The organism is Acidimicrobiia bacterium (assembly GCA_041676705.1).
Classification (GTDB): domain Bacteria; phylum Actinomycetota; class Acidimicrobiia; order Acidimicrobiales; family SKKL01; genus Actinomarinicola.
In genome coordinates, this window is sequence record JBAYRL010000008.1 from 1 (window position 1) to 57,671 (window position 57,671).

At 55.7% G+C, this 57,671-nt stretch carries 51 protein-coding genes and 1 tRNA gene (1 of these 52 running past the window's edge); 16 read left to right on the plus strand and 36 right to left on the minus strand.

The window, feature by feature from the left end; translation table 11 throughout:
- Nucleotides 1-604: 604 nt before the first annotated feature.
- Nucleotides 605-772: a hypothetical protein gene (locus tag WC184_10875; protein ID MFA7478375.1), complete on the minus strand. Its 168-nt coding sequence runs from the start codon at nt 770-772 to the stop codon at nt 605-607.
- A 236-nt stretch (nt 773-1,008) separates the two neighbouring features.
- Here WC184_10875 and WC184_10880 point away from each other — a divergent pair, with 236 nt between their 5' ends.
- Nucleotides 1,009-3,843, plus strand: a complete 2,835-nt coding sequence (locus WC184_10880) for a hypothetical protein (GenBank protein MFA7478376.1) — start codon at nt 1,009-1,011, stop codon at nt 3,841-3,843.
- Nucleotides 3,844-3,910: 67 nt separating this feature from the next.
- Here the strand turns inward: WC184_10880 and WC184_10885 are convergent, their stop codons facing one another.
- Entirely contained in the window at nt 3,911-4,603 is a 693-nt protein-coding gene (locus WC184_10885) for a hypothetical protein (GenBank protein ID MFA7478377.1), read from the minus strand.
- Between the two features lie 374 nt (nt 4,604-4,977).
- Between WC184_10885 and WC184_10890 the strand changes: the two genes are divergently transcribed.
- Both WC184_10890 and WC184_10895 read left to right on the plus strand, forming a co-directional pair.
- Nucleotides 4,978-5,604, plus strand: a complete 627-nt coding sequence (locus WC184_10890) for a DUF6308 family protein (GenBank protein MFA7478378.1) — start codon at nt 4,978-4,980, stop codon at nt 5,602-5,604.
- Complete coding sequence (locus WC184_10895; protein MFA7478379.1) at nt 5,601-6,692, plus strand: DUF5925 domain-containing protein; 1,092 nt, start codon at nt 5,601-5,603, stop codon at nt 6,690-6,692. The genes WC184_10890 and WC184_10895 overlap by 4 nt, the downstream gene beginning before the upstream one ends.
- A gap of 56 nt (nt 6,693-6,748) precedes the next feature.
- Here WC184_10895 and WC184_10900 read toward each other — a convergent pair whose 3' ends face one another.
- The 12 genes from WC184_10900 to WC184_10955 form a co-directional block, all read right to left on the minus strand.
- Nucleotides 6,749-7,084 carry a hypothetical protein gene (locus WC184_10900; GenBank protein ID MFA7478380.1) on the minus strand — a complete coding sequence of 112 codons (336 nt, stop codon included), beginning with the start codon at nt 7,082-7,084 and terminating at the stop codon, nt 6,749-6,751.
- A gap of 105 nt (nt 7,085-7,189) precedes the next feature.
- Nucleotides 7,190-7,663: a hypothetical protein gene (locus WC184_10905; GenBank protein ID MFA7478381.1), complete on the minus strand. Its 474-nt coding sequence runs from the start codon at nt 7,661-7,663 to the stop codon at nt 7,190-7,192.
- A 171-nt stretch (nt 7,664-7,834) separates the two neighbouring features.
- Nucleotides 7,835-10,030: a hypothetical protein gene (locus tag WC184_10910; GenBank protein ID MFA7478382.1), complete on the minus strand. Its 2,196-nt coding sequence runs from the start codon at nt 10,028-10,030 to the stop codon at nt 7,835-7,837.
- Nucleotides 10,030-10,395, minus strand: a complete 366-nt coding sequence (locus WC184_10915) for a hypothetical protein (protein ID MFA7478383.1) — start codon at nt 10,393-10,395, stop codon at nt 10,030-10,032. Before WC184_10915 ends, WC184_10910 begins: the two co-directional genes overlap by 1 nt.
- 728 nt (nt 10,396-11,123) lie before the next feature.
- Nucleotides 11,124-11,200 (minus strand) — tRNA-Met (locus WC184_10920).
- Nucleotides 11,201-11,302: 102 nt separating this feature from the next.
- Nucleotides 11,303-12,238, minus strand: coding sequence for a hypothetical protein (locus WC184_10925; GenBank protein MFA7478384.1), 936 nt, complete (start codon nt 12,236-12,238; stop codon nt 11,303-11,305).
- A gap of 86 nt (nt 12,239-12,324) precedes the next feature.
- Nucleotides 12,325-13,245: a hypothetical protein gene (locus WC184_10930; GenBank protein MFA7478385.1), complete on the minus strand. Its 921-nt coding sequence runs from the start codon at nt 13,243-13,245 to the stop codon at nt 12,325-12,327.
- A gap of 128 nt (nt 13,246-13,373) precedes the next feature.
- Nucleotides 13,374-13,988, minus strand: a complete 615-nt coding sequence (locus WC184_10935) for an ATP-binding cassette domain-containing protein (protein MFA7478386.1) — start codon at nt 13,986-13,988, stop codon at nt 13,374-13,376.
- On the minus strand, nt 13,961-14,473 hold the full coding sequence (locus WC184_10940; GenBank protein MFA7478387.1) for a hypothetical protein: 513 nt from the start codon (nt 14,471-14,473) through the stop codon (nt 13,961-13,963). Before WC184_10940 ends, WC184_10935 begins: the two co-directional genes overlap by 28 nt.
- Nucleotides 14,474-14,626: 153 nt before the next feature.
- Nucleotides 14,627-17,743: a UPF0182 family protein gene (locus WC184_10945; protein MFA7478388.1), complete on the minus strand. Its 3,117-nt coding sequence runs from the start codon at nt 17,741-17,743 to the stop codon at nt 14,627-14,629.
- 11 nt (nt 17,744-17,754) lie between these two features.
- Entirely contained in the window at nt 17,755-20,034 is a 2,280-nt protein-coding gene (locus tag WC184_10950) for a DivIVA domain-containing protein (GenBank protein ID MFA7478389.1), read from the minus strand.
- A 46-nt stretch (nt 20,035-20,080) separates the two neighbouring features.
- Complete coding sequence (locus WC184_10955; GenBank protein MFA7478390.1) at nt 20,081-21,295, minus strand: S16 family serine protease; 1,215 nt, start codon at nt 21,293-21,295, stop codon at nt 20,081-20,083.
- Between the two features lie 59 nt (nt 21,296-21,354).
- Between WC184_10955 and WC184_10960 the strand changes: the two genes are divergently transcribed.
- Nucleotides 21,355-21,594, plus strand: a complete 240-nt coding sequence (locus WC184_10960) for a hypothetical protein (GenBank protein MFA7478391.1) — start codon at nt 21,355-21,357, stop codon at nt 21,592-21,594.
- Nucleotides 21,595-21,622: 28 nt separating this feature from the next.
- On the opposite strand, the gene WC184_10965 is transcribed toward WC184_10960, so the two are convergent.
- Nucleotides 21,623-22,042: a hypothetical protein gene (locus tag WC184_10965; protein MFA7478392.1), complete on the minus strand. Its 420-nt coding sequence runs from the start codon at nt 22,040-22,042 to the stop codon at nt 21,623-21,625.
- 20 nt (nt 22,043-22,062) lie between these two features.
- On the opposite strand from WC184_10965, the gene WC184_10970 reads away from it, so the two are divergent.
- Nucleotides 22,063-22,692: a HEAT repeat domain-containing protein gene (locus WC184_10970; protein ID MFA7478393.1), complete on the plus strand. Its 630-nt coding sequence runs from the start codon at nt 22,063-22,065 to the stop codon at nt 22,690-22,692.
- A 26-nt stretch (nt 22,693-22,718) separates the two neighbouring features.
- Here WC184_10970 and WC184_10975 read toward each other — a convergent pair whose 3' ends face one another.
- Complete coding sequence (locus tag WC184_10975; protein ID MFA7478394.1) at nt 22,719-23,492, minus strand: enoyl-CoA hydratase-related protein; 774 nt, start codon at nt 23,490-23,492, stop codon at nt 22,719-22,721.
- 103 nt (nt 23,493-23,595) lie between these two features.
- Between WC184_10975 and WC184_10980 the strand changes: the two genes are divergently transcribed.
- Nucleotides 23,596-24,177, plus strand: a complete 582-nt coding sequence (locus WC184_10980) for a biotin transporter BioY (protein ID MFA7478395.1) — start codon at nt 23,596-23,598, stop codon at nt 24,175-24,177.
- 16 nt (nt 24,178-24,193) lie between these two features.
- Here WC184_10980 and WC184_10985 read toward each other — a convergent pair whose 3' ends face one another.
- The 3 genes from WC184_10985 to WC184_10995 are packed head-to-tail and all read right to left on the minus strand — an operon-like array spanning nt 24,194 to nt 26,075.
- Nucleotides 24,194-25,219, minus strand: a complete 1,026-nt coding sequence (locus WC184_10985) for a rod shape-determining protein (GenBank protein MFA7478396.1) — start codon at nt 25,217-25,219, stop codon at nt 24,194-24,196.
- A complete protein-coding gene (locus WC184_10990; GenBank protein MFA7478397.1) occupies nt 25,213-25,569 on the minus strand; it encodes a hypothetical protein in 357 nt (118 codons plus the stop codon). The genes WC184_10985 and WC184_10990 overlap by 7 nt, the downstream gene beginning before the upstream one ends.
- Nucleotides 25,566-26,075, minus strand: a complete 510-nt coding sequence (locus WC184_10995; protein MFA7478398.1) for a molybdenum cofactor biosynthesis protein MoaE — start codon at nt 26,073-26,075, stop codon at nt 25,566-25,568. Before WC184_10995 ends, WC184_10990 begins: the two co-directional genes overlap by 4 nt.
- A gap of 154 nt (nt 26,076-26,229) precedes the next feature.
- Between WC184_10995 and WC184_11000 the strand changes: the two genes are divergently transcribed.
- Nucleotides 26,230-27,429, plus strand: coding sequence for a trypsin-like peptidase domain-containing protein (locus WC184_11000; protein MFA7478399.1), 1,200 nt, complete (start codon nt 26,230-26,232; stop codon nt 27,427-27,429).
- A gap of 91 nt (nt 27,430-27,520) precedes the next feature.
- Here WC184_11000 and WC184_11005 read toward each other — a convergent pair whose 3' ends face one another.
- Nucleotides 27,521-28,570, minus strand: coding sequence for an NAD-dependent epimerase/dehydratase family protein (locus tag WC184_11005; protein MFA7478400.1), 1,050 nt, complete (start codon nt 28,568-28,570; stop codon nt 27,521-27,523).
- Between the two features lie 18 nt (nt 28,571-28,588).
- On the opposite strand from WC184_11005, the gene WC184_11010 reads away from it, so the two are divergent.
- Nucleotides 28,589-29,848: a zinc-dependent metalloprotease gene (locus WC184_11010; protein ID MFA7478401.1), complete on the plus strand. Its 1,260-nt coding sequence runs from the start codon at nt 28,589-28,591 to the stop codon at nt 29,846-29,848.
- A gap of 23 nt (nt 29,849-29,871) precedes the next feature.
- Here WC184_11010 and WC184_11015 read toward each other — a convergent pair whose 3' ends face one another.
- The 3 genes from WC184_11015 to WC184_11025 form a co-directional block, all read right to left on the minus strand.
- On the minus strand, nt 29,872-31,296 hold the full coding sequence (locus WC184_11015) for an MFS transporter (GenBank protein ID MFA7478402.1): 1,425 nt from the start codon (nt 31,294-31,296) through the stop codon (nt 29,872-29,874).
- A gap of 41 nt (nt 31,297-31,337) precedes the next feature.
- The gene (locus WC184_11020; protein MFA7478403.1) at nt 31,338-32,501 is read right to left on the minus strand and encodes a M48 family metallopeptidase; all 1,164 of its coding nucleotides are present in this window, start codon (nt 32,499-32,501) and stop codon (nt 31,338-31,340) included.
- Nucleotides 32,502-32,574: 73 nt separating this feature from the next.
- Entirely contained in the window at nt 32,575-32,850 is a 276-nt protein-coding gene (locus WC184_11025) for a hypothetical protein (GenBank protein MFA7478404.1), read from the minus strand.
- A 140-nt stretch (nt 32,851-32,990) separates the two neighbouring features.
- Between WC184_11025 and WC184_11030 the strand changes: the two genes are divergently transcribed.
- Nucleotides 32,991-33,245 (plus strand): WhiB family transcriptional regulator, encoded by a 255-nt coding sequence (locus WC184_11030; protein MFA7478405.1) that lies wholly within the window; start codon nt 32,991-32,993, stop codon nt 33,243-33,245.
- A 25-nt stretch (nt 33,246-33,270) separates the two neighbouring features.
- Here WC184_11030 and tatA read toward each other — a convergent pair whose 3' ends face one another.
- Nucleotides 33,271-33,453 (minus strand): twin-arginine translocase TatA/TatE family subunit, encoded by a 183-nt coding sequence (gene tatA, locus WC184_11035; protein MFA7478406.1) that lies wholly within the window; start codon nt 33,451-33,453, stop codon nt 33,271-33,273.
- A 99-nt stretch (nt 33,454-33,552) separates the two neighbouring features.
- Here tatA and WC184_11040 point away from each other — a divergent pair, with 99 nt between their 5' ends.
- Nucleotides 33,553-34,335, plus strand: coding sequence for a glutamate formiminotransferase (locus WC184_11040; GenBank protein ID MFA7478407.1), 783 nt, complete (start codon nt 33,553-33,555; stop codon nt 34,333-34,335).
- Between the two features lie 21 nt (nt 34,336-34,356).
- Here WC184_11040 and WC184_11045 read toward each other — a convergent pair whose 3' ends face one another.
- The 4 genes from WC184_11045 to WC184_11060 form a co-directional block, all read right to left on the minus strand.
- Entirely contained in the window at nt 34,357-34,650 is a 294-nt protein-coding gene (locus tag WC184_11045) for a WhiB family transcriptional regulator (protein MFA7478408.1), read from the minus strand.
- Between the two features lie 287 nt (nt 34,651-34,937).
- Nucleotides 34,938-35,714: a hypothetical protein gene (locus tag WC184_11050; GenBank protein MFA7478409.1), complete on the minus strand. Its 777-nt coding sequence runs from the start codon at nt 35,712-35,714 to the stop codon at nt 34,938-34,940.
- A gap of 73 nt (nt 35,715-35,787) precedes the next feature.
- The gene (locus WC184_11055; GenBank protein ID MFA7478410.1) at nt 35,788-37,806 is read right to left on the minus strand and encodes a hypothetical protein; all 2,019 of its coding nucleotides are present in this window, start codon (nt 37,804-37,806) and stop codon (nt 35,788-35,790) included.
- A 60-nt stretch (nt 37,807-37,866) separates the two neighbouring features.
- Nucleotides 37,867-39,270 carry a sigma 54-interacting transcriptional regulator gene (locus tag WC184_11060; GenBank protein MFA7478411.1) on the minus strand — a complete coding sequence of 468 codons (1,404 nt, stop codon included), beginning with the start codon at nt 39,268-39,270 and terminating at the stop codon, nt 37,867-37,869.
- A 124-nt stretch (nt 39,271-39,394) separates the two neighbouring features.
- On the opposite strand from WC184_11060, the gene WC184_11065 reads away from it, so the two are divergent.
- From WC184_11065 to WC184_11080, 4 genes are all read left to right on the plus strand, one after another.
- On the plus strand, nt 39,395-41,641 hold the full coding sequence (locus tag WC184_11065; protein ID MFA7478412.1) for a sugar-binding domain-containing protein: 2,247 nt from the start codon (nt 39,395-39,397) through the stop codon (nt 41,639-41,641).
- Nucleotides 41,642-41,755: 114 nt separating this feature from the next.
- Nucleotides 41,756-42,589, plus strand: a complete 834-nt coding sequence (locus WC184_11070; protein ID MFA7478413.1) for a succinate dehydrogenase cytochrome b subunit — start codon at nt 41,756-41,758, stop codon at nt 42,587-42,589.
- Nucleotides 42,586-44,520 (plus strand): fumarate reductase/succinate dehydrogenase flavoprotein subunit, encoded by a 1,935-nt coding sequence (locus WC184_11075; GenBank protein ID MFA7478414.1) that lies wholly within the window; start codon nt 42,586-42,588, stop codon nt 44,518-44,520. Before WC184_11070 ends, WC184_11075 begins: the two co-directional genes overlap by 4 nt.
- Nucleotides 44,520-45,287 carry a succinate dehydrogenase/fumarate reductase iron-sulfur subunit gene (locus WC184_11080; protein ID MFA7478415.1) on the plus strand — a complete coding sequence of 256 codons (768 nt, stop codon included), beginning with the start codon at nt 44,520-44,522 and terminating at the stop codon, nt 45,285-45,287. Before WC184_11075 ends, WC184_11080 begins: the two co-directional genes overlap by 1 nt.
- A gap of 108 nt (nt 45,288-45,395) precedes the next feature.
- Here WC184_11080 and nhaA read toward each other — a convergent pair whose 3' ends face one another.
- A complete protein-coding gene (gene nhaA / locus WC184_11085; protein MFA7478416.1) occupies nt 45,396-46,817 on the minus strand; it encodes a Na+/H+ antiporter NhaA in 1,422 nt (473 codons plus the stop codon).
- A gap of 79 nt (nt 46,818-46,896) precedes the next feature.
- Nucleotides 46,897-47,808: an oxygenase MpaB family protein gene (locus WC184_11090; protein MFA7478417.1), complete on the minus strand. Its 912-nt coding sequence runs from the start codon at nt 47,806-47,808 to the stop codon at nt 46,897-46,899.
- A 185-nt stretch (nt 47,809-47,993) separates the two neighbouring features.
- Between WC184_11090 and WC184_11095 the strand changes: the two genes are divergently transcribed.
- Nucleotides 47,994-48,443, plus strand: coding sequence for an SCP2 sterol-binding domain-containing protein (locus WC184_11095; protein MFA7478418.1), 450 nt, complete (start codon nt 47,994-47,996; stop codon nt 48,441-48,443).
- 23 nt (nt 48,444-48,466) lie between these two features.
- Here the strand turns inward: WC184_11095 and WC184_11100 are convergent, their stop codons facing one another.
- The 4 genes from WC184_11100 to WC184_11115 all read right to left on the minus strand — a co-directional run bounded on the left by WC184_11100 (nt 48,467) and on the right by WC184_11115 (nt 54,906).
- A complete protein-coding gene (locus WC184_11100) occupies nt 48,467-49,453 on the minus strand; it encodes a malate dehydrogenase (GenBank protein ID MFA7478419.1) in 987 nt (328 codons plus the stop codon).
- Between the two features lie 135 nt (nt 49,454-49,588).
- Nucleotides 49,589-51,472: an ABC transporter ATP-binding protein gene (locus WC184_11105; protein MFA7478420.1), complete on the minus strand. Its 1,884-nt coding sequence runs from the start codon at nt 51,470-51,472 to the stop codon at nt 49,589-49,591.
- Nucleotides 51,469-53,394, minus strand: coding sequence for an ABC transporter ATP-binding protein (locus WC184_11110; GenBank protein MFA7478421.1), 1,926 nt, complete (start codon nt 53,392-53,394; stop codon nt 51,469-51,471). Before WC184_11110 ends, WC184_11105 begins: the two co-directional genes overlap by 4 nt.
- 93 nt (nt 53,395-53,487) lie before the next feature.
- On the minus strand, nt 53,488-54,906 hold the full coding sequence (locus WC184_11115; GenBank protein MFA7478422.1) for an aldehyde dehydrogenase family protein: 1,419 nt from the start codon (nt 54,904-54,906) through the stop codon (nt 53,488-53,490).
- A gap of 253 nt (nt 54,907-55,159) precedes the next feature.
- On the opposite strand from WC184_11115, the gene WC184_11120 reads away from it, so the two are divergent.
- Nucleotides 55,160-56,374 carry an NADP-dependent isocitrate dehydrogenase gene (locus WC184_11120; protein MFA7478423.1) on the plus strand — a complete coding sequence of 405 codons (1,215 nt, stop codon included), beginning with the start codon at nt 55,160-55,162 and terminating at the stop codon, nt 56,372-56,374.
- 148 nt (nt 56,375-56,522) lie between these two features.
- Here WC184_11120 and WC184_11125 read toward each other — a convergent pair whose 3' ends face one another.
- Both WC184_11125 and WC184_11130 read right to left on the minus strand, forming a co-directional pair.
- Complete coding sequence (locus tag WC184_11125) at nt 56,523-57,392, minus strand: methylenetetrahydrofolate reductase (GenBank protein MFA7478424.1); 870 nt, start codon at nt 57,390-57,392, stop codon at nt 56,523-56,525.
- Between the two features lie 51 nt (nt 57,393-57,443).
- Nucleotides 57,444-57,671: the end of a hypothetical protein gene (locus tag WC184_11130; GenBank protein ID MFA7478425.1), read on the minus strand. Its footprint extends 621 nt past the window's final position; only the last 228 of its 849 coding nucleotides appear in the window; its start codon lies off the right edge, out of view — the gene reads right to left on this strand; the stop codon is at nt 57,444-57,446.

A 57,671-nucleotide genomic window follows, 5' to 3' on the forward strand; every position in this document is an offset into this window, starting at 1 on the left:
CGAACCAACGGCTGGAAAACCATCCTGAACACCCTCACCGTTCACTACGGTGACCGCATCACCAAACACCTCTAAAACCATGACCGCCACCACCATTTACACAACAAATCGGACAGACCCGCGCATCTCACCATTCAGCACCGTAGGAGACCAGACGTGAGTCGGGAATCCTGGAACGGAGGGTGCGTTGGCGTCGATGGTCAGGACAAGACGACCTGACGCGCGTCAGGGACTTAGGATCTTGCTCTGTGGGCGTCACGACGATGGACAGGCGTTTGGCCTTCACGTGGTTCGAGACGATGATGGCGGCAGCGCTTATGGCGATGAAGGCGTCTACCCAGCCGAAGGGTTCAAGCGCCGGGCCACGATAGATGGCCGACCGGTAGGTTGCATCTCTACGCCCGTTCAGGTGGAGTTTCCTCGGGCTACTAATTGTTGCCCGCAGGAACTCCACGAATGTTGTGCTGCATTGCCAGGCGTTCAAGTTGGCCTGTGGGCCCCTAGATGGCCGCCAAAGGGGAGACCTGGGTGGCCACCTGAAGAACCGCTGTACGAGACATGTCGTCGGATTGGCTTCAGACCCAGTTGTTGCCTTGCCCATGGGTTACAGCTGAACGCAGGAGCGTTCCGTGTTCATATCGGCTCGGCTCGAGCGAGATTCGAGTAGTTCCCAGGCCGCTGCGATGTTGGTTTCGTATTGGCGGATCTTCTCTCGAAGAGCTGGGGCGCTGATTACTACTTGACAGCCTTGATGGGCGTGATCGCTGGTCATTCGACGTCCTAGTTCGGGGATTGACCATTCGAACCGTCCCAAACATTTTGGCCACCGCAATGAGGTCTTAGGGGTTTGTGTCAGCCGTGGCTTGATAGCTACGCAATGTTGCGTCTCGGTGAGAGGGAGCGCAACCCCTCTCAGGTCAGGTCTCTTGTTGGGACAGGCCTCCATGACAAGAACCGGGTTTTTCGGACCATTCATTTCCGTCCCCGTTTCTCTCTTGGAGGCAACCCATGAAAGACGCAGAACTTGACCAGATCCGCAGCCGTAAGGCACTTAACAGCCCGGCCCGGCGTCGAGCGGGAAAGCTTCCGGACAAGTCAAACACACCGGTAGCTGGGGCTTTCGAGCATTTGAGTAACCGCCTGTTTTTGATTCGGGAGTCAGCCGAATACGCGTACATGCTCCTAGAAAAGATGTTGGAGCAAACGCTGCTGCCTTACATAGGGGACTCATCGGTGCAGCGGGCTTCGCGTCTCGGGGTGCTTCCAGCGACGAGGACAGCCGAAGGGTTCGCCGCCCGTGAGGATCTGAGTGCCCGCCGAATCATGTCGATAGAAGGCACACGCAAAGAACTCGGTGTGCTCTATCGGATTGAGCAGGACTGGTTTTTTCTCTGTTTAACAACTGCAGGAAAAAAGACCGTTGACGGCGATAACGAGTTCACGTCCGTTCTCGTTGGACTGCTCGGGGAACTCCGACCCGCGGAGCTTATTGGGGGACCGTTTAGCCGTATCGCCCGAACCCATGAGAACGGGTCTCGTATCGCTGAGCAGCTAAAAACCAACCGGACCGTCGTGCGAACCTTAGATATCCCCAGCGGCATGGACTTGAACGCGCCCGGCGGCACGGAGCAATGGCAAGCGTTACTGAACGCAGCAAGTTGGGATTACCGGTTGACATTGACCCGGTTACTCACCGGAGTTGTTTTTGAGCTCCGAAACGACCGCTATCCCCGAGCGGCTAACGGTTTGCCCTACGGCTACCGCAAATCAAAATCTCAAGATGGGTCGTCTGAACATGCGGTTGAGATAAACCCATCCGATAGACAAATAGTTCGTTGGATAATTGAGCTCGCTGCTTCGGACAAGCCACTACAACAGATCGCTGACGAGCTCGCAAAGCTCGGGCTTGTCTCCCGAGGCAAACGCGGTAGGGCGCTTCCAGTCAACGAGGTCGCAGACCCACCAACCTTGGTACGGGGCCTTTTCAAAGCCCTGCCTACCTATCTGGATGGGAAATATCGATTCACCCATGAGATGACTCTCGAAAACCTGGACGAGTTTCACGGCCTTCCCGTTCACCGTGTCGCCCCAACCGATAACGGATACATCGAAGTTGACCTCAACTTCGGTCTACCCGAGGGAGGCTGGCACGACCGTGACCTGATTATTCAGGCTATTCATCGACGGCTTTCACTATCTGAAAGTCCTGGTCCCAAACCGACGCCTACGGACAAGGAAGAAATGAAACCCCTAGCGTCGCTGGGCCGATGGCGTGACGAACACCACGAATTCTTTCTCCAATCGCACGATCCCACGTACACGCTGCGGCGTCGACCACTACAAGACGCCTTCGACAGCGATGGACAACCTCAAGGGTTCGGGCATTATGAAGGTGAACTCCTGGGGACGTTTCGCGCCGATGAGCTTCACCAGACTATTGCCGAGGGGCTCGAACAGTTAGTTGTCGGTCTCCCGTCGAACCAGCCGTGTCCCCACCAAAAGCCCGTTTCCGACAAGCAGTTAGTTGACCTGCGTTCCCAAGCAGACACGGCAACCGCCGCGGCGTCGACCGCCCGTAACGAATTGGTTCACGCAACAAACGAAAAAGCAAGGCAAGACTTCCGTGACTTGGCGGAACAGGAACAGGACCTCGCTGATCAGTTACACGAAGAACTTGCCCGGCTGGAACAACCACCAACGAAGAGTCCCCTCCTCCTAGCCGGCGATGAAATTGCCGCAGCAATAGCAGTTCTGCGGGCAACAAAAGAGAAAGCGCCTTTGACTCTCAACCGAGCGCTTCATTCTCTTTTACGAAACCTGCGAATCGAAGCCGCGCCATGCGAACCCGTCGCCAACGTGTCATTTGACATCGAAGCCCGCACGACCCATGGAGCACTCACTCTTGGACCTGTCAAGTTAAAAGTAGGAAACCAAGCGGTCGGCGTCAACTCCACAGATCCACGCTGGAAAGGATCACACATCGACCGAAATCGCCGCATCTTGGAAATCATGCTGCTTGGCGACGGCGACGACGCTGACCGCGACGCAATCATACGGTCGGAGAAGTTCGACTCCCGAACGTTTCTTCGCCGCATGCACATCGCTCTAGAAGACGTGATCCCCAGCCCCGAGGCACGATCAGCCCTTATCGATTGCCCTATTCTTTCGTTACGCCAAGCAGTGATCGGCCAAATGCTCGGCCAAGAGTTCGACCACGGGTTACATGGGGAGCTCTCGACCGGCGCCTACCGCATCTACAACGACAAACAATTCTGGTGGTCCAAAGGCTGGTGCCCCGGAGGAATGACCAGGCGACGCCAACTCCTCCACTTCCTCGACCAAAACGCTATCGACCCCGACCAAGGACTGCCCTTTGCGGAAGTCGCCGAAGCCCTCGGGATTAACGAAACGACGCTCTATGGGTACGTGGCCGGAAACAACAACCGGGCGACCTACCACCGAAACACCACACCCAACTACCGGTCGGTGGAAGACGTTGACGGCTGGTACCAAGCCGGGTCACGTAAACGAAACCGGGAGCGCCGCATCCGGGTCCCCCGCTGCCCTCACTGCCAAGAACGCAAACTCATCCAACCCCTAAAAGTCCCTGAGGTTCCGGGCCACGCCATCTGTACCGCCTGCAACCGGGAACCAACCACCGGGTGGACCTACCCACCGGAATATCTCCTCGATTGGGACGGACCCCAATCAGCCACCCGGCGACAAGGCAAAGAACCCAACAGAACAGGGCGTTATGAACCATCCCGCAGCGGCCGAATCATCGTAGGCACCGATACATATCCAGTTTCCCTGCCCAGCCTCCACACACCTCGGAGAAAGTAGTGGTCTCCGCCGAGGGCCCTACACACTTCAGCAACCTAGAACTCAACCCCTTTAAGACCCGCTGGGGTTAATTCTTTGAGGCCCTTGCGAATAAGGTGTACTCAATATCTTCGGGTGTGGTGTTGTTGTCTTTGGCCCAGACCCGGCAGGCGTTAAGGTATGCGACATATCGCTTTGCCCAAAGACGGCTCCCGGATGCTTCTCGACTATCCCAGCCGAGTTCGGCAAGGGACTTCCAAACCAAACTGTCGAGGATTAACGGTTGCGGCTGCTGGTCCTGATTAGAGCCGACTAACCACAGCCACTTGGTGAAGAATGCCGGACCGACTCCCGGCAGCTTCTTGTGCAACATGTAGGCCGCAGATAGGTCACCATCGGCGACAAGCGCCGCGCTCTCACGCAACACTGGCAGGGGCTTCGACGCCAACGCCTTGTCACAGTTTCGAGGACCACGACCATTACGAGTCCCTGAGCCCCACATCATGGTCATCACGAACAAGCGCCTGAGCACCTCGTCGTCACCCAGGGATCCAGCGCTGGCACGTTCCTGCCGTAGATCATCACGGCTGATCAATTTCGGCAGATCGCCAAAATCACGCATGGTCTCATATTTCTGCCAAGTTGCAGGATTTGTTTTTACCGGCAGTTGATCAGCCCCACGTAGCACCGGGAACCTGAACTCCACGCCCATAGTCGGATCAGTGATTTCGCCCATAGAAACTCCATCGGTAATTAGGTCGGCTAATTGAAGTTTATTCATAGGTAAGCAGCTCCCGGCCCATTTAGCTCAAAAAACGGTTGGTTCACGATGGGAAAAACCTTTGGTTTCCCGCTAGTGGTTCTTGGGCGAACGCCAAACCCATCGTGAGTCGCTGGGCGTGGCCAAAGCTGCTGTTTCCAGGACGCAGCACCGCCGCGCAGATACTCTCTTATGTGCATGTTGTTCTCCTGTCGCAGCCTCCCATCCGGAAGCGCTCAACAAAAAACACCTTGACAAGCCCCTATGACACCGAAGATCTCCGCAGCAGCGAAGCACACCTAGTCGAGACCTCTTACTCATAGCTGTCACAAGCTCTTGGTATGATCTTTTCCGTTGGCTGCTTCCGGATGGAAGAGCGCAACAGGAGGATAGAAATGAACGATCAACAAGTGTTCGCCGCGGGCCGTGCGCTACCCGAAGCGCTTGACCGCATCCGCCGCTACTGCGGACTCCCCTGGTCTGGCGGGCCATCTGAGACATGGGCTTGGCGCTACTACGACGCGGTGGCAACCGCCAGCAATTTGATCGGACCCGTCGACGTGTTATGTGCTGCTGCGCTCCATCCCGGTTTGTCTCGAGATGACCTCGCCTGGTTCCACAGCTGCACCGATGACATCGAAAGCTGGGTTCAGGCGATCCCCATCGAACGCCCTCTCGCTGAACTCAACGAGGTTCAGTTGGCCCACATCGCGTCGCTACCTGAAGCGTTACCCGGCCCAGCCCTGTCGCTTGTCACCAAGGTCCTGCACCGCAAACGCCCTCATGCGATACCGCTACTGGATCGCCACATCATCGACTGGTACCGACCAATCACACGCCAACGTGTGGCAGCCAAAGCGTGGGGTCCGCTAGTCGAAACCATGGCCGAAGAAGACCGCCAACCAGATAACCCCCTGGCCACAGCATTAACCAAAATCAACGACGAACTGGCTATAGCGAACGAACCAAGGCTCACCCTCATCCGAGCTCGCGATATCGCAATCTGGATGGGGTCACGATGACTGCACTGGAGCGGACTGCTACGCGTTTCACCATCGACCGCAACACGTCCAGCCGAGACATCACTGGCCTAGCTGCGCTCAACCCACAACTGTCTGGTCGCCAGCCCTTTGTTCGCATCACCAAGGTCTATAGCGGGACTACACCTGTGGATCTCCTGCCGCAAGGGGCAGAGATATACAGATGTGTGGTCACCGACGGCACGACGAACCTTGTCGCCAAACTCCCTCAGGCCACAATCTTGATCACACGATTCACAACGGTAAGCATTGTCGAGGTCAGCGCCGGAACGATGGACCACGCCGAGGAACTCGTAGCTGCTATACGCAAGCGAGCACCTCAAGCACCGGCCGACACCGTTTTAGTGCGTATCTGGCACGATCGCCGTGGCTTGCCGCCAAACAGCACCGACCGCAGCATCGAAGCACCCCACTGGGACGACATCGCCAAAAACTACCCCGACCGCACTCGCCGGGCGCTGCATGAGTTGACCACACTCCAAGGACCTGGAGGCCCAGGTCGCCTCATCCTTTGGCATGGACCAGCTGGTACGGGCAAGACCACCGCTATCCGTTCGCTCATAAGGGCCTGGTCTGGTTGGTGCCAACCTCAATACATCTCAGATCCAGAAGCCCTGTTTAATAACCCCGAGTACCTATCAGCAGTGCTCACCCACCCGGCCGACCTCCGAGCCCCGGGGCCAGCCACCAGCGACCCCGACCAAGCCTGGCGGCTACTGATAGCCGAAGACTCCGACGAATACCTACGAGCAACCGCCCGTCGAGATGCCGGTGCCGCTCTTGGGCGGCTGCTTAACCTCGCCGACGGAATCCTCGGGCAAGGGATGAAGGTACTGATTCTCCTCACCACCAACGAAGAGATCGGACGACTGCACCCAGCACTAATACGGCCTGGCCGCTGTCTAGCCAGCATCGAGTTCCCCGCCCTACAACCCGCCGAAGCGTCACAATGGCTCGGAACCCCAGTCACCGAGCCGATGACCCTCGCCGAGCTACTCGAGCACCGTGGAGACTTCGGGCGCATAGGCATCAACAACCAAATGGAGACGACACCCGGCCAGTACCTCTAAGAAGTCTGCGGCCAAGTCACGAGCCTTTGGGAAAACAATCCACTCCTGCTACACGATTAGCGGGGCTTAGGGTTAGTTAGTACGGCCGCCGTCAAGGCAGCTAGAACTGTTTCGCCGGCCCAACGCTCGCCCAGCGTTACTCGAGACCAGGTTTGTTTGCTCATCCCAAATTGTTCACACAGCACGGACGCCTGTGGGTAACGACCGTTGGCGCGCCAGGTAACAACCAGATGATGTTGCACCTCAGCGACTCTCTTAGACACACGGTCACCGCCAGCGGGCAAACACGTGTTAACCCCAGCTATAGGTTGGCCGAACTGCCACGGATCCAGCAGGTAATCACGAGGTAGCAAGCGTCTGCGGGAATCGATATGGCCACGAACACTGCGCATACACGAACCGTGCGAAGACCCCGAAAACGTGCACACCCGCCCTAAAACGACAAGAAGCGGTGGCCCCTTTCGCCTGAAAGAGACCACCGCTTCAACTGTTGCGGCTTAAATAGCTGCTGGTTCTGGGTCAATCGCGGTCCGCTGACGCGGTCCAGGTAACCCCGGAAGCCACGTCATAGCGAGTGGTTCGGCGGTGTCGAGCAGGAACCACCCATTTTCAGCCGGGGACCGCAACGGATCCAACACGTCAGCAAGCGCTGCTTTGTCGGCTCCGCCAAAGATGGCCATTAGCCGCATCGCTGCTTCTCCATCGAGCACCACGGGCACGTCACGCTGCGGGTAATGCACCACCAGCTCACCTACCACCCGTTGGTTACGGTGCCGACGCGAAAACGTCGCTCCGGGCACACCGCCAACGGCCTGCTCACCAAAACCACCATCGGCGTCATCATCATGATCATCGTCGTCATGATCACTATTTTCGGTGGTCTGAGTGGCTACCTCACCAGATTCCTCCCGTTCATGATTTTCGTGGTCTTCTGAGCGGTCGGTAGCGGTGTGATCCTGGTCGTCTGCCATAGCAGGCTCCATTTCGTCGTGGCCAGCGGTATCGCTGAACCGGGTTGCCGATCCAACCCGACCCAGCCCGCAATACCTTGGGTTCGACCCGGATGTCCCAACCCATGGCTTGGGACTAACGCCAGGTCACGAACCGCTGCAACACCGCCTGTTCACGACGCGGTTGAGAGTTCAAACTGGGGGTACGAGGTTCGAATCGATGAGGTCGGGGCGGTATCCGAGGATCCACGCCCGGACCGAATCGACGGTGTAGCCACCCTTCGGGCCACGCACGAAAACTCCTTTCTTGGCCAGGGCTCGGATGCCGGTGTCGTCGAGATCGGCGTACTCTTTGAGTTCAGCGGCGGTGACCACAGTTTGCTTCGGCGTTCCCCGCCGTTCGAGTTCGGCATTAATGGATGAGCGGGTGACGTAACGAGCCCCGGAGGTATCCGATTCTGGATCCTCAATAAGGCGACCGCTTTTGACCCACTCCCCAACTGTTGAGTGCGCACAGCGCAACATCCCGGCGGCCACCGCGGCGGTAACGGAGCGCTTCTCGAGCCGGTCGATGCGAGCAAACTCAGAAATGAGCTGGCGAGCCTGTTCATCGGTGAGGAGCAACCCGCGGGTGTAGTCGTCCTTGTGGGCGGTGATCTTGAGTATGCCCAGCATGCGATGCACCGCGTGGTAATCAGTGCCTGCTACTTCGGCGACCTCGGCCAGAGTGGTGTAACCGTCGTGGCGTTCCCGATAGGCAATCACGTCATCGAGTCGGGCTAACCAGCAGCCATCCACCTTCACGGCGGGAATCTGGTCGGGGAACAAACGCCTCGTGGCCGATACAGCCATACCCAGATGAGTCGCCGCTTCCTCAGTAGTGACCCGGGTCCCGTTGGTGGCGTCATCCTGCCAGCCGGCTTCGGCCAAGACTGCGTCGATCGCAGCTTGGCGAGTCCGGCAGTGGTCTGCCGCGTAGCTCGGTCGCTTGGCGGTGGGAACAATCAATGACCCAATGGTGCCTGTAATCTCGGCTTGCATCTTTTCCGCCGCCGGACGCATAGCTTCTTTTAAGCGGTCATCAAGGGTGTAAACCAGGTCAAAAACGTCGCTGCCCGCCCGATGCCCCATCGAGCGTCGTTTGACCACCCCGTCCACGTCGTCGCTCCAGGCGAGGTCGGTCGCGTAGCCCTTACGCATGTCGTGAGGGATGACGTAGTCATCAACGGCACCGGAGGCGCCGGTGACCCCGGTCGAGGCGTCTCGAAGCGAGGACTCAAACCCAGCCCGACCGCCTCCCTCGGAACGAATGGTTGGGACCAGCCGAGCGTCGAAATCCACTTCCCCGGTGATGGGGTCGGTGTGGAACGCCACGATAATAAGCCGTATCAAGGCGGTTAGCGCGTGAGGCAAGGCGATAAGACGAAACCCTGATTCGGTCTTGACTGCTTCTTTACGTGTCGTCTTGACAATATCCTCGTCGCTGTCTCTAACCAGATAGTTTTTGCCGCCTTGTGCCTCGATAAGCAGGTGGCCCCATCCGTCTTTTTCACCGAAGTTCGCGACGACGAGACCGTAGGCTTCACCAATCCGAAGCCCAGCAATGCGCATAAGCCAAAGAACTAACTGATGGATTACGTGCATCTCCGAAGCGATACCGGCGGTAGCGTTAAGGGTCACCAAATACGGTTTGCGCTTCGGGCGCCCCTTCGGGGCCATGGCTTTAACCCCAAAGGTGAGCCCTGAGGTGGCCTGGGGGCCGGTCCCCACCAGGGTGATGTCGACCCCAAGGAGTTGGGCGTGGTTCAACACTTCGGTGAGAATCCATAGGTAGTTGCCCACCACCTTTTTCGCATAGGTCCTGCCGGTGGGCGGCGCTCCGCCTGGTTCGGCGGGATAGCCAGCCATCATCCGAACCCAGGCAATGACTTTGGCTCGCCCGGTCTCAAGGTCCAAGGTCAATAGATCGTCGAAGGCGGGGATGAGGTGGCGGTTCAGAATGCCTAGAACATCTTTCGTTCGCTCGGCATCGGCGCCGTGCAACAACGCATAATGCTCGCGGTGCCATCTGGCGCCGACCTCGGCGAGGCGAACCGGGCGCTGACCATCTGCGTGGTCCGCACGGGGTTCTAACGAGGCTGGGGACTCCGGTGGTGAGCTCACCGGTGCTTGGCCTACAGTCCGGCGAGATACCCGTCCTTCGGTTGAGGCGCGCTGAGCGGGCAGGCCAGCGTTGAGCCGCTCGACCTGGGTCGCTAACCAGAACCTGGCTGCTTTCTCGTCTAGCCAGGAGGTGCTGACCCGACGCCGGGAACCCCGCTCAGCGGGGACGCTGGCCACCCATCGACCGTTTTGTTTCTTGATGCTTCCTGTGAGTGGGCGGGCCATTACGCGGCCGCCTTGGTGAGCAACCCACGCATAAACGCAATTTCGTCATCGGAGCGCGAGAGGCTCTCTTTGAGGGCTTCTATCTCGGCGTTGGCCAGAGCCAGGTCTTGGCGAGCCATGACGAGGTCGCGTTCGTTACGGCTCCGTCCCAAAATCTCGGCCACGTCGGTGTTTGACGCGAGAGGGTCAAGCATCCCCGCAGCCACCAGATCCGCCAGCGGCACCTCCCAAGCGCCGCTCTTATTCTTACGCGTGTTGGGCAGCTTTTCGGCTTTGTTTGCCCGACGGATCGTGGAGATGTCACAACCGCACAGCTCAGCGGCGACCCTAAATGTAACGAAAGCCGGTGTTTTTGGCTCAGACATGGTTCAGTGCTCCTTCACCAGGCCACTCGGCTCTGGTGGGAGAACTGGTCCCGGACGTTCCCGGTGGCGCACTCACCGCGAAATCGGGGGTCGGGGCCGTCACTACACCGGGTAACAACCGTGGGAGTAACAGCCCACACAACCGCCGCGTTGACACACCAAGCGGTAACAACACACACGCCGACGGCGATACACACGGCGGTAACAACCCACACGCCGTTAGCGATACACACGGCGGTAGCAACACACACGCCAGACACCCCGGGGTAGCAACCCATGCAGCGACCACAGGCACCGCGCTGGCGATACAGCCAGGCGTCGCCCCGAGCGGAGCGGCGAAGATTCCAACATCGAGCCGCCGCCCAGCCAACGCCCCAGCCCGAGGTTGGTGGCGCGGGTCCCGCGGGTCAGAACCCGAAAAACCGTTCAAGCCCCTCGCACTACGCCAGGTAATAGGCGCTCCGATATCGGGCGAGCGCCGAGTCGATAAACCGCCGCCTAAATGCGATAAACCCCCCGCCGGACCAAAACAGGGCCGCTCCCGCCAACTAGTTGCCCACCCATACCCGGCCAAACCCCCACAAATCCAGGGGTAGGCAGGGGTGGGCTGCGGTAGGCAAGCCTGGGCAACTAATGCGATAAACTCCCGTCCCGGCGCTGCGGAATAGAGCGAAAAAGCACGAAAGGCCCCAATATGTGGAGCCTTTCGTTGGAGTTTATCGTTTAGATGGTGGCGGGGGCAGGATTTGAACCTGCGACCTTCGGGTTATGAGCCCGACGAGCTACCAGACTGCTCCACCCCGCGGCGAAGTAGATGTACTACCCTAGCGGGCTAAGGGCACCTCACACAACTTCCATCCGATACAAACATTTCTACTTCTTATTAAAACCGTTGGTATTCACAGTGCTAGTCAGTCTTGAGTGCCAAATGCCACCCACGAGCTCCTGCTACAACCGGGACAACGACTGACCCCACTAGGCCACCTGAGAGTACTGAATTGGCCACGACGGCCACCGCCAAAATTTCATCTGGCGACATATTGGACGACCACTGCGACGCCAGGGCCTGGCTAACCACTAAAACGACTATGAAAAACAAGGCCAAAACGTTGTGACAAATACCAACTACCAAAACGTTTGACACACTGGCACCATTCAAAAAATAGATTGCTGCTTCTCTTATTTGGGCCAGCGACATCAAGGTGCCGATTACGATCGAGATCACAAACACACCCCACAAGAGCTGCTGCGAACGAGCGGAAGTATAACGTGCCTCGATTTGCTCGTAGCTATCATTAAGCGGAGGGCTTTGTAGGGTTATCTGGCCTTCAATGCCCAGGAGTTGGCCAAGGATTGCAGTGCCTTCAGCTTGAGCCTCAGGTTCAAAACTGACCCAGCATTCAGCACTAGTACTTAATTGGCCTATCGTGGGCACAAACACGTTGAACGCCCGATCCCCTAACCACTCGACAGTGGTCGTGCCTATTGACACTGAGGCGGAAGACGCCTTGAGGGCATTGAGAGAAACGAGTTCCGCAGTTCTAGGCCCTGCAAGTAGGATTGCGCCTGCAGAATTCCCAGGTAGGTTTGGGTCGAGAAGCCGGACAAAGCCCGGCGTGACAGCATCAAAGGTGAGGCCCACCCCGAGTGGCCCTACCGATTCTCGACGTATAGATTCGACCGCCCCGGAGGCAACGACACCTTTCACAGCGGAATGAAGTCCGTCACAACGTCGAGAATTGATACCACCCGACGCAATGGTAATATTTCCACCTGCCGTAGCTAGCTGCTGGCGAGCCACTTTCCGCTCTTTCCGTGCACTAAGTTCGGTATTTACAGCCACTGAAGCAACAAGCGCACACAGTATGAACGCGCCAACATACACCGGATTGCGCGAAAATAAATTTGATATTCCTTCCCGCGCCCACCTCATTGCGAAGAATGACAGCTCGCAACATCACCGAGTACCCATGGATTGAACTGAATTGTTTCACCTATGAGGTCGTCACCTGAATCTAAATATGCTGTGCCGTTTGAATCCTCTTTTACTGCAACAACGTGATATTCCAAACCTTCTGATTTTAAGGTAGCCACACATGTCTTACCGCTCTGATCAACAATAAGCGCTGACGAAGGAACCATCACGAAAGACTCTCGCGACTCAAACGTTATTAACACCTCGACCGAATCTGGTTCATTGCGCAGAGCATCAATAAATACCAATTTATCCGCAATAATTTCCCAATTAAAACGGCCTTCATTAACGACGACATCGATAGATTCACCGCTGTCAAACGACAGAGATGCTATTCCCGAGACCCGACCAAGTTCGATGGGAATACCAGCCGCATTCACCACTCGCAATCTTTCAATTGACGGGGTCGACTGCAGGATTTGTTCGCCAGTAACTAACTGTGTTCCCAGGCCAAGCATACTACCAACCTGAAAAATTGACTGCGTTCCCCATATCACATAACCAGGTCGAAATACGCCATCACGTTCTGGGAATCCGTTTTGCGCTTGAAACTGTTGAATTTGACGCCGTAACGAGGCTTCTGAATCAACATAATCTAATATTCGAAGGTACGAAGCAACAGCCTCAACATCACTACCGCTTTGATTGCTAGCTATATCGCGGTACAGAGGCACAGTGCTCGGAAAATAACGAATTGTGCTGTTATCAACGTCAAATATTGCATCACCTCTGGAGAGTTCATCGCCCACCTTGCGGTGCACGCTTGTTACCATTTGTGAACCACCGCGCCATCGAAGCGTTTCTCCTGGCACCCAAGACAACTCGATTCGGCCAGCCACTCTGGTAGATATCAGGCCATCTCGTACCGTTCCCAATATCGGTACCGGTTTCGTTTACGAAGCAATGTCACGAAATGTTGAATCCGCACGAACCACCAACAAGGCCGAAAACATCACCATGGTGATACCCACGATGGATAGTAAAACTGTGGCGTTGCGCTTCATTAGAATGGTGCCGAAAGGACCGTTGGAAATTTCTGGGCGACAGACATATCGTGGGTCGCCACTACGACCGCTGTTGAGGAATCCACCTGTAACATCAGGTCTGCCACTAACATCGAATTCTCCTCATCGAGCTGCCCAGTCGGCTCATCAGCAAGCAATAACTTAGGCGAGCTAACAAGTGCACGAGCGACACAAAGTCGCTGCAACTCTCCCCCCGATAAGTTTTTTGAAATATCGAGCTCCCGCCCTGCCAAACCAACCTTAGCGAGTTCTAACCGAGCTAATTGGCGGGCCTTCTTGCCTCCTTGGATCGGCAGGACACCGATAGCAACGTTGTCTACAACGCTACGCCGTAAAATTACCGGATTCGTTTGGTGGATAATGCGAACTTCCTGTTGCTTTGGCCTGCGAACACTACCGTCAAAAGCGGCAAGGCCACCTCCCAGCAGTGCAAGAATTGTAGATTTTCCCGAACCAGACGGACCTACAATCGCGATTCGGTCGCCTTCGTGAACGCGAAGATTTAATGCGCGAAACACCCAACCCCGTGACTTGTAGCAAACCGAAACGTCACGAAGCTCAGCAACTAACTGGTTCTTGTTCGTTCCATACATTCTGCAAAGATATCTGGATAATTAGATTGCACAATAGATATCAACTGTTCTTGAGGGTAGTTCGAGATATCAATACCATTGCTCTTTGCACACTCCACAATTTTTCGAGCTAGATCTTGTTGCTCAACCCGACTTGGGATGTTCGCTGAAGCGTAATAATCATAAATTCGATCAAGGTGCTCAGCCTTACAGGCCTTTTCTATTTCTGGACCGTTTTCGACTGCCGAATAGCCAAGTTCAGTAATAACCTCGTTATTGTTTACGACCCGTAGGCGCGCAGTGTGAGGTACAATCCCGCCGTCTTCCATGCAACTGATGACCCTTTGAAAAGCTGCCTCCAGCTCGGCCACAGTGACTTCACCATCTCGAAGAGCTTCGCGCTGAGAGACTGGCACATCGTCAAGCGAACGTTCATGCGCATCGCTACGAGTAACGCACCCTGCCAGAATAAATACGGCCAGAAGGGCTATACCTAGACGGCTCAACTTTTGACAGTTCATTTCATTCACTAAGCAAGTGATGGACCGTAAGCAGGTCGCCAAGTCTCGGACTTTCATCCCAGAATTGACATTAGGCTTACAGCACGTCAGGTTATCACTTGTCTTTGCCAGGCGCCTCGATTGTACTGAGACCTGGCCTTACGCAGCGTCGGCTGGCAAGGACGGCTCAGATGAAACCGAGTCATCCGGGTTTCCGCTACCTGAACTTCCAGGTTCGCTTTGGCCATCGGTGCCACTACCTCCTGCGCCAGCACCGCCGCCCGAACCCGAACTTGTACCATTTTGTCCGGCAGAAGCGGCCATCGCCGCCTCGATCAAACGACGAGCCTCGTTAACCAGACGTTGATATTCACCCAGTTCACCCCGAGTCAATGCAGCATCGGCACGGCTCAAGGCGTCACCGGCCTGCTCCAACAACTCGGACACGGTGCCCGAAGTACCGGGCTCGGAGGGCTCAACATCGCCAGGCTCATCGGGCCCATCCGAGGGAGTACCGCCACCAGGCTCTTCAGTTTCAGTATCGTCATCGCCCTCAACAAAACCCGGGTCTTCTTGAGTCTCTGGCGAAGAACCGGGGAACAGCTCTTCTAACGCCTCTTTGAGTGACCGTTCCATTGCGATTCGATCACCAGAAACCACAATCACATAGCGCAGCTCGGGCACCTGCGTTTGTCCCGATGCCTCGGTATATAGCGGTCTAACATACAAAATTGAATTCTCAATTGGTACCAAAATGAGATCCCCGAGACGAACCTTTGATGCTTCACGGTTCAACAGGTTCAACTGAGGCGAAATCTGCGCGTTCGACTTTATGTTGGCATTAACAATGCCCGGCCCATCCACCTCGGTACCTGGCATGACGTAGGTAATAAGACGACCGTAATCATCTGGGTCAGACTTTGCCACCATGAAAGCTCGCAGCTCTTTACGCTCATCATTTTCCGAAACTGGCACAAACGACCGCTGAATCACAAACGACTGTTGGTCTTCACCAGGCAGCTTCATCATCAGGTAATAAGGCAGAATGCGTCGTTCCCTAGTCCGCCCGGTCGATTCCCCCGATTCTAAAGTGATGTCGGTGGTACCGGAATCAGTTAGTGATGAACCTGGGTCTTGAGCTACGTTCCAGGCCTTTTGCTTCGAATAAAAATCGGCCACGTCGGTCAGCTGATAACGACCCCACATGTTGGTTTGCACCGTAAATAGGTCTTCCGGGTAGCGCAGGTTCTGGCGCATCTCATCGGGCATTTCGCTCATTGGGGAAAACAACGCCGGGAAAGCCTTGGCATAGGCAGCAATGATGGGGTCGTCTTCATCAATAATGAAAAGCCGCACGCTACCGTCATAGCCGTCAACCACTGCCTTCACTGAGTTCCGCACATAGTTGAACGAGTGGTCGAGCCCACTGCCGCGTTGCAGCTGTTCGCGATCGGCTTGTTGCGCATAGGGATAGCGATCGGTGGTGGTGTAAGCATCCACCACGAAAGAAACCCCACCTTCCATCACCACGGCGTACGGGTCGCCGTCGAAATGAAGGAATGGTGCCACTGCTTGCAAACGTTCGCGCACGTCACGGATATACAGAATCTGCGAATCAGACTTAATGTAATTCGAAATCAGCGGGTTGTAATCAGCGAACCGCAAAGCGAAAGCAGCCCTGCGTATCCACGAGCCCATCTTCACCCCGTAATCGCCGGTATAACGGGTTACTTCGGATTCTGCTGGGGCTCCGTCTTCACCAATCTCACTAATGTCGACTTCATAATCGATCTCTCGACGATCGGTGTTCACAATGGCGAAATCGGAAAGGTTCTCACCAAAATAGATCTGTGGACGATCGATTTCTCGCCCGATCAATTCATCGCCACTAACTGGAATATTACCCACCACAAAACTTGGCCGACCGCTGGGGTCGATGGCATTCGACGGAGCAATCACCAAACCATAACCATGGGTGTAGGCGAGGCGCTTGCCTTCCCAGGAATCAATTGGCACACCACTGGGGTTCAACTCTCGAGCCCCAATAACCACCTGAGTTGGCTCACCATCAATCGTGTAACGGTCGACATCGAGATCGTTAAAGCGGTAGAAACCAAAGTCGGCCTGCAACCGCTGGAAAGTGTCGTTCACAATTTTCGGGTCAACCAGTCGAATATTACGAATGGTGTCTTGGTTAGCCTGAATGTCTGCAGCGGTTAAATTACCGTCGTAATCAAAATCGTAAACCTCAACATCGTCAAGGCCCATGGCGGCTCGGGTGGCCGTCATATTCCGTTGGATATAAGGCGCTTCCTGCGTGGATTCAGCCGGTTCAACCTTGAAACGCTGAATAAAGGCCGGATAGATTCCCGACACCACAATCGACACAAACGCCCACAGACCAACTGCCACCGCTGGCAGCACCCAACCCCGTCGTTTGATGTTGTAGAGAAAAAGCCCGGCCGCGAAAATCGAGATCAGCAGTAAGAGATGGATGGCTGGAAGCTGGGCGTTCACATCGGTGTAACCAGCACCGTCGACAGCGCCACGGCTAGAGAAGGTGAGTTCGAAGCGATCGAGCCAATAACCAGCTGCCCGCACCAACGCCAACACACCCAACAACACTGAGATGTGGGCTTTGACCTGAGGCGTCACCCGATCAGATCGCAGTTGAACTCGAATACCACCGTTCACGTAATGTGCCGCTACCGACACAATAAGAATGATGATAATGGCGGCAAACAACCAGCTTGTCAGGAACGATAAAAACGGTAGTTTGAAGACGTAAAAGCCCACATCGGTGTGAAACAGCTCGTCTTTCACCCCAAAGTCAGACCCGTTGCGAAACAAAATCCATGCGTTCCACTGCGTTGCGGTGCCAAGCCCCGCGATTAGCGCAAACGCCAACGAAATAGCGGCCCGCACCAAGTTGGTTTTTGAGCCTATGGCATCACGGTATCGGTCGATCAGTTCGTCTTCAGGGCTGGTGGCTCGAAATCGAGGCGCCAAATGATCAGCCACCCAAAGATTCAGATACATGAGCACGAAGAAAGTGCCCGTAAAGACTGTGGCTAGCGCTACCTTGGCGCCCACCACGCCCTTCCAAACGCTGGAAAACTTAAGGGCATCAAACCATAAATAGTCGGTGTAGAAGCCAGCGATTCCTCGCAGCGACGTAGTTAACATGAACAAGGCCACCACTACGGCAACCAAGATCATTCGTCCACGATTCGAAGTTCGGGGTGAACGTCGGGGCATCTGGGAAGGGGGACGCATAGCTAGAGAGCCTATCTATTCACAGGGACGAGCAAGCAGCAACAACGGGAATGAGCCGGCGGATGAAGATGGCCAGTGGGGAACGCCTCCCCTTTGATCAACACTCCAGCCAAAGCGTTATCTTCACCATCGGGGCACGGGCCTAAACCATTATCGTTCAACCAAGCCACACTCGCCGATTCGGGCAGAGCGTAGAACACCCCGCGGTTGAAAACCGCATGAGAAGTTGCCGCTCCCATGGCCTCCATCTGAGCGCGCCAAGGTCGAAAAGCCGCCCTAATCAGCTCGGAAGATTCGTCTTCGTCTAAATCATCGGTCAGTTCACCCAACCGGTTTCGAAGTGGCACTAAAAACCCGTCCACTAGCTCGACCGCTAAATCAGCCAATTCTTCCGGCGGCACGGGAAGGCTGGGGGCATCGCTAACATAACCGTCGGAGCTGGCGGTCTCGACGGCAAATTCTGCTCCGGCCTGGGCGATTTCGTTCAGCACTGCAGAAACCACAGCCACGTAGGCCAGGCGATGCTCGTCTATTGTGCCCACAACAGCTTCGGGTCCTTCTTTGGCGAGCAAGCGACGAGCCAGGTCCATTTTGTCGTTCTCATCGTCCGACAATTCACGCTTCAACAAGCTGACTAAACGCCTCGACAGCCCCTCTAACGCCAGGTCACGTAGTTCGAAAAACCGCTCCGCGCTATCGGGGTCGTCATCATCACCGGCACCGGTATCATCACTACTGCTGCCACTAACGTCGTTTCGGCCGTTATCGCCGCGGCCAGGCTGGTTGCCTTCGACGTCATCAGACTCGCTGCTGTGGCGATCTTCACCCAGTTCGTTGGGCGTTTCTGTCGGGAAAGGGGCTTGCGCACGCAACCTGGCAAAGAGACTGTCGATTCCAGCCTCAAGCTCGGCATCCTCCGTCTCAAAATCTGAATCGTCGCTTAAAGCCACTTCACTAGTGGCTAGGTCGTCGGGGGTGGGGCCATCGTTTGAATCGGCTTCACCGTCGGCTTCGACGTCTTCCAAACCAGGGTCAACCGCGGGCTCATCAAGTTCAGTTACAGCCGTCTCACCAAGCTCAGTTACGGCCGTCTCATCGAGGTCGACCACCTCAACATCGTCAAGAGAAGTGTCGGCCTCGGCGCGAGCCACCATGTCATCCAGCACTGCGGGGGCATGTTCCACCAGCGCCGACTCAACTGGGTGTAAGCCCGCAGCTTCAAGCTCGGCATTGTCGTCAATCGCTTCAAGCTCAGCATTGTCGTCGATTGCTTCAAGCTCAGCATTATCGTCCGCCAAGAGCGGCACCATCTCAGAGGCCTGATCGGCTTCGGGCGAACTAACTTCCTGGGGGCTCAAAAGACCTGCCATTCGAGCCAGCTCGATTTCGGCTTCAACCTCTTCCACCGAAGCCGCCTGGGCTTCCGAAGCGGCCCTGCGTGCTGCACTCTCGGCCGCCCTGCGGGCCTCGGGCATAGCCACTGCAAGCTCGTTCGTGGCTTCATCTAAAGTTTTTCGCACCACGCCGTAAGCCTCAAGCAAACGTTCTCGAGCCGCGCGTAGCTGTTCTAGCTGCCCCCGCGCAGCATTTCGCCGTTGCGCCAAATCAGCCAAAATACGTTCCCGGACCAGCTTGGCCTCGGCCACCATTTCACGCCCTTGACGGCGCCCCTCTTCGACGGCCGCTTCAACCTCAGCATCAATCTCGGCTAAGCGGGTTTCTGCCTCTAGTTCTCGGGCTTCGGCCCGCGCCTCTGCGGACTCACGCAGTGCGGCGGCCTCGCTACTTGCTTCCGCCACAATCCTTTCCGCTTCGGCATTGGCCTCGGCCAACATCTTGTCGCGGTTGGCCTCAGCTTTTTCAGTGATGGCAGCTGCCACGGCCTCGGCGTTAGCGGAACTTGAGCGTTTTAGTTCGTCGGCTTCCTGTGTCAGCCGCGTAGCTTCCTCTTGGGCTTCACGAACTAATTGGGCGGTACGGGTCTCCGCCTTGGTACGAATCTCATGCGCAATGCTGCGAGCCGCATCCAAAATCTTGGCGGTTTCTTCACCCAGCATGGCCGTTAAGGTGGCCTCGTCGGGAGACTCGGCCTGCGAAGCACGAAGTTCAGCCGCTTCCAAGCGCTCTTGCAGCAACGCTTCCCGGTCAACCAAGGCACGCATCTCAGCACTAATTCTATTTAGGTACGCTCTGACTTCTGTTTGGTCAAAACCTCGAAAAGAACTCGAAAAATCGCGTCGTGCAATTTCTTCGGGAACGAAGTCTTTGCCATCAGAAGAAAGAGACACCATTACCTCAATGTTAAGACGTGAAGACCGACGAGTGGCGACAGCAAGCCTAGGCGGCTTTGTCAGGGGCCATGGTCGGCACCACCAATGGGTCGCCGCCAATTGATTCCAGCGCCGCCAAAGCTTCGTCCAGCGTGCCAACTTCAATAATTTGCACTTTGTCCCCCGCTTGTCGGCGGGCCGCCGCCAATTCCGCTTCGCCTAAGGAATCGGGAACCAAAAACACGGCCACCCCTTCGTGGCGGGCGGTGGCGGCTTTTTGTTCCACCCCACCAATGGGGCCCACAGTGCCGTCGCGGTCAATGGTGCCGGTTACCGCAACCTGTTGGCCACCAGTCAGTTCACCTGGCGTCAACAAATCGAGGATAGTGAGGGTGAAACTCAACCCCGCGGAGGGCCCACCCACCGAACCAGTTTCAATATCGACATCAATTGGAAACACGAAATGGGCATCGCGGGTTTGTAGCGAAACCCCCAAAAACGCCACGGTGTCATCATCTTCACGGGCACCCAGCGTTACCCGTTTCACCCGACGATCCTGGCTGTTCGCATCGTGCTCGTCGATCCCGGAGCCCTCGGCACCGCGCGCTTCGGTTGCCGAGGGATCAAAATGCTCCACCAACAAATCCACTTCGTCGCCAGGGCTCAACGCAGCGATCGCCTCAACCAGATCGGCCGCCACCAAAATCGGGGTACCATTAACCTCGACAATTGTGTCGCCAAGCTCGAGAACCCCGTCGGCGGGGGTGTGTTCCGAGACGCTAGCCACCACCGCGCCCGTTCCGGTGAAACCCACTTCATAGCCCAAACGTTCCAGCGCCACGTAGGTCGCCAATTCCTTAGAAACGTCCATCATGGCCAAATTCAAACGACGGTTCTCATCGGGGTCGTTGTCGCCCAGAACGACCTCTTCTTTCATTACGGTGACTTCAGGATCTAACCAACCCACCAAAGCACCCCATAAGGTCAGACGCTGTCGAGAAATCGAAATGGTACTCAACATGAACGATCCCTCGGGCTCGTACACGGTGGCACCGTCGATCGCCACTAGGGGCACGGTGGGCCGCATAGTTCCGGGTGAAAACGCGAAATACGGGACTCGCACCACTTGAGAAGCAACGACTAGCACCACTAGCACTACCGCTGCGCCCATGGTTCGAATGACCCAACGCTGCTGCCACCACGTGCTTCGCTCTGGTTCTTCGTTTTGGCTGTATGCGACGCTGAAGTCGCCGCTGCCGGTATCTTCGGAAGACTTGGGCACTAATATCGACCTTTAGATTGCAGCATCAACCACCAGAATAACGGTCGCTAAGCATCTTCATGTCTTCACTACCATTTCGACATTCAAACAAGGCTCCCAAACCAGCGCCACCATCGGTTCGCGTTCGTAAAGAGGTGCCGTGGGAAGACCCCGACGCCGTTCGACCGACCTGGCTCCAACGCGGGGCTTCGGGCGTAATGCTGCTCATACTGGTAGTGATTTTGGGAATTATGCTCACCGTAGCGATTGGAATTTTGTTGATAATGGCGTTCTTTCTAGCCGACTACATCATCGGTTAAACAACCACCTCGACGCTTCAGCAAGCGACTACCGCCCAAAGAGGCCTTTACGCGGTGGATTATCATTCTCAGCCATCAGAGTTTCGGGCTCTTCCTCATCATCAGCCTCGCCCGAGTTTTCTTCTACCCACGCCGGGGCTCGTTCGGGATTAATGGCAGCACGCTGTTGATCAAAAAGTGGAGTGCTAGAAAGTGTGGGCACACCAGCATCATCTTGGCGGGATTCTTGTTCCGATTCCGCTTCTGCGGCCACCAGTTCGTCGGCTAATTCAACTTCGTAACGCACCTTGAACTCGAAGGCCACTTCTTCCATTCGATAAATTCGTACGCCTTCGGCGTTTTCTTCGTTACGAAGCCGCTCCACAATAGTTATAGCGTCGGTAATCGTTTCAGCTTGGCGATAACCAGGTTTGCCTTCGGGGCTTCTAAAAATAACCATGTACAGCACCGCGAACTCCTTTGGAAGATATGAACGGTCAACCAGAACTCGACCATCTAATAAATGACAGTAGTAGCGGCCGACGACGACGAGTAGCCATAGCCGGACATACCGGAGACGAAGCTACTGCCCGAGCTCATCTAAATGACCGCGACCCGAAAGTTCGTGCTAGTGCCCTTACAGCCTTATCGCGACTTGGGGCTGCCAAAAACTCTGAAATTGAACAGGCTTTGGGCGACCCCAGTTCGTTGGTCCGCCGGCGTGCCCTAGATGTCGGTCGTCACTTAGGTGGAGACGTACTGCCATCGCTCGTGCCGTTGTTAAAAGACTCTGAGGACACTGTTTGCGAAGTAGCCTGTTGGGCCCTTGGGGAACAAGAACCACCCAACCCAAAGGCAGCCGCGGCGCTAGAAGAAGTGGCACAAAACCATACCGATCGCCTGTGTCGAGAAGCCGCCATCGCCGCCTTAGGGGCCCTAGGCGAACCCCGCTCTTTAGCCACAATATTGGCCGCCACAACCGACGTAGCCACAGTGCGGCGTCGAGCCGTTATTGCTTTGGCCCCCTATGACGGACCCGAAGTAGACGAAGCTTTAGAGCGTGCTCGAAACGACCGTGACTGGCAGGTCCGCCAAGCCGCCGAAGACCTGCTGGCCTAGTAATAACAGCTTGAACACCAGATGGTTTATCGGTGTTTCCACTCGGCGGGACGTTTCTCTACAAACGAGAGCATGCCTTCTTGAGCGTCTTCTAGTTGGCTAGCGGCCGCCATAACCTCAATGGCATAGTCGTAGGCCGATTCTTGGTCCATACCCAGCTGGCGGTGCAACGCACGCTTACCCATTGCTCGTGAAGCCGCGCTGCCCCTCGTCGCTCGACCCAGCAGCTCTAGCGTGGCTTCTTCTAGCTCTTCTTCCTCTACCACCCGATTGATTAAACCCCACGACCACGCCGTTTGCGCGTCAATCGAATCACCAGTTAATGCCAGCTCTAGGGCCTGTTTCCGACCGATGCTGCGACCAATCGCCACCATGGGGGTCGTACAGAACCAGCCACCCTTACCTCCGGGTGCCGCGAAGGTGGCATTTCCAGCCGCCACCGCCAGATCGGCTGCTGCCACCAGCTGGCAGCCAGCAGCGGTTGCCACCGCATGCACCCTGGCAATCACCACCTGTGGAATGTATTGCATGGTGTCCATAACCTCGGTACAGGTACGCAACAATTTATGCATCTGGGGCAGAGGTGCGCCGACCATGGCACCCAAATCGTGTCCGGCGCTAAAGGCCGGGCCAGCTCCAGCCAGAATCACCCCCGTCGCATCGGTGTCTCCAGCTTGGCGAAACGCCTGCAAGAGCGCTTCCAAAAGTTCTAGCGACAGCGCGTTTCGTCGTTTCGGACGGTTCATAGTGATCGTGATGACATCACCTTCACGCTCAACTAGTACGAGTTCTTCTGCCATTTTGTTTCTTCCCCTTGGGCCTAGGTGGTCCCTTTGTGAGAGAGTAACCAAAGAACGACCCATCAGGTCATATAGGTCAGAAACCACTACGGAGGACCAACCTGTGTATGCCCCATCGCCAGCCCTAACCCTCTCGGGATTACTACCAACGACCAAGGTACGAACCGTAGCTTTGGTGGTAGCAGCCGCTGCGTTGACCGCCCTCGCGGCGCAGATCTCGGTACCCATTCCTGGTACCCCGGTGCCGGTAACACTGCAAACCTTCACGGTGGTGCTGGTAGGTGCCGGTTTGGGCTGGAAGTCAGGGCTTGCTAGTCAGCTGCTCTATGTGATGGTGGGCGCTATGGGTGCCCCTATTTATGCTGGTGGCGAAGGCGGCTGGACGGCGACCACTAGCCATACCGCTGGCTATCTAGTGGGTTTTGTGGTGGCCGCTACGGTGGCTGGCGCGTTGGCTGAGCGTGGTCAAGACCGCCGGATTCTCACCGCTATTCCCGCTATGGCCATTGCGTCGGTAATTATTTGGGCCTTTGGTGCCACCTGGTTGGCTTACTCGCTGTCAATCTCACCCGCAGCTGCCATTAGCGCCGGGGTGACCCCATTTATCCTGGGTGACGCCATCAAGATGTTGGCTGCGGGGTTGGTGCTACCAGCTGCGTGGCGCTTGGTGGAATCACGCCGATAACGCGTCGAACTATTGGTTACCGTGCTGAACGAGCGTCCATAAACACGCCCTTCAGCACGTCGTATGCCTCGATGCAGCGACCAGCACCGAGCACCACCGATTCCAACGGAGCCTCTACTAGGTGCACGTCGACTTGGGTTTCTTGTTGTAGACGCACGGCCAAACCGGCAAGCATGCCGCCACCGCCAACCAAATGGATGCCTTGACCGATTAGGTCTTGTGCCAATTCAGGTGGGGCGGCTGCCAAACAAGCCAGGACAGCCTCGACAATGGCGTTTACCGGTTCTTCAATGGCGTCACGTACTTCAGCCGGGGTCAGCAACACCGTCTTTGGCAGACCAGTAACGAGGTCACGGCCACGAACTTCGGCGTTCACATCTTCTTGTACGGGATAAGCCGAACCAATTGTGACCTTGATCTGTTCGGCTGTTTGCTCACCAATAGCAATACCGTATTCACGGCGGATGAAATTCTGAATGGCATTGTCGATATCGAAGCTGCCCACCCGCACGGCTTCGATAGCCACAATTCCACCCAGGGAAATTAAGGCGGCCTCTGAGGTGCCACCACCAATATCAACAACCATCGAACCGATTGGTTCGTTGATGGGCAACCCAGAACCAATAGCCGCGGCCATGGGCTGTTCTATTAGTTGCGCATCGGCCGCCCCAGCGCGGCGAGCAGCTTCGGTAACGGCACGCCGCTCGACCGCAGTAATAGCCGAGGGCACACAAATAATTACTCGGGGCCGATTGAATCGACTGACCCCTACTCGTTGTAGAACCAACCGAATCATGCGTTGCGTGATGTCGAAGTCGGTGATTGCGCCTTGGCGTAACGGGCGAACCGCCACAATGTTGGCCGGGGTTCGACCAATCATCTGCCAAGCGTCATGACCCATGGCTAGCACTTCACCGGTTTGGTTGTTAAGCGCGATAACGGTGGGCTCGTTCATAACGATGCCCTCACCGCGTGCGTAAACCAAGGTATTGGCGGTGCCTAAGTCAATCGCAAGATCTCGAGCCAGAGTAATGCCTACCAAATATCGGACTCATCGCCAGAGCGCGAGTCAGGTTCATCGCCAAAGCGGCCTCCGAGACGTGAACCGTCGCGTACGTTCGGGCCAGACAAACCAAGGCCGAAGCTATCTGGCTTCCGTATTCTACCCTGCTTCTTTGGTGCTCTTGTAGGCGAAGTTCTAAATACAGACTTGTCATTTGCTTCGGTGGGGGTTTGGCTACCCGGCTCTTTGGGCGCCAAGGCCTGCATCTCACGACGGAATTCTTCCATAGCTGAACTGCGACGAAAGCCCACTTTGTTGTAGGCATTAAAGGCAATGGCCCCTATCACGCCCACAATAAGCGCAATAAGCAAAAAACTTGCCGGGTTCACTGATCACCACCTGGTAACTTTTCGGAAACCGCTGGGGCGGATATACCATCCACATCGACGATGTGTTGAGGTTCTAAACCCCAGCTTTGGCCACCTTCCCAGGTTTCACGTTTCCAAATCGGAACGGTGGCTTTCACCGTATCGATTCCGTAGCGTGCCGCGCTAAACGCGGTGTCGCGGTGGGGTGAGGAAACCGCGACCACCACTGCCGACTCACCAATCTCGACCAAACCCACCCGATGCACTATTGCCATTCGACCAATATCGCTGTAGAGCTCACGCGCTTTGGCCACGATGGCAGCCAGTCGTGGAACAACTATTTCGGTGTAAGCCTCGTATTCAAGCTTGGTAACCCCAGGACGACCTTCAGCATGATCGCGGGCATTGCCACTAAAGACCACTACCGCACCGCAATCGGGCCGCGCTACCCAGGTGGTAATGCTGGCCAGGGGTACCGGTTCTTTAGTTAAGCCGACCCAGGTGTCGCCGTCGTGTGGTTCACTCACCCCTCCAGTCTAGGAGGACCCAACACAATGCCACTCAATGCATTCCCCCTGTCCGAGGGGTTCATAACCCGCTGTACTGCGAGTTTGTTCCGCGTACCCTCCAAGTATCTTGGCCGCGCGCCATTACCACAGGTATCTCGGTATTCTCATTGGTGTGCCCATAGATGACTACCCCGACATGGATGGAGAAGATTTCCAGCCACCACGGCACCCCGATGACCGGCTGTGGAGGCATCCAGCCGAGTTTGCTTGGGAAGCTTCGATGTCATCGCAAAACCCGTTCCTAGCCACCGGGGCGCAGGCCAGCGAATACTCTCATCAGAACGCAAAACACAGAGGTTCGGGTCGTTCGATGTTGGGCACGGTGGTGATCTCTAGTCTCTTCGGTGCTTCTTTCGCGCTCTTAACCGTATTCGCCACTGGGCTAGGCACCCGGGTTGAACCGGCGCCACTGAGCCAAGAAAACATTATTGATCCGGGCGATTCCAATGTTCTGGCAGCTCGAAGCACTCTGGGCGTGGCCGAAATAGCTACCAGCGTGCGCTCAAGTGTCGTCCAGCTACGACTTGGTGATGATGATTTGGGTGACGCCTCGGCCATAGTTTGGAACTCGGATGGCTACTTGGTCACCGACGCGCAAATGGTAGATTCCGTCGAGGCCGTGAACGTTGTTTTGGCTGATGGCACCACCAAAAAAGCCGCTGTGATTGGCGTTGACCCGGTTACGAAACTTGCGGTGCTTCATGTCAATGCCCCCGAGCTAACCCCAGCCGACCATAAAAATACTGCTTCGGTTTCGGTGGGAGATTGGGCTATGGCCTACGGGGTCAGTGAGTCGGGTTTGCCTTCCATTAGCTCGGGAACCATAAGCGGCGTGGAAGAGCGTCTAAGCACGCAAGACGGCACGTTGCTGTACGGCATGGTTCGCTTAGGCGCTGCTCTGCCCGACGGCGTGGTTGGTGGGCCTCTGGTTTCTGCCCAAGGGGAAGTAATTGGAATTCTGCTTCAAGGTAGCGGCGATTCGCCCTTTAGCTGGGCGCTGCCAACCACCTACGCCGAAACGGTGATCGACCAACTCATCGAAACTGGCAGCATGACTCACCCTTGGTTAGGTGTAGAAGGTGAACGTCGCAGCGGTGGGCCAACCATCACCAGAATCACCGCTAACAGTCCGGCCTCTGAAGCTGGCCTTCAGGTAGGTGACGTGCTGTTACGGGTCGACGATGAACCCCTGATTTCAATGATTACCCTCGTAACCAAGATTCGTAGCCGCTTGCCGGGCGACACCGTAGTTATTACCTATGAGCGCGATGGTGAGGTAGAAACCACCGAGGCTGTATTAGCAGGCCATTAAACTAATACACGCCTAGCGCTATGAGCGTGAGGCAAGTCTCACAAGGCCAGGCTCAGCCAAAGACACTGCTTTGGGGTGGCACCATGTCGCGCTATTTACGCCGGCCGAGTTGGCGTCGCACCAAGGCCGCCACCCCAACTCCGGTCGCGACTATCGCACCTCCGGCCACACCTAGGGCCAACTCTTGGCGCCGCTTAGGGCTGATTGAGTCGAACGGACCGGGCTCGGTTGAAGCAATGTAGGCCTCTTCATTGGTAAAAGCTGGTTCCCAGCCAGCGTCACGCAACCGGTCATTAGCAACCACCCAGGGGTAAATAGTAAGAGGCAGCGCCGCTGGTGGCGGGGCCGACGCGGTGACACGTGCCCGCGCCCAAGCCAGGCTGTTGGCCGCCCAAACCGGAACTCGGGGCTTGGGAATAGTTCGAAAGGCACCCATAGCGTCCGGTGAAATCCAACCGTCAGGTGCCACATTAAAAGCACCGTTTAAACGCTTTCTGGCTGCCAACACGACAGCTTGGGCCAAGTCATCAAAGTGCAAGAACTGCTCGGGCGGGTCGATGTCGCCCGCCGCTACAGCGGGGACGTTGGCTAAAGTTTGGCCCAGCCAGCTTGCTCCATCATCGGCCACGGTAACGGTAGGCCGCAGAACAGAAATAGTGATTTCAGGGTGCTTGGCCCGAAGCTCAACTACCAAAACCTCGATTTCGGCTTTTACTTCGGCAAAAGCAAAACCGGGGTTGGGCTTAAGAGGCGCATCTTCGGTTAGAGGCACCGGGTTAGTGGGGTATGCCCCATAAACAGCGGCACTTGAGATGACCACTACATGGTTAACCCCAGCCTCAATGGCAGCCCCAATGGCTCTTTCGGCGAGCTGAAACTCGGCTGACTCGCCGCCACGACCAGGTTTTTCCGGCGATATTACCGATGCCAAATGGATAAGGGTGTCAGCGCCAGCCAGCAACGGCACGATTTCACCGTTTAACAAATCAACCCGATGCGATTGCACACGAGGATCAGTTCCTTTAGCTAAACGAACCCGGTCTAAGGCCACAATCCGGCTAATTTCAGGTTCATTTTTTAGTAGCTCGACAACGCGTTTTCCTAACGCACCTTCAGAGCCGGTGAGGGTAACTACGTTCATCAGGTTTACCATGCATGTATGAGTGAATCAGGTGCTGGTGGAGCCGGAGACCCTTTTGGTGGCATCCCATTTTTTGGCGATCTAGCCAAAATGCTGTCACAAAGTGGCCCCGTCAATTGGGAAACGGCACGACAACTGGCTTTTTCGATTGCGACCGGTGGCGAAACAGAACCGAATGTTGACCCCATGGAGCGCATCCAGCTGGAACAGTTTTCTAGAATTGCGGAACTACACGTTGGGGCCATAACGGGGCTTGCAACCTCGACTTCGGGCGGACTTACTATTCTACCGGTCACCCGTAGCCACTGGGTCAACAACGCCTTCAAAGTGTACGAACCATATTTTGAGGCCATCGCCAAAGCGTTGAAACCGGGCTCGGCTCAAGAACCAGGTACCGCTACTAGCGGCTCAGATCCGTTCGGTTTGGCGAACATGCAGGCATTTTCTGACCCGAATACCGACCCTGAAGCCGCCATGGAGGCGTGGTTTGAACAAATGATGACCATGTTGGCACCGGTGATGTTAGGTATGAGCGCCGGTTCGCTTATTGGACATCTATCTACCCGTTCTTTTGGCCAATATGATCTGCCAATTCCGCAAACCGCCCACGACGAACTTTTGCTTATTTGGCCGAACATAAAGCAATTCGGCGAGGAATGGAGCCTGGACCCAATAGAGCTTCGTTTGTGGGTCTGTTTACACGAGATCGCCCACCACACCATTCTCAGCGTTCCTCACGTTGCCAAGACCCTTCAACAGCTTCTATTGGAGTTCGTTTCAGCGTTCGAACCCGACAGCAGCGGCCTCACTAATTCCCTGGAAAATATCAATCCCAATGATCCAACGGGGTTGGCCTCGATGCAATCGATGCTGAGCGACCCCGAGGTCCTCTTGGGGGCCATGAGAACCAGTCAACAAGACGATCTGTTGGCTCGGCTGGACGCCATAACAACTGTCATTGTGGGCTACGTGGATTGGGTGATGGACGAGATTGGTCAGCGTCTCATGGCCAGCTATGGCCAAATTACCGAGGCCATTCGTCGCCGTCGGGTGGAAGCATCATCACAAGACCGGTTCGTGGGCAAAATTTTAGGCCTCGATCTAACCCAGGCACATTACGAGCGTGGCTCGAAATTTATTGCGGGCGTGGTGGAGCGCTCGGGGGCCGCTGCGCTTAGCCGCTTGTGGGAACATCCCCAGAACTTGCCTACTCCAAATGAGGTCGCCGCACCCGGGCTGTGGCTGGCCCGCATCGATCTACCCCATGATGAAGCTTAACTAACCCTAGGAAGTTAGTGAGCCTACGAGTGAGCCTCGCTGCTTTCCTCTTCACCGCGACGATGCAGAATCGATTCGGTGCGTTTCAACGCTTCCGCCTTGAGGCGATTAGCAACTTCAGGTGTCTTGCGGGGTGGAAGCTTGCCAGTAGTTTCCAAGAAGCGCTGGCCAATTACATACGAAGTGGCGGCAAAACCAGCCGCCACTGCTACCAACAAATAGCCCACGCGTGCCGGAATTGGAATTACAACCGGAATAGCGGCCCCGAACACCCAAATCAACTGAAAACGACTTTCGAACCGGGCAAAAGAGCGACCCCGGTCGGCATCGGGGGCGTCGCGCTGCAGAATCGAATCGAAACCCAGCTTGCCAGCCGAGGAACCGACCGCCACACCAAGAGCAATGGCGGCCGCGCCAACAATGCCACCAAACAACATTGAGAGTGCTCCTACCCCGGTGACGAGAGCCAGTGAACCCATAATGATTCGTTCTTCCGAGAGGGTCTTTCGAAGCGTAGGAGTTAGTAGAGCCCCTAGCGGTGTCCCAATACCTGCAAGCGCGGCTGCTACGCCGAAATGCCAGGCCGGTGATCCGGTAGCGATGGTGGTGGTGGCATAACCCAAGCCGTCACGAATCATGGCTCCCACTTCGGCACCAGCACCTTCAACGTAGGGTCGAATTTGGCTACCCCGCAGGGTGAAGGCAATCAGGAAAGTAACGAAACCCACAATGCCGCGCATAATACCCATGGCGGATGCCGCCAAAATGATGCCCGCGCCGCGCAGCTCAACCTTTTCTTCTTCGGTGGCGGGCCGTTCCACTACCTCAGCTGGCGGCAGCCGCAATGAGAGCACCGAACCAGCTACGAAAGTGAGCATGGCTAAAGCACACACCCATTCCGCCCCGCCAATGAGCAACGCCAGACCACCGGGCACGGCCGCTAACCCACCGGCGATGCCTGAGAGGAGCGAAAGTCGCGAGTTAGCTTTAACCAGTTCATCACTAGTGCTAATCGTGCTTGGTACAATGGCACTCTTGGCTACGTGATAGCTCTTGCCGAGCACCAACATCGTAAAGGCCAGTGGGAACAGCAATAGCGAGTTCAGGTAACGCATCATCAAGAGCGCTACTACCGCCCGAATCGCCCCCGACAAAAACACCATTACCCGGCGCCCACCAGCAGCGCGGTCGAGCATGGGCCCGATTAGCGGCGTCACTACGGCAAATGGGGCCACAGTGAGCAGCAGGTACAAAGCCACCCTCCAGCGGGCGGCATCGGGGTCGATAGAGAAAAACAGTGAGCCGGCCAGCGCTAACGCCACCAGGGTGTCGCCAGCTAGTAAGAAAACGTGGGCACGCGCAAGTCGTACGAACGGTGACTGATTAAAGACAACCGAAGCAGCTCGGGGCGGTTCTGTTAACGGCTTCCAATCACCCTGTGCACTCATCTCACACCCATCATCTAACTCCCCATGAGTCTAGACGGGGTTCATCGAAGGGCGTGTGCGTTCCATGCTTCCACCAGGGCCATTCGTTCGGCCGCGGGCGGATGAGTGGCTTGGAGGCGCTTGAGACGGCTGGGATCGAGATCAGCCAGGTTCTTCATGTAAATACGCCGTAACATTTCTTGCATTAGATCGGGCTCACCCAAAAGTTCAAGAGCCGACAGGTCGGCCTGGCGTTCAAAGGCTCTCGAAACATAGGCGCTGGTCAGCCCCATGGCACCAAAACCCAGTTGAATTGCCAAAAGCAGCACTGGGAGCGACGCCGGATCTCCGATGCCGTCAACTCCAATTGCACTCCAGAGACCATTCCAACGCGACAACAAGTCAAGAGCGAGCATCATCACCAAGGCCGCCACAGCCACAAGCGGAATTTGTTTCCGCAGGTGCCCTAAACGCCAGTGCCCTACTTCGTGTGCCACAACCTGTGCCACCACTTCGGGCGGGTGTTCAAGAATGGTGTCGTACAGTACTACTCGTCGAGTAGAACCAAGACCAGCCACATAAGCGTTGTCACGGGTTGATCGGCGGCTTTCGTCGGCCACAAACGCCCCTTCAATATCGACTCCCGCACGCTGGGCAATCACTTGAATGCGCTCGGCGAGTTCCCCCTCTGGCAACGGGGTGAACTGGTTAAAGATGGGTGCGATCACAACTGGGTACAAAAAACCCAAACCCACGCTAAAACCCACCAGCAACAACCACGCCCAGAACCACCACAGATCAATGGAACGGATAAAGGCGTAGAGCGGCACCAACAAGACAATGTTCATCGCCACACCTAAAAACAGGCTCTTAATTTGGTCGGTGACGAACTGTGCTGGGGTCTGGTTCGATAGTTTCCAGCGTTTGTCGTGCACTAAATCGACCCACCAATCAAGAGCAGGGTCGTACAGCAGAGCAACCGCTTCTAGGAACACAGCCACGATGGCCAGCTGGGCTACCCAGTTTGTTACTCCCAGCGCCTCAATCAACTTGGGGGTCAGCTGCAATCCGATAATTACGAGCAAGCTAACCAGGCCTAAGGCGCCACGAACTAAACGCATTCGGGCTAGCGGCTTTTGATATTCGCGGGAACGAGCGATTTCTTCGGCGCTAAACCAATCGCTCGGATCGTGTGGAATTTGCCGCCAGGTGGAGAGGCTACTCATTGCGGAATCGGCTTCATTATCGTGTCAGGCGCGACGGCGCTTTCGTGGCATCGGTAGCCAGTGTCGCGACGCTTTATTCGTATTCGTCTTCAGGGCTGCCCAAATCCCAACGCAAGACCAAGCCTTCGCGTTCGGCGTCGCGCGCCACTCGTTCCCGGTTACGACGAAACTGCGGATCGTGAGGCGGCAACAACAACAGGCGAGCCATTACCCGCGTGCGGAAGGCATCGATCAAAGACGGGTCGCCGGTTTCGCCTCGTACCTCCCAGTGCGGGGCGACTGGGCCCAGGTAGACCACCACCACACTGCCCCTGGGAACCTCGTACTCGTCGCTAGCTTGTTCCGACATCACCGTCTCCTGTTAAAAACTTTTGCGTACTAAGCCTAGTGCTTTGCGGGGATTAGAGACCTTACCGAGTTATCGGCTTAATAACATTTACGTAATTCTTACCCCGAAATGCACAAATTTTGAGGATTTTCGCCGTATACATGTTTAACGGAGGAATCATGGATAACACCTGGATGAGCCAAGGCCTTTGCGCCAACTACCCACCCACAACCTTCTTCCCAAGCGACGGCGCAGGAGTTGAGGTCGCTCGCAAGATCTGTGCTGAGTGCCCGGTGGCTGAAACCTGCCTCGAGTACGCCCTCGTGAATCGTATTGATCACGGCGTATGGGGTGGCACCTCCGAGCGTCAACGACGCCGGATTTTGAAAGCTCGTCGTGAACTAGCTGAGGTTTAGCTAGTTCATAGCTGGATTTAGCTAGTTAGACGTCGTTTTCGGGCTTGCCGAGGGTGTCACCATCATCGGTGATGCCTTCGCTTAGGCCCCGTTTAAATTCTTTTTGCGCCTGACCAAGTGACCGTGCCAGTGAAGGAAGCTTGGCGCCCCCAAAGAGTACCAGCACGATAACGAGAATAATGGCGAGTTCTGCGGGTCCGAGATTCACATCGCCCACGATAGCGCTGACGACACAAAATTGGTGCTCGCCCACTGAATGGTTGCAGGATCGGGGCCAGAAAGCTTCGTTGTCGAGATCGGTTAGAGCATGCTGGAATGTGTAGTTAACATCAGCGAGGGGCGTGACCAAAGCGTGCTTGAAGCACTGTCTTTCGCTGCCCGTGACGCGCTGCTCGACGTACACACCGATGCTCATCACAACCGCTCGGTCTTTACCCTGGTTGGCACCGAAGCCGTACGTGCTTTAGCCGCTCTGGCCGTCCGCTTAATCGATTTGCGACGCCACAGTGGGGTGCATCCTCGCATTGGTGCGGTTGATGTTGTTCCCTTTGTGGCTCTTGGTAATACAAGCCCCAAAGCGGCATTGCGCGCCCGCGATGACTACGGGCGATGGTCGGCAGAACATCTGGGGGTGCCAACATTTTTGTACGGCCCCGAGCGCACACTTCCAGAGATTCGTAAATACGCCTTTGCTGGGCTGAGCCCCGACTTCGGCCCCCCGCAGCCGCACCGCAGCGCCGGTGCTACAGCGGTCGGGGCACGTCCGGTTTTAGTGGCTTACAATCTTTGGTTGGCCAAAGCAGATTTAAGCTTGGCGAAGAAAATTGCTAGCTCGCTGCGCAGCCCTGCGGTTCGTACTCTGGGCCTCCAAGTAGGTTCCAGCGTGCAAGTGTCAATGAACCTAATTGACCCCACGTTGGTGGGCCCGCTTGAGGTATTCAAACAAGTAGCCACCCAAGCACAAATAGAGCGTGCGGAACTGGTGGGGCTGGTGCCCGAAGCGGTACTCCACACGATTCCTGAAACCTGGTGGCATACGCTCGACCTGAGCATCGAACGCACCATCGAATATCGAATTGGAGCGCTTTAGCCGCTCTGCAATCGCTTAGTTCTAGGCGGAGGGCGCCGCTACGGGCACCGCCTCGGCCGCCCGGGCCAAGGCCCGTTCGCGGCGAATGCGTCGACGTTCGCGTTCGCTCATCCCGCCCCAAATACCGAATTTCTCGGCGTTGACAAGCGCATATTCCAGACATTCAAAACGCACCACACAGCCGCGACAAACTTCTTTCGCCTCGCGGGTAGACGCGCCACGCTCTGGAAAGAAAAGGTCTGGGTCGACCCCTAGACAGTTGGCAAAATCTTGCCAGTTATTTTCGTTACTTTCTTCGAGTGCGTCGACATTCATTTCTGACATGAGCCGACCTCCTCTGTTCGACTGGTTTTGGGCAAAACTCCCGAGGTTCACTGCACTTTTACAGCTGGTACTTCAACTCCCCAATAGCCTCAACCCCTAATACCATGGTTGAAACTACAATGGTGTGATTCTAGGCGTACCGTTGAAAATTGCAACCCTTGATTGCGAATAATCACCCAGCACGCCTTCCAGTTGTGCTATTGAACCCCCACCGAGGTTCGATTATTGCCGTAAGGCCAGCTAGATCGCACTAGCAATAGACAAGATTCGGCAAAGAGCTAGCGTTTCACGGGCCCTAAGGCCGCCGCTACCGCTTCACCCATGGCACGACGGCCCGGATTGGTGAGGTGAATTCCGTCCCACGTGTAGCCCGGATCGGCACCAACCACGGGGGCCCAATCGAGCACGTGAGCGTTCGGCCAACGCATGGCAACCTCACGAATTGATTCGTTAATCGCTACCCTGGTCGGGCTGACCTCCGCCACGGTCACCCAAATAACTCGTGGCACATCAGCTAAAACAGCCATCGCCTCGTCCATTTGAGAACCAAAATCACCACGTTCACCCACGATGTAGTTGTTGCCCAAGTGGATGACGACCGCTTCACCAATATGCCCGCGGACCTCAGCTAAGTGTTCGATCGATTGTGAAAGTCGACGGCTACCTACCGCGTCATAGCTGACCAACCAATCTGGCAGCGCTTCGGGAATGGTGCGGGTTGTTCCTAAAAAGACCGAATCTCCCAGGACAAAGACGCTGTTACCTCCCGGAGGGCCTTGTGGCCAGGGCAATGCCGGTGGCGGATCGATGCCACTGTCTGGCGGTAACACGGTTGTGGGTACCAAAGGCAACTGAGGTGGTAACGCCGCCGTGGTAGTGGTGGTTTCTAAGACCTCGGAGGTTTCGGTCGTTGAGGTTTCAGGGTCAGTCACCGTCGAAGATGTAGTAGGCGAGGCCATCGTGGTTGAGGTATTGGTGTCAATGGGTTTCGCGGCTTGATCTTTGGAGCCGTCGTTGGCCGCCAATGACAAATTCCCACCAAACTTGCTTGCCACCAAAAAGCCGATGATCAAAAGCCCAAGAACTAGGTATTGGCGATTAAATCTGCGGCGGGGCTTAAAGATGCCCCTAGCCACGCTGGCCGCGCCCTCGCATCATCTGCCGTTTTTGTTCAATGAAATCGACTAGCACGTAGTCGCCCAATGTTTCCGGTGTTGTGAAGAAAGCTCGGCCACGGTTCATTTCGGTGAGACGCTCAATAAAGCTCTGCAAATAGCTATTGGCATCTAGCATAAAAGTGTTAATAACAATTCCGTCGCGGGTGCAACGCATAACTTCAGCCAAGGTGGCGTCTACTGTTTCTCGCACCGGTGGATAGTTAAAGAACGGTTCACCGTTGGCCATGATATGGGCGGTCGGCTCACCGTCGGTGATCATGATGATCTGTTTGGTACCACTCTGCTTAGCCAGCAACTTCCGAGCAATGGCGAAGCCGTGCTGCATGTTGGTGCCGTAGACAAAGTCCCATGAAACCTCGGGCAGCGCTTCGGCAGTTAGCTCGCGTGCCACCTCGGAAAAGCCCACGATTCCCATATAGTCACGCGGGAACTGACCGGTTATTAACGAATGCAACGCCATTGCAACTTTTTTGGCAGGCAAGAAGTTGTCGCGCATTGGCATCGAAAGTGACAAGTCGAGCATCAAGACGGTTGATGACCTGGTTAACTGCTCTGAACGCTCGACTTCGAAATCGTCGGGGGTCAAGCGAACGGGAGTACCACCGCCTTGGCGTTGCACCGCGTTGCGCACCGTGCGTTCAATGTTCAGGTTGAAAGGATCGCCAAACTCGTAGGGCTTGGTGTCGTAATGACGTTCGTGACCGATTCCCGAACGGTCAAGTTGGTGTTGGCCCATCTGGTCTTTGGTCAACTTCTTGAACAGCTCGTTCAAAGCGTTCTGACCCAAGCGACGAATAGCTCGAGGTGTTAGCTCGAAACGGCCCTCTTTGTTTTCAATCAGGCCCGCTTCTTCCAACATTTTGGCCAACTCTGCCATGCGGTCCAAGCTCTTGGCGGCATCGTCGCCCAAAAGTTGACGTGCCCGGTCAATATCAACCTCGGCCAACGCGCCAGGGTTAGTTGCGCCCCGTAGCAGGTTCTCTAATTGGTCAATGTCGCCCAGCTCTTCCATCATGGCGGCCGCTTCGGCGAAGCCCAACGGATCTTGACCACGGAACTGCATCTGACGGTCCCAACCCATATTGGGGAAAGCCGCCTGTAGGTTTCGCGACAACTGATCCGCTTGAAAAGCCAGATCCATGTCTTCGAGCAGTTGTTGAGACAAACCCTGCAGTTGCGCCCGCTGCTCGGGTGTCATGGAGTTCAACATAGCGGCCATATTGGCCATACGTTGAGCCATGACTTCGAGAAGTTCATCCAACGATTCGGGGTTTTCGGGGAAGAAATCACCGAAACGATCCATAAACCCTTCAAAATCGGGCTCTTCCCCGGCTTCACGCTGCTCTAACATCCGATTCAGTTCGGACATCATGTCTTTCATACGAGCGATGTCTTCCGGCGTGAGATCCTGCATCGCACCGGCCATCTGGTTCACGTACTGTTGCATTAGCTGTTGTCGTAGACGGTCGAGCAGCTCGTTGAAACGCTCTTCGGCTTCCGCCGAGGAGAAATCGTAATTCTGAAGCTCACGTACCTGCCCGGCCAGGTCGGGTGGCAACATATCGAGTTCAATTTGTTTCTCGGCGACCGACTGTTCAACTACCTCTTGACGGCGCTGGTCACCACTTTGGCGTGCCTGATCAACGAGCTCCTGCAGGGTATTGAACTCTGACTCCACCACATCACGCAGCTCTTGTGCGATGTCGTCATAAACACCGCCGAGATCGTAGCGGTCGAGATTATCTTTCCTTCGCCGCCGCAGGTTTTCGAGCATTTCTCGAATGCCTTGGAGTCGCTCGCCGTTCTTGTCGTCGAAACCCGACTGCATCATGCGCCTTAGCGCTGCGTTTAGGTCACCGTGGTATAGAAGATCGTCGGTGATTTCGCCCAAAAGGTCGAACGCGTCGAAATCGAAACCCGTTTGGGTACCGTCCCAGCGGGAATACCGAAAATGTGGGGAGGGTGCCATAACTAAAGGCTACCTAGGCCTACTCGGGCTAACACAGACACGGGTTCTTCAACCATAGGCTTAACCTCGTTTGCGATAAGAGGCCCGGGTTCCGGCCGCGTCTTTGTTCAAACGCTTCGACAGATGCAGGCCTTCAAGTAATAACTCAATGGCGCTAGCTTTCTCGCCGACCGAAGCGTTTGCGCCCACCAATTCCTCGACTGGAGTCCGCAGGGCTGGCATTTCATCAAGAAGTTCAGCGTAAGCATCGGCAGAAATATCTTCGCCTACATCTACAATCTCACCGGCTTCAAAGGCGTCAAGCACGGCCCTGAAATGTTCGGGCGACACTCGGTCTTTGAAAACACTCAGCACGGCGGAACGCAAAAGGTGCTCAATGATTTGCCCGTCGCGCCCATCTTCAATCGTTTCAATTTCCACCTTGCCCGCGGTCGAGCTGGCCAAAGCGTCTAAGTCGGAAATCCTCGGCACGACTTCGGTTTCGCCTTGGCGCAACGCCCGACGGGCAGCGTTTGCGACCACCGTTTCCAAGTTGGCCACACTAAGTCGTACCGAAACCCCAGAACGCTGGTTGATGTGCGGGCTCTGGCGGGCTAGGTGGCTCAGCGTCACCACAATTTCCGACATGAAGGTCGGAATTTCCACACTCACACCCGAAGCCTCGAGAGGGCGTGCTTCTTGAAGTGCAATTTCAACTTCCGTAGAAACTTCAAGCGGATAGTGGGTACGAATTTGAGCCCCGAAGCGATCTTTCAGCGGGGTGATGAGACGCCCTCGGTTGGTGTAATCCTCGGGGTTGGCGGAAGCAAAAAGCATCACGTCGAGCGGTAAGCGAACCTTATAACCCCGAATTTGAACATCACGCTCTTCGAGCACGTTTAACAGACCCACCTGAATACGCTCGGCGAGGTCGGGAAGCTCGTTGATGGCGAAAATACCGCGGTTGGTGCGTGGCACCAGTCCGTAGTGCAAGGTCAGCTCATCAGAAAGATAACGCCCTTCGGCCACCTTGATGGGGTCTACCTCGCCAATGAGGTCGGCGATTGAGGTGTCGGGCGTCGCTAGTTTTTCACCGTAACGCTCGTCGCGGTGGACCCAATCGAGGGGCGCATCATCGCCCAGGTCAGAAACCAAGTCGCGGGCGTGTTTAGAGACGGGATGGTACGGATCGTCGTTGATTTCAGAGCCCTCAATGATGGGCATCCACTCGTCCAAAAGGCCGGTGAGCGCTCGAATCATTCGGGTCTTAGCCTGTCCACGTTCCCCTAAAAAAATCACGTCGTGCCCTGCCAACAATGCGTTTTCAAGCTGGGGCAAAACAGTATCTTCATAGCCCAAAACGGCGGGAAACAGGGGTTCACCAGCAGTAATTCGGGCGATCGCGTTGCGCCGAATTTCTTCTTTTACAGGTACAGACTCCCAGCCCGAATCGCGGAGCTGGCCAAGCGTTTGCGGTCGTGACATAGCCTTGACGCTACCTTGACATTCACGGCGACGGCGCGCGAACGCCAAGATAAGTAGCTGCTCGCCGCGGAATTTGGGCCCGACGTTATCTCTCTGTTGTGGCGAGCCGAGTACCGTCGAGGTGATGGAGACGCTCGACCTGAACGGTGAATGGCACGCCGCGGTGGCTGATGATGCCACCAGTCGGAACTTCGCCGACCACAACTTTGACGACTCCAGCTGGGCTTTGCTGTGCGTGCCAGGGCATTGGCAATCACAGCGCGAATTCCAAACCTCAAACGGCCCGCTTTTGTACCGCCGACGATTCCAACTCGATTTGGACGAGTTGGAATCTGGCGAAGCTAAACGTTGGTGGCTAGTTTTCGAAGGCATCTTCTACCAAGGCGACGTGTGGCTTAATGGCCATTACGTGGGCAACACCGAAGGCTATTTTTTCCCGCACCGTTTCGACGTAACCGAATTGCTGGCGGAACAAAGCGACCATGTATTGGGCGTTGAAGTTTCGTGTCGACCTCAACGTGACGCTGCTGCCAAACACAATCTCACCGGCTCGCTACAACAGTCACCGTGGATTGACCCATCTTGGAACCCAGGTGGTATTTGGCAGGGGGTGAGGTTAGAGGCCTCGGGCGACTTGCACCTTAGGCACCTACGAGTACGTACGTTGAGTGCTAACGCCGAAGCGGGAGAGCTTGGTATCCGTGCCGTTATAGATTCCGTAGCGCCAGTCTCAGCCTCGTTACGCACCCAGGTTCTGCCTCTCAACACCGACTCGGCCGGCACCGACTCCGCTATCACCTCAACCGCTGACGCCCATACCCACACCGTGGCGCTAGCAGCAGGCGAGAACAGGGTCGAATGGACCGTAACGGTTCCCGAGCCCAAGCTGTGGTGGCCTCACTCGTTAGGGGAACAGCCACTTTATAACGTTGAAGTTTCAGCCTTCATCGAAGCCGACGACCAGCTGCCAGACCAGACGGAGCGCCCGAGTGGCAACCCCACCCAAATGTTGCTTAGTCACCGACGATCGGTCGAGGTTGGGTTTAGAGAAGTTGAATTGAAACGATGGGTCTTGTGGGTCAATGGCCAACGCTTGTTTCTAAAAGGCACGAACCTCGGCCCCACTCGTCAAGATTTGGCCAACGCCACCCCCGAGGCCGTAGCCGCAGACATTCAAACGGCCAAGGATTTAGGGCTCGACTTTGTGCGCGTCAACTCTCACATCGCTCGACCCGAGCTCTACGCCGCGGCCAACCGTGCTGGCATGTTGATCTGGCAAGATCTGCCGCTGCAATGGGGTTACGCCCGCGGGGTGAAAGCACAGGCCCAACGCCAGGCTCGAGAAGCAGTCGACCTCTTAGGTGCCCACCCGGCCGTAGCTCTTTGGTGTGCCCACAGCGAACCTCTAACAATCAGTCCCGACGAAGCAGCAGCCACTAGTCGCCCCCGGCAGTTGGTTAGCCGTGCCCGCCAACGCGTTGTGGGCCAGGTGCTACCTTCTTGGAACAGAAGCATTCTGGACCGTTCAATCCGCCGAACACTGCGAGGCGTAGATGGCACCCGTCCGGTGGTGGCCAGCTCTGGGGCGCTACCTCATCTTCCTCAGCTAGAAGGTGACGATTCACACCTATGGTTTGGTTGGCAATACGGCACCATTGCCGACCTAGCGCGGGCCGCTAAAGCCTGGCCTCGCCTAGTGCGCTTCGTGAGTGAATTTGGGGCCCAAGCCGTTCCATTAAATTCCGGTTTCGCGCATCCTGAAAAATGGCCTGACCTTGACTGGGACCTTCTGGAATCTAAACACGGGCTACGTCGCGACCTGCTTGACTTGATTGCGCCGCCCGACGAATCGCCCAGCTTCGACGCTTGGGCCGAACGGACACAGGCCTATCAGGCCGAGCTAATACGTCGTCAGGTAGAAGCGTTGCGCCGGCTCAAATATCGACCCACTGGTGGTTTCGCTCAATATTTCCTGGCCGATGCCCAACCGGCCATTAGCCTTTCCATATTGGACCATCGCCGCAAACCCAAACTTGGCTATTCGGCCTTGGCAGCCTCCTGTCGCCCGCTCATCGTGACCGCTGATCCCTTCGCCAGTCTAAAACCAGGCGCCGCTGGCAACATTGCTATTCACGTAATAAGTGACCTGCGAGAAGAACGCCAAAACTTAACGGTAACCGCCGAGTTACACGCTGAGGACCAACCCATTGCTTATCACCAGTGGGAAGGCCATATCGAAGCCGACAGCTGTAGTTTCATTGGCCAGATTAACACTCACATTCCAGCCTGTGACCCGGGCCGCCTAACCCTTACTCTCACCCTAAAAGATGAGAACAATCGCCTAATTGCTGACAACTTCTATCGACGATGAGTCAAAACAGTTCGACCGCGCCGGACGGCGCGGGTAGTTTCAAAGTCAGACTTAGCCGCCCAAAACCCTTGGGTCGGCGCTTCCGACTTCCCGCCTGGGAGGAATTGAATAGCGATGGCACAAGTTACGGCGTCCACTGACACAGTGCGCCCGATAAACAAACGAGCGAAACAGCTTCCGTTTCCCCTAAATATCTACCAAAGCGCGGTAGGCAAAAAATGGGTTATGGCGATCACAGGAATTGCCATTCTGGGCTTTGTGTTGGCCCATATGATCGGCAACTTGAAGCTGTATCTAGGCGTCGAGCCCATGAACCATTACGCCGAGTGGTTACGCGACATGCTGACCCCAATCCTGCCGCGAACTGTGGCGCTGTGGCTGATGAGAATTGGGCTAATCGTGGCTTTTGCGCTCCACATTCACTCGGCCTATTCGCTCACCATAATGAACGCCAAGGCTCGCCCCAATGGCTATCAATCGAAGCGCGACTATATTGCCGCCAACTTCGCTAGTCGTACGATGCGGGCTTCAGGCATTATCGTAGGGCTATTCATCCTGTGGCACTTAGCCGATCTGACCTGGGGTTTTGTGAACCCAGACTTCATACGTGGCGATGCATACCACAACGTGGTTGAGAGCTTCAGCTTCTTCCCCGTAGCCGCGCTCTACATCGTGGCCAACCTGGCTCTGGGCTTGCACATCTATCACGGCGCCTGGAGCTTGTTCCAAAGCCTAGGGGCCAATAGTCCAAAACTAAACCCAATGCGACGCCCCTTCGCGGTGGCCTTCGCGGCATTGATAGTGGTGGGAAACCTCTCGTTCCCGATCATGGTTCAAGCCGGAGTTATTAGCGAAAAGAACCGTACTACCCCACTTGTCAACACAGAAACTGCCAATGAAGACGCTGCTACTACTTTGGTGATCAACCTTTCGGAGACTGCCCAATGACCGTCGATGCGAGCCCACGCCTAGACGCCAAAATTCCTGAGGGACCAATCGCAGACAAGTGGACGAACCACAAGTTCAATATGCGTTTGGTCAACCCTGCTAACCGCCGCCGCTACAACATCATTGTAGTCGGCACCGGTCTTGCCGGAGCCGCGGCTGCCGCCACTTTGGGCGAACTCGGCTACAACGTTGATGTCTTTACTTACCATGAATCACCCCGACGGGCGCACTCGATTGCAGCCCAGGGCGGTATCAACTCGGCTAAGAACTACCACGCCGACGGTGATTCGGTACACCGGCTCTTTTATGACACCGTCAAAGGTGGCGACTACCGCTCTCGTGAAGGCAACGTGCATCGCCTAGCCGAGGTAAGCCTCAACATCATCGACCAGGCCGTGGCCCAAGGCGTGCCTTTCGCCCGTGAATACGGTGGCCTCCTCGACAACCGCTCATTTGGTGGCGCCCAGGTTTCTCGAACCTTCTACGCCCGAGGCCAAACCGGTCAGCAGCTTCTCTTGGGTGCCAACTCGGCCCTAATGCGCCAAATCGCGGCGGGCCCAGTTACCTTGCATGCCCGCAAAGAGATGTTGGAAGTGGTGGTGAAAGACGGGGTTGCCGCTGGCATCATCACCCGAGACCTAACCACCGGTGCCATTGAATCGCACACCGCTCATGCCGTGGTCTTGGCAACCGGCGGTTATTCCAACGCCTATTACCTCTCAACCAACGCCATGGCGTGCAATGTAACCGCGGCCTGGCGTGCCCACCGCAAGGGTGCCTTCTTCGCAAATCCCTGTTACACCCAGATTCACCCCACCTGTATTCCAGCCAGCGACGAGTTCCAATCGAAGCTCACGCTAATGTCAGAATCGCTGCGTAACGACGGACGTATTTGGGTACCGGCCGCCGCCGGCGACAACCGCCCGGCAGGCCAGATTCCTGAATCTGAGCGTGACTACTATCTGGAACGCAAATACCCCTCATTCGGTAACTTGGTACCTCGCGACGTTGCCTCACGAAACGCTAAGACCGTTGTTGATGCTGGCCACGGAATTGGCGATCTGCGAAACGGTGTTTACCTCGACTTTTCCGAAGCCATCGGCCGTCTCGGTGAAGACACCATCCGCGAGCGTTACGGCAACCTCTTCGACATGTACGAACGCATTACCGGCGAGAACCCTTACCAGGTACCAATGCGTATCTACCCTGCCACCCACTACACCATGGGTGGATTGTGGGTGGACTACAACTTGATGACCACGGTACCTGGGCTTTACGCCCTGGGTGAGGCCAACTTCTCAGATCACGGCGCCAACCGTCTCGGGGCTTCAGCGTTGATGCAAGGCCTAGCCGATGGTTACTTCGTGTTGCCGGCCACTATTGCCGACTACTTGGCCGAACATCTGGGCACCACCCCGGTGCCAACCAGTGACCCGGTGTTTGTGGAAGCGCACAAAGAGGTGGAAGAGCGCACCAAGCGTTGGCTGTCGCTCAATGGCACCAAGTCAGTCGATCACTACCACCGCGAACTAGGCAAGATCGTATGGGACGACATTGGTATGGAACGCTCCGCGGAAAGTTTGGAGCGTGCCATTCGTGACATTCCAGCCTTACAATCGGAATTCGAAAAAGACGTTCGTGTGCTAGGCAGCAACGAATCGCCGAACCAATCGCTTGAAAAGGTTGGTCGGGTAGCCGATTTCTTCGAATTGGCTCAGCTTATGGCCCGCGACGCCTTACATCGCGAAGAGTCCTGCGGCGGTCACTTCCGAGTTGAGCACCAAACCCCCGAAGGCGAAGCCCAGCGCGATGACGAAAACTTTGCCTATGTAGGAGCCTGGGAATGGCAAGGCCAAGACCAAGCTCAAACCCTTCATAAAGAGCCGCTCACGTTTGAAACCGTGGCACTCACCCAGAGGAGCTACAAGTAATGTCGAACCTCAACTTAACGTTAAAAGTTTGGCGTCAAGAAGGCCCGAACGCCGAAGGCCGCTTCGAAACCTACGACACCCCCGACATCAACCCCAACATGTCGTTTCTCGAGATGCTCGACATTGTTAACGAGCGGTTGATCGACAAAGGTGAAGTTCCGATCGAATTTGACCATGACTGTCGTGAAGGCATTTGTGGCTCTTGTGGTGTGATGATCGACGGCCAAGCCCACGGACCTCAAAAAGGTACCGCCACCTGCCAGCTGCACATGCGCCACTACAACGACGGTGACACCATTGTGGTCGAGCCTTGGCGAGCAGCTGCCTTCCCGGTGCTGCGCGACCTGATGGTTGACCGCAGCGCCATGGACAAGATCATGCAAGCCGGGGGCTTCATTTCGGTGAGCACCGGTAGTGCCCCCGACGCCAACTTGATGCCCATACCCAAAGATGCGGCCGATGCTGCCATGGACGCCGCAGCTTGTATTCAGTGCGGTGCCTGCATCGCTGCATGTCCGAATGGGGCAGGCCAGCTCTTCACCGCTGCCAAGATTCAACACTTAAACCTGTTGCCCCAAGGCCAGGCGGAACGTTGGAGCCGTACCGAACACATGGTGGAAACCATGGAAGACTATTTCGGTTCCTGCACCAACCATGGTGAATGTGAAGCTGCTTGTCCGAAAGAAATTTCGATCGACTTCATTGCTTACATGAACCGTGATTACATCAAAGCGAAGTACCACAACGCCAAGTTGGGTGGCCAGTAAACCATCTGGTTATCAACGCTTAAAGCTTAAAAATGATTGGGGCACCGCCCAAATGCGGTGCCCCAATCATTTTTGCCGGATTGTTATCAAGCTATTGCCTTTTCCGCTCTAGGCGTTTAGCGCTTCAGCCTGGGTTGTGCCATCGGCTTCAGCGGCTGCGGCGGATTTCTTACCTACCGCCTTTAGGAAGAAGTAGCCAATAACACCAGCAATGGTGGAGGCCACTAAAATACCCACTTTGGATTCATCCACATGTGAGGGATCATCGAAGGCCAGCTCGGTGATAAAGAGCGCCACGGTGAAACCGACGCCACCAATCATGGCCACACCAACCACCTGCGACCAACTGGCTCCGGCTGGCTTAGCCCCAAAGCCAAGCTTCACCGCAACAAAAGAAAACAGCGAGATACCGACTGTTTTACCCACCACAAGGCCAAAGAGAATACCTAGGGTTACCGGTTGTGAGAATGCTCCGGTGAACTCGTCCCAGCTAAGCCTTACCCCAGCGTTGGCCAACGCGAAAACTGGTATAACCAAGAACGTAGTCCAAGGCGACAAGCGGTATTCCAGCCGATCCAACGGTGGCACACTTTCAGAGGCCAAGGTGCGCATACGGTGAGCTGAATGCGGGTCCAGCTCGTACACAAAGTCTAGTTCTGCGGAACGTGCTTCTATCTCATCAACGAGGTTTCGGGCGTGTCCATCAAAGTCGCTTCGCTTAAAGAACGCCTGCGTGGGGGTTAACAAACCAAACGCCACACCAGCCAAGGTGGCGTGCACCCCAGATTGATACACCGCGAGCCAACAGAACCCCGCCAAGATGGCGTAGGGCACTAGTGAACGTATCCCAACCCTTTGGGCCAACAACCCCAGCATCAAGGTACCAATAGCGGCCGCTAGCCAACCGAAAGAAAGACCGGTGGTGTAGAACACGGCAATTACAACAATGGCGCCGAGGTCATCGGCGATGGCCAATGTCAGCAAGAACACGACTAGCGACGACGGAACGCGGTTGCCAAGCAGCGACAGCACACCCACCGCGAAAGCGATGTCGGTGGCCATTGGTACCCCCCAACCGTGGGCACCTTCACCCCCAATGTTAAATGCGGTATACACCAGCGCCGGAACAATCATTCCACCGGCTGCGGCAAACACGGGTAGAGCCGCGGCTCGCCGATCCTTGAGGGCTCCTTTAACCAGTTCTTTCTTAATTTCCATGGCTACCACGAAAAAGAAGAACGCCATGGCGAAGTCGTTGATCCAATCCTGCAGGGTCAGATCAATATGTAGAACATCGGCCACATGCACCGACCATATGGATGTCCACAAGTCGACGTAGGAGTCGCCGAGCGGTGAGTTAGCCCAAATTAGGGCCAATATTGCCATGACCAGCATGGACACTCCGCCGGCAATATCGCTTTGTGTGAAGTTCAGAAATGGGCGAATAATTACCCGTGGAACGAAGCGATCAGTCAAGCTCCAGGGCAGCGGAGACCCAGATAAATGTGGCTCTAACTCAGTTTCTTGCACTTCGGTAGTTTGCAACGATTAACGGGCTTAGGCCAAAACAGCGCCCATTCCGCTGTGACCAGCTTCACCACCTGAGGCTTCAAATGTCGCCGGTTCGCCCTGATTCAACCGGGTTTGAGCCGGGACCGTCTTCGCTGCCGAGGGCCCATCCAAACCCCTTAAGCATGGTACGCAGCAGCGGCCGAACGATCAGGGGGTCGACCGCAGGAGGGCTTGGCACCCCCATCATTTCCGTTGCCCAATACGGCAAAAGCCCTACCGCACCTGCTGTTACCGCCCGATACGGAACCCTAACTTTCCAAGGCATTGAAGGTGGCCACAATAAGAACAGCAATGCCTCTTTAGCTTGGGGGCCACAGACAAGCTCACCACGTACCTCATGTAACCAATCATCGATTTCGGCCACGGTAGTAGGAACGGTTTCACTGCCAAGTTCTAGGGCGACCACCGACATTTCGGCGACATAACGGTCCGCCTCGCTAGCGCTAAGTGACCGAGCTCCATAACGCTGGTAAGCACGCAAAAAGCTATCCACCTCAGCCACATGAACCCATGCCAACAAGTGCGGATCGTTTGCAGAATATCTCCGCCCATCGGGTGCCGTACCAAAGACAAAATTGTGGACATGGCGTACATGCTCGATGGCGGCTAAGGCTTCGGCGGTTGGCGCATAAGTAGTGGTGCCAATGAAAGCCCCCGTACGGTGCAACCGGCCCCACGGGTCTTGGCGGTAATCGGAATGGTCGGCCACCCCAGCCATCGCCAAGGGATGCAGAGTTTGAAATAACAAGGCACGTAATCCGCCCACAAACATTGCGGGATCACGATGAACTTGCCAAGCTACCGAGTCAGGGCCGAACAAACCAGGGTCGGTTTCATCGGCCATGGGGACCGGCGGAGATTGCTCGCCAACGCCCATAACCCTCTTGCGGATACCGCGACCCAAGTCATCTCGAAGACCGCCAAGCGATCTGGTGAAGGCAATAGCCATGTTTCAAGTTTAGAACCATGAACCCCAAGCTGGTCGCCGCTTGCCGAGCTAGGCGGAACCGTGCTTCACACTCGTTTTGACGCCCCGCAACGGGCGAGGTTGGCGGGCTCGGTGTCGAGAACGGTTTCACGCTGCGGCAATGGCAGGTTAAGCAATCCAACGGGAGCGGTTCTAGTATCGCTTAGGTGATTGCGTTTTTGAGTGACGAATGGCTGGCCGAAATGGCGCGGCTGGTGGCCGAAGCTTCATCTTTGCGCGACGCCACGCAACAGCTAGACAGCCCCGAAGACTTCGCCGTAGCTCAACACATAACCGATGTACCCCCAACCGATGTACCCTCAACCGACGGATCCTCCGCGGACACCAGCCACAATGTCGATTACTACATTAAGTTCGGCCTAGGGCCAGCAAGCGTTCACCCCGAATCTGTGGATGAGAATCTGCCACATGTTTCCTTCACACAGTCATACGCCACTGCGGTCGCCATCGCTACCGGCGAACTAAGCGCCCAAAGCGCTTTTATGGCCGGGCAGCTAAGGGTTGGGGGGCGTGTTGACTTATTAACCGCCAACGTTTCCATCATGGAGAACTTGGACGACGTTCTAGGTGAGCTAAGGGCTAAAACGCGGTGGTAGCGGGCACTTAGGCCCGCCGCCAGTTAGATTAAGCCCAGCTCGGCTACAGTGTCACGCTCTTCAACCAGCTCAGCTACCGTGGCATCAATACGCACCTGTGAATAATCGTTGATGTTTAGATCCTGCACGATCGAATATTCGCCGTTGGCACAAGTAACCGGGAACGACGAAATAATGCCTTCAGCCACGCCATAAGAACCGTCGGATGGAATCGCCATCGAAACCCAATCATCCGTAGGGGTGCCAAGCGCCCAGTCTCGCATGTGGCTAATGGCGGCATTAGCAGCTGAAGCTGCGCTTGACAGACCACGGGCTTCAATGATGGCCGCACCTCGTTGCTGAACGGTTGGAATGAAAGTGTCGCTTAACCACACCTCATCATTGATCAGCTCGGCAGCGTTTTGACCCTTTACCTGGGCATGAAAGACGTCGGGGTATTGGGTTGCCGAGTGGTTACCCCAAATGGTCATTTTGGTTATGTCATTAACGGTGGTGCCAGTCTTAGCTGCCAGTTGTGCCAAGGCTCGGTTATGGTCGAGACGAGTCATCGCGGTGAACCGGCCTTGGTCGATGTTGGGCGCATTGTTCATGGCGATAAGAGCGTTGGTGTTGGCAGGGTTTCCCACCACCAAAACCTTGATGTCGCTGGCCGCATTGTCAGAAAGAGCCTTGCCTTGCACCGTGAAAATGGCACCGTTGGCGTCAAGCAGGTCTTTGCGTTCCATACCTTTGGAACGAGGGCGGGAACCTACCAAGAGCGCATAGTTAGCATCACCAAAAGCCACGTCGGCATCGTCGGTTTGCACAATGCCGCTAAGGAGCGGGAACGCACAATCTTCAAGCTCCATGGCCACGCCCTTTAGTGCATCCAAAGCGGGCGTAATTTCCAGCAGCTGCAAAATAACCGGCTGGTCTTCGCCCAGCATCTGCCCACTAGCGATTCGAAATAGCAGGCTGTAACCAATCTGACCAGCAGCACCGGTAACAGCTACACGAACGGGACTTTTCATAGCTAAAAGCTCCTAAGACTCGACGAGCACTCAAAAAATGTAACGCTTGCTTGGTTCTATCTCACTACTACCAGGCGGCAGTAGCATAATTATTTTCTAGTTTCTACCACGCTAGGTGGCGCGCTCGACACCAACTCACGCGCTCCGCGCCGCCCGACGAGTATTGCCGATCCAACTTTCATACAGCCCAGCGTAAATACCACCGGCCGCTACCAATTCGTCGTGCGAACCGTGTTCAATCAGGTCGCCGTGGTCGAACACCAGCACCAAATCGGCGGCCTCGGCAGTAGAAAGTCGGTGCGCGATGCTGACCGTAGTTCGGCCTTGCGCCAAAGTTATAAGCGCCGTGGCAAGAGCACGTTCGGTTTCAGGGTCCACTGAAGATGTGGCCTCATCCAAAATCAACAGGCCGGGGTTAGCAAGCTGAGCACGAGCCAAAGCCACTAATTGGCGTTCACCGACTGAAAGTGAGTCGCCTCGTTCACCAGCTTCAGTATTGAGACCATGGGGCAAACTTTCGACCCACCACCCCAAGCCCAGATGTTCAAAAGCTTCATCGATCTCGGCGTTGGTGGCGTCGGGTCGGCCGAAACGTACGTTTTCGCGAATATTGGTGTCGAACAAGAAGCCGTCTTGGGGCACCATGCGAACACGTCGCAATCGTTCTTCGGCATCCACTTCGGCCAGCGGAACCCCACCAACTCGAATTTCACCGACACTGGGTTCGGCAAAGCGTGCCAATAATTTGGCGAAGGTTGATTTACCCGAACCAGTTTCGCCCACAATCGCCACATTGGTACCAGCCGGGATTGCAATGGTGATGCCATTCAGCACGCGGCCACCGGTGCGGTAGGCAAATTCAACCGAATCAACCTCAACCGCAAGAGGTCCCAACGGCAGCATTTGGCCATCTTCAGGTTCGGCAATGACAATCGGCGTATCGAGCACGTCCAGTACTTTTCGCCAGCCAGCTAACGCCGTTTGGGTCTGATCCAAAATTTCACCCAACTCTGAAATCGGGTTCAACACCATGTTCACCAAGAACAGTGCTGCCACCAACGTTCCGGCTTCCAAACCCCACGACTGGGCATTCCAGGCACCCACGCCAACTACTACCGACAGGGCAAAGGCACCGAAAAGGTCGCCTAAGGGGAAGATAAGCGCAAAGAACTTTGCCGCTTGCATGCGAGCCCGATAGGTGTTGTCGATCGATTTGTGCACCCTCTGTCGGGTACGGCTTTGGCTGCCATAAGCCCGTACAACAGCGGCACCCATGATCGATTCCGAAATTAATGTCAACATTTCCGAAACTCGTGTTCGCAGCAGGTCATAGGCGCTTAGCTGACGGCGCTGCAGATACATCATGATCGGAACCATTGGCACAAAAACAGCGATCACCAGCAAGCACAACTGCCACGAGTAGGTGAAAAGCACCACCAATGTACCTAAGAGAATGGTGGAGTTAATGATCCAGGAAATGGCCCCCCACTGAGCGAAACGGGCAATGGTTTCAATGTCGCTGGTAACCCGAGCCACCAAAATGCCTCGTTTGGTTTCTTCATGATCGGCCAGTGACAAAGCATGAATGTGGGCAAAAGTTCGGACTCTAAGCTCACGCAGGGTTGATTCCGCGGTGTACAAAAGCCGCAGGTAGGTAGCCCGGCTTGCCCACCAAACAAACACGATCACAGCCACTGCTACGAGTGAAGCGGTCAGCACGAAACCACCGTCATAACCGTTTGGCCCGTTGATTCCTTTGTCGATGATCTGCTGCACCAGCACTGGGATCACCAGCTGACCAACAGCCGCGGTAATAGCCATACCAATCGTGATCCAGGCACCCGATTTTAACTCGGGGCTGGCCTTTAACCCTCGACGCAGAATGGCAATGGCGCCGTCGGGGCCAAGGTCACGAGCGTCAGAGTCGATCTCAGGTGTGTCGTCTTCATTCACTGGTATCACTGGTGGGGTCACCACATGTTCTTCGGTCGGGTCGCTGTCGCTTGTGTGGAAGCTCATTCGATCACCTCCTCTTCATAAGCCCGTACCAGTCGTTCGTAACGCGGATTGCCTAGCAGCTCTTCGTGGGTGCCTGCGGCCACCACACGACCTGCATCCAGATAGACCACTTTGTCAGCCAATTCGATGGTTGAAATTCGGTTAGCCACAATGATGGTGGTGCTGCCCAAGGATTGACGCAGCCCCTGGAGGATTCTGGCTTCAATAACAGGGTCAACCGCCGAGGTGGCGTCATCAAGCACTAGCAGGCCAGGTTGACGCACCAGAGCACGAGCCAAAGCCACTCTTTGGCGTTGACCACCGGAGAGACTTACACCACGCTCACCCATTTCGGTTTCATAACCTGCGGGCAAATTCGCAATGAACTCGCTGGCTTGCGCCACTTGGGCGGCCTGGTCTAACGCAACTTGGCTCACCTCTGCTGATACCAAAATGTTTTCGCGAACAGTTTCAGCGAAGAGGAACGACTCTTGGAACACGATGGCGGTTTCGGCTCGCAACTCGTCGACGTCGACCTCATTAATAGGAACATTGTTGATACGCACCTCACCAACGGCCGGATCAATCAGACCAACCAAGAGTTGGCACAAGGTGCTTTTCCCTGCTCCGGTAGTGCCTACTAATGCCACTACTTCACCGGCCTGAGCGCTGAAGCTGATGCCTTTCAAGACATCACCAGCCGAGGTGCCATAAGCGTAAGAAACATTCGAGACCGAAATGCTAAGTGGCACCACCGCAGCCCGCGCTTTGCGACTGTTTCCGTTGGCAACGCCATTGACCAAAGCTTCGGCGTCGGCCCACGCCGGGCTGGTTTTCTCTTGGGCACTGCTGGCGCCCGAGTGGTTTGAGTTGGCTTGAATATTGGTGTTGAGATCACCAATGGTGGCGTGTAGGCGGCCTTGGTTGTGGCGCGGCAACGGTTCTGGTTGCAGCTCTAACACACCACGAACCCGTTCAAAAGCCACTACCGACCTTGGTAGTTCTTCTAAGAAATAGCCCGCCACCCACATCGGTGCTACCAACACGCCGAACAGCGCAATCGAGGTCACGATGTCACCAGTAGTGATGGCACCTTCCGAAAGCCGCCACGATCCAACTAGCAACAAAATCACCATGCCCAGCGATGGAATAGCTTTCAGCGTGGATTCGAAAAGCGCTCGTAGGCGACCAACCTGGATGCGCGCCTCGCGCAAACGGTCCGAGGCTTCTGCCATACGTGCGATCTCGGCTTTTTCGCGGCCGAGTGCTTTCACGATCAGCGCTCCATCGAAGCTTTCATGAGCCACGTTTGAAACTTCGCCAATACGTTGCTGCACCAGCGCCGATGGGGCTTCCACCCGGGCGGTATAAAGCCTGTTCATCACGGCAAGCGTTGGGAAAATAGCCAAGCCCACCAGCATCATAACCGGGTCGATGAGGGCCAGTGCCACCATTGAAAACAGCACAATTGATACCACCCCGGTGGTTAGAGGCAGGGGAATTATGGCCTCGGCGGCTGCTTCCACGTCGGCATCGGCATGCGCCAAGAGTTCACCAGTGGGCGTGTTCAGGTGGTATTCAAGTGGAACGTCGAGATAGGTGTCGGTGATGTTATTGCGCATGGTGGCCTGTACCTTGTGCGAAGCCATCGCACCAAAATATCGACGCAGTACCACACCAACGGCCCGAACCAGGGTTAAACCAATAATCGCCCCGACACCAGAAAATATGACGCCACGCTTAACGCCACCTTCATCAAAGGCCGGCATGATGACGTTGTCGGTAGCCCAACCCAGCACCCAAGTTCCAGCTACCAAAGCCAGAGAAAAAATGGTTGCCCCAATCACCGCCACGATAAAGGGCACGGGGTGAAAACTGATTTGGTACTTCAGTGTTTGCAGCCCACGCCGGAACAAACCCTGCGGCGCGGAGTTAGCGGTCATTCACAGATTCTCTTTCTACACAAGAAAACAAAGGCACCTGGGGGCCAACTTGCGGGCCAGCCTCCCAAGTGCCTGAGTTCTATGCCGAGCTACTTAGAGCTGCATTGCTTTAGTCTCTAGGAACTCTTCGAAGCCGAAGGTGCCAAGTTCGCGTCCGTTTCCAGACTTACGATAACCGCCAAAAGGCGCAACAGCGTTAAAACCACCGCCGTTAATTTCCACCTGACCAGTGCGCATGCGACGAGCTACGGCCTTAGCGCGCTCGGCGTCACCCGACCAAACAGCACCAGAGAGGCCGTAGTCAGAATCGTTGGCAATGCGCACCGCGTCGTCTTCATCTTCGTAACCGATAATAGAAAGAACCGGGCCAAAGATCTCTTCTTGAGCAATGGTCATGTCGTTGCTCACGTTGGCAAAAACGGTGGGCTGCACAAAGAAACCCTTTTCGAAACCTTCGGGCTGCTCAACTCCGCCAGCCACCAAGGTGGCACCTTCGTCGATGCCTTTGCGGATGTAGTCACGAACTCGTTCTTGCTGGGCCTTCGAAACTAGCGGACCCAACATGGCAGCTTCCGAGTCGCCAGTGCCGAGCGGGAAACCAGGTAGTGCAGCCGTAACAATTTCTACGACTTCGTCCATGCGATCTTTGGGTACCAGCATGCGGGTTTGGGCAGAACAGGTTTGACCCGAGTTCAAATAGCAAGCAAATACGCCCTTTGGTACCGCGGTCGCGAAATCGGCGTCGTCGAGAATAATGTTGGCCGACTTACCGCCCAACTCAAGCGCCACACGCTTCACGGTCTCTGCAGCCACCTGCTGCACCCGGGTACCGGCCCTGGTCGAACCGGTGAATGAGACCATATCGATATCGGGATGGGCAGCAATAGCTTCACCAACGACTGGCCCGGTGCCTGAAACCAGGTTGAAAACGCCGGCTGGCAAGCCAATATCTTCCACAATCTGAGCGAGCATAAAAGCATTCAGCGGTGCCACTTCACTGGGCTTTAGTACCACCGTGCAACCAGCGGCCAGAGCCGGGGCCACCTTGGCCATGATTTGGTGCAACGGGTAGTTCCATGGGGTGATACAACCCACCACTCCAATTGGTTCGCGCACGATTAGTGAGTTGCCGACTTCTTGTTCCCACTCGAAATTCTTGGCGGTTTCAAGGACGGAAGCGGTGGTGCCCATGGGCAGACCGACTTGAATCATTTTCGAGAAGTTGATGGGCATACCCACTTCACCCGACACCACACCCGCGATGTCATCCATGCGAGCACCAAGTTCTTCCGAGAGGCGCTGCACATACTTGAGGCGCTCGTCGAGGGGCTGCGCCGCCCACGATTCGAAAGCAGCTTTGGCGGCTTTGGCAGCTCGATCGACATCGGCAGCGGTGCCTTCGGGGATGGACCCCATAACTTCTTCAGTATTGGCGTTAATTACTTCGATGACCCCGGTGCCCTCCGAGGGCACCCATGATCCATCGATAAAAATTTTGTTGTATTCGTGCAAGACAGTTGCCCCTTGGCTGTGACGGATGTCAATGAATCTCTACGGTAGCGCTTTTTGGTCAAAAGGCACATCTCTTATACGGCGTATGAAGAGTGTGCCGATAGGCCCTTCTTTGGCGTCAGCTATCCCACTTGTCTCTTACTTGTCCTATTGTTGTGCTGTATAGGTTGTGGAGTTCCACGGCCATTTAGATGTTGGCTCATCCATAAATCACCGATAACTCATCGTTTAATCACCCACAGCGAGGTACAAGATGGCGAAAATTAAGGTTGTTAATCCGGTCGTAGAGCTCGATGGCGACGAGATGACTCGAATCATTTGGCAAATGATTCGCGAGCGATTCATTCTCCCCTATCTCGACATCGATCTTAAGTATTTCGACCTGGGTGTTGAAGAGCGCGACCGCACCGACGACCAGATCACTATCGATTCTGCCAACGCCATTAAGCAATATGGTGTGGGCGTTAAATGCGCCACCATTACCCCCGACGAAGCCCGTGTGGAAGAGTTCGGGTTGAAGCAGATGTGGAAGTCGCCGAACGGAACCATCCGAAACATCCTGGGCGGAGTGGTCTTTCGTGAGCCGATCATCATCTCAAACATTCCCCGCTACGTGCCCGGCTGGACCAAACCCATTGTGATCGGCCGTCACGCCTTCGGTGACCAATACCGCGCCACCGACTTTAAGGTTCCAGGCGCTGGAACCTTAACCATGACTTTCACCCCGGCCGATGGCTCGGCACCCATTGAACACGAAGTTTTCCAGTTCCCCGAAGCTGGCGTGGCCATGGGTATGTACAACCTCGACGCCTCAATTAGAGACTTCGCCCGGGCCTCATTCCGTTACGGATTGAACCGCAATTACCCGGTTTATATGTCGACTAAGAACACCATCTTGAAGGCCTACGATGGTCGTTTCAAAGACCTCTTCCAGGAAGTGTTCGAAGCCGAGTTCGCCGATGAGTTTAAAGCTGCCGGGCTGACCTATGAGCACCGCCTAATCGACGACATGGTGGCGGCTTCCATGAAATGGGAAGGCGGGTATGTGTGGGCCTGCAAGAACTACGATGGCGATGTTCAAAGCGACACCGTGGCCCAAGGCTTTGGTTCTCTAGGGCTTATGACCTCAGTACTAATTACCCCCGATGGCCAAACAGTGGAAGCCGAAGCGGCCCACGGCACGGTCACTCGCCACTACCGCGAGCACCAAAAGGGTAACCCCACCTCAACCAACCCCATCGCCTCTATTTTCGCATGGACCCAAGGTTTGGCCCATCGCGGCAAGCTCGACAACACCCCCGAGGTCACCGAGTTCGCCAAGACTTTGGAGCGAGTAATTATTGAGACCGTGGAAGCGGGCAAGATGACCAAAGACTTGGCCTTGCTGGTGGGTGATGACCAAGAGTGGCTCACCACGGAAGCCTTTATGGACGCCATCGACAACGCTTTGCAAGCTGCAATGGCTTAACGCCGGGGCCTAAGAGGGCAAATGCTGGCCGCTGCCGTCGATGATGGCAGCGGCTTTGCTATTTCTTAGCTAAGTCCGAGCTGTCTTTTGGCTTAGGTGTTGGGTACGTACCGGAGATTGGCCCTGTTCCACGGGCACTAAGCCGAGGTCAGGTCTGGGCTTTGGGTCCTAAGCCAAGGTTGGCGGCAATCGCCAAGGTGGCTTCGGGTCGATTCAAGGTGTAAAAGTGCAAGCCAGGAACGTCTTCGGCGATCAGTGCTTCGCACATCTCTGAAGCAATCTCCACGCCTTCCGCCTTAATTGAGGCCGGGTCATCGGCATACTTCTCTAGCCGCGCCACCATTTCTTTAGGCATAGCGGCACCTGACAATTCGGCGAATCGTTTGATCTGGTTGAAATTGGTGACTGGCATAATGCCTGCTGCCACTGGCCGTTCACAGCCGAGCGCCGCCAGAGCGTCACGCATATCTAGGTAGTCTTCCACTCGGAAGAAAAACTGGGTGACGCCGAAATGGGCGGCGTTCAGTTTGTCCGCCAAATGGATGCGATCACTTTGCAGATTGGGCGAACGGGGGTGGCCCTCAGGATGGGCGGCTACCCCAATGGAATATTCACCGTGTTCATGAAGTAGCTCTACCAGTTCACTGGCGTGGGTGAACTCACGTGGCGGAACGGTGCCGTCAGTCGGCTCGTCACCCGACAGGGCCAAGATATTGCGAATACCGGCATCGTCGTATTCCCCGATCAGCGAAACGATTTCGGCTCTGGTGTGGGGAACGCATGTTAGATGAGCCATAGAGAGAATCTGATGGTTCTTCTCAAGGCCAATCACCATGTCGCGGGTTAGGTCGCGGGTCGAGCCCCCAGCACCATATGTAACCGACACAAACGAGGGTTGCAGCGGTTTCAGCGCATCGATCGTTTTCTTGAATTGCGCGCTGGCTTCAGCAGTCTTTGGCGGAAAGAACTCAAAGGAGATGGTGCGCCCAGCGGCTAGGAGTTCGTGGATGAGTGCCATGCCACAAGGCTAGATGGTCGGCGCACGGTTACGACTATTGGCTTCGAACGCCTACCTCAAGACTGCTTGAAGTTGACGTACCACCAACGGAACTTGAACGTTGGCCGTGAGGTTCGGACTTAGCGCTATTTCGCCACCGCCGTTGAGGCGATAGGAAGGGGCGATGCTGACCGTTGCCGAAACTTCGAAAGTACCATCGGGGCTCTCTTTACTAGTCGATCGACGTTCAAAGTTGTGTTGCACCGGAGATTCACTTGGGTAGGCCAAACCTAGGTCGCC

Coding starts and splice junctions, on each gene's coding strand:
- WC184_10875 (MFA7478375.1), bottom strand. CDS start 772: ATGACCAGCGATCACGCCCATCAAGGCTGTCAAGTAGTAATCAGCGCC.
- WC184_10880 (MFA7478376.1), top strand. CDS start 1,009: ATGAAAGACGCAGAACTTGACCAGATCCGCAGCCGTAAGGCACTTAAC.
- WC184_10885 (MFA7478377.1), bottom strand. CDS start 4,603: ATGAATAAACTTCAATTAGCCGACCTAATTACCGATGGAGTTTCTATG.
- WC184_10890 (MFA7478378.1), top strand. CDS start 4,978: ATGAACGATCAACAAGTGTTCGCCGCGGGCCGTGCGCTACCCGAAGCG.
- WC184_10895 (MFA7478379.1), top strand. CDS start 5,601: ATGACTGCACTGGAGCGGACTGCTACGCGTTTCACCATCGACCGCAAC.
- WC184_10900 (MFA7478380.1), bottom strand. CDS start 7,084: ATGCGCAGTGTTCGTGGCCATATCGATTCCCGCAGACGCTTGCTACCT.
- WC184_10905 (MFA7478381.1), bottom strand. CDS start 7,663: ATGGCAGACGACCAGGATCACACCGCTACCGACCGCTCAGAAGACCAC.
- WC184_10910 (MFA7478382.1), bottom strand. CDS start 10,030: ATGGCCCGCCCACTCACAGGAAGCATCAAGAAACAAAACGGTCGATGG.
- WC184_10915 (MFA7478383.1), bottom strand. CDS start 10,395: ATGTCTGAGCCAAAAACACCGGCTTTCGTTACATTTAGGGTCGCCGCT.
- WC184_10935 (MFA7478386.1), bottom strand. CDS start 13,988: ATGTATGGAACGAACAAGAACCAGTTAGTTGCTGAGCTTCGTGACGTT.
- WC184_10945 (MFA7478388.1), bottom strand. CDS start 17,743: ATGCGTCCCCCTTCCCAGATGCCCCGACGTTCACCCCGAACTTCGAAT.
- WC184_10950 (MFA7478389.1), bottom strand. CDS start 20,034: ATGGTGTCTCTTTCTTCTGATGGCAAAGACTTCGTTCCCGAAGAAATT.
- WC184_10960 (MFA7478391.1), top strand. CDS start 21,355: ATGTCTTCACTACCATTTCGACATTCAAACAAGGCTCCCAAACCAGCG.
- WC184_10970 (MFA7478393.1), top strand. CDS start 22,063: ATGAACGGTCAACCAGAACTCGACCATCTAATAAATGACAGTAGTAGC.
- WC184_10975 (MFA7478394.1), bottom strand. CDS start 23,492: ATGGCAGAAGAACTCGTACTAGTTGAGCGTGAAGGTGATGTCATCACG.
- WC184_11005 (MFA7478400.1), bottom strand. CDS start 28,570: ATGAACGTAGTTACCCTCACCGGCTCTGAAGGTGCGTTAGGAAAACGC.
- WC184_11010 (MFA7478401.1), top strand. CDS start 28,589: ATGAGTGAATCAGGTGCTGGTGGAGCCGGAGACCCTTTTGGTGGCATC.
- WC184_11015 (MFA7478402.1), bottom strand. CDS start 31,296: ATGAGTGCACAGGGTGATTGGAAGCCGTTAACAGAACCGCCCCGAGCT.
- WC184_11020 (MFA7478403.1), bottom strand. CDS start 32,501: ATGAGTAGCCTCTCCACCTGGCGGCAAATTCCACACGATCCGAGCGAT.
- WC184_11025 (MFA7478404.1), bottom strand. CDS start 32,850: ATGTCGGAACAAGCTAGCGACGAGTACGAGGTTCCCAGGGGCAGTGTG.
- WC184_11030 (MFA7478405.1), top strand. CDS start 32,991: ATGTTTAACGGAGGAATCATGGATAACACCTGGATGAGCCAAGGCCTT.
- WC184_11040 (MFA7478407.1), top strand. CDS start 33,553: ATGCTGGAATGTGTAGTTAACATCAGCGAGGGGCGTGACCAAAGCGTG.
- WC184_11045 (MFA7478408.1), bottom strand. CDS start 34,650: ATGAATGTCGACGCACTCGAAGAAAGTAACGAAAATAACTGGCAAGAT.
- WC184_11055 (MFA7478410.1), bottom strand. CDS start 37,806: ATGGCACCCTCCCCACATTTTCGGTATTCCCGCTGGGACGGTACCCAA.
- WC184_11060 (MFA7478411.1), bottom strand. CDS start 39,270: ATGTCACGACCGCAAACGCTTGGCCAGCTCCGCGATTCGGGCTGGGAG.
- WC184_11065 (MFA7478412.1), top strand. CDS start 39,395: ATGGAGACGCTCGACCTGAACGGTGAATGGCACGCCGCGGTGGCTGAT.
- WC184_11070 (MFA7478413.1), top strand. CDS start 41,756: ATGGCACAAGTTACGGCGTCCACTGACACAGTGCGCCCGATAAACAAA.
- WC184_11075 (MFA7478414.1), top strand. CDS start 42,586: ATGACCGTCGATGCGAGCCCACGCCTAGACGCCAAAATTCCTGAGGGA.
- WC184_11080 (MFA7478415.1), top strand. CDS start 44,520: ATGTCGAACCTCAACTTAACGTTAAAAGTTTGGCGTCAAGAAGGCCCG.
- WC184_11090 (MFA7478417.1), bottom strand. CDS start 47,808: ATGGCTATTGCCTTCACCAGATCGCTTGGCGGTCTTCGAGATGACTTG.
- WC184_11100 (MFA7478419.1), bottom strand. CDS start 49,453: ATGAAAAGTCCCGTTCGTGTAGCTGTTACCGGTGCTGCTGGTCAGATT.
- WC184_11105 (MFA7478420.1), bottom strand. CDS start 51,472: ATGAGCTTCCACACAAGCGACAGCGACCCGACCGAAGAACATGTGGTG.
- WC184_11110 (MFA7478421.1), bottom strand. CDS start 53,394: ATGACCGCTAACTCCGCGCCGCAGGGTTTGTTCCGGCGTGGGCTGCAA.
- WC184_11120 (MFA7478423.1), top strand. CDS start 55,160: ATGGCGAAAATTAAGGTTGTTAATCCGGTCGTAGAGCTCGATGGCGAC.
- WC184_11125 (MFA7478424.1), bottom strand. CDS start 57,392: ATGGCACTCATCCACGAACTCCTAGCCGCTGGGCGCACCATCTCCTTT.